This is a genomic window from Shimia gijangensis, from assembly GCF_900142085.1.
Taxonomy (GTDB): domain Bacteria; phylum Pseudomonadota; class Alphaproteobacteria; order Rhodobacterales; family Rhodobacteraceae; genus Shimia; species Shimia gijangensis.
The window spans coordinates 1-57152 of record NZ_FQZQ01000023.1 but is presented as its reverse complement, the minus strand read 5'-3'; the positions used below and the strand labels follow the sequence as shown (position 1 = coordinate 57152).

Below are 57152 nucleotides of genomic sequence, written 5' to 3'. Positions count from 1 at the left end.
GCCATGATCTATTCCGCCTTAAAACGGTCCATCTTCTAATACGCCGTCGGCGCTCATTTGTGCGTATAACAAACCTTCTCGCAGACCGCGATCCGCAACTGACAACCGGTTTGTTGGCCAGCAGCGCAACAAGGCCTGCAAAATGGCCGAACCCGACATGATCAACGCTTGCCTGTCCTGCCCGATGCGCGGATCGCGACGCCGCCCAAGTGGTCCAAGAGCCAGATACCCGTGGATCACCTTATCGATCTGACCCGACGTCATCCGCAACCCGTCCACTTTGGTTCGGTCGTACCGGCGCAATCCCAGATGGCTGGCCGCGACCGTCGTCACAGTGCCGCTTGTCCCGATGATCTGGAACCCTTCACTGGGGGGCGCGTCTTTGTAAGGCGCAAACTCGGTCAGATTTTCCTCAAAAAACCAGCTCATCAAAGCAAATCTCGCGGCGTCGTCCTCAACGTCAGAAAACTGGTCGCGCAGGGTTGCCACGCCCAACGGTACCGAAATCCAATCCACAACCTTGGCTGCCGGAAACGGATTTTCTGCGTTCTTAAATCCAGAATGCAACCGCATGATCGCTTTTGGACGATCTCGTTTTGGCACATTGGCAAGGTCAATCCAGACCAGTTCGGTCGACCCCCCCCCAATATCGACGACCAGCAATTGTTCGGTCTTGGTACTGACCAGTGGCGCGCAGGAAATCACGGCCAACCGTGCTTCTTCTTCGGGTTCAATGATATCCAGCGTCAACCCGGCTTCGCGTTCGACCTGACGGATAAAGTCGCGTGAGTTGTGGGCGCGGCGGCAGGCTTCTGTCGCCACCAGACGCATATGACGCACCCGGTGCCGTTTGAGTTTCTGCTGGCAAATACGCAATGCCTGAATGGTCCGCCGCATAGAGCCATGCGACAAACGACCAGTGCTTTCCAAACCTGCACCAAGCTGCACAGACTTTGAAAAACTGTCCACCACATGAAACTGACTGCCCTTTGGTTGGGCAATCAGCATGCGACAGCTGTTCGTGCCCAAATCCAACGCGGCATAAAGCTCGCTCGGATCAGGCGATTTCGGCGCGGGGGTTTCAACCGCTTTAGGGAACGCGCCCGCACCTTTGGGACGCTTGGGCGCCATTAGTTGCGCCTCCATTTCGAGTTACTCTCAACCTAGTGACTTGCACACAGGCGCGCAATCCCTGCTGTGGCTCATCAAGATCATTAGGAATTTTCGGGTGAAAGGCGCTTTGACCCCGGCTAGACAGGATTTGGTCGCTGAATGCTGCCGTTCTGTCGAAAACGTGCACCATGGCGTACAACGGCTGATCTAGGAATGTGGACACTGAAACCAAGGAATCAGATCATGCCTGACGTCACTATCGTTTACTGGCGCGACATCCCTGCCCAAGTTATCGTGGGCAAAGGTCGCCGCGGCTCAAAAAAACAGCTCGCTGAGCGGTTTGAACAAGCGATCGATCGCGCCGCCATGAAAATTGGCGCCAAAGATGCCGATGCCTATCTGGCAGAATGGCGCAAAGCTGATCCCTATTCGGTTGAAGGTGAAGCGGCTGAGATTGTTGAGGCAGAAGCTGCCCGTCTCGAAGCCGAATTTGATCAGGACCGACTGAAAGCCCTGATTGCTAACGAAGGCCGCGCATGAGTGGCAAATCGCTTTGGGAGAACGCAATGGCGTTGTTGAGTTTCAAGAAAAAGTCGGACGCCGTGAAAACTGTGTCCCCCGAGGTCGAAGCCTTCTTGCAAGGCTATTCGATCGAAGTCATGCCCCGCACTGCGGCCAAGGTCGAAGATTTTCGCGCCTTGTTGCCCCAGGGCACGCGGGTCTACATCGCCCACATTGAAGGCACCCCCATCGAAGAGATGGTCGCCACAGCCAAGCGCCTGAATGAAGACGGCTATCCGGTGATGCCGCACTTCCCCGCCCGCATCATCAGGGATCAGGCGACGCTGGAAAACTGGATCGCCATGTACCAGGGCGAAGCCGACGTGAAAGAGGCGTTGCTTCTTGCTGGTGGCGTCGACAAACCGCACGGTGCCTATCATTGTTCTATGCAGCTTTTGGAATCCGGCGCATTTGACAAGGCGGGCTATACCCACCTGCACGTCGCTGGCCACCCGGAAGGCAATAAAGACATCGATCCCAAGGGCGGCAGTAAAAATGTTGACGACGCTCTGCGTTGGAAGCAAAAATTCTCGGAAACCACCGACGCCAAAATGGCCTTGGCCACACAATTCGCGTTTGAGGCTGGCCCGATCATCGACTGGGCCAATAGCCTGAAAGAAGCCGGCATCGATATTCCGGTTCATATCGGCATCGCGGGCCCTGCCAAGTTGCAGACCCTCATCAAATTCGCGATTGCATGTGGTGTTGGTCCTTCGCTCAAAGTCTTGCAAAAGCGTGCGATGGATGTGTCCAAGCTGTTGTTGCCCTACACCCCGAACGATGTGATTTCTGAGCTTGCCGCGCACAAGGCTGCGAACCCGGATTTCAACATCGAAAAAGTTCACTTCTTCCCGCTTGGTGGCATTAAAACCAATGCCAACTGGGCCATTGAAAACGGCGGCGCATCCACTGTGCCCGCCAACGCCTAAGGATTAACTATGACCCGTACCGTCATTGAATCAAAAACAAAAACCACGATCATGGGCTTTGATCAACCGTTTACCGTGATTGGTGAACGCATCAACCCAACGGGCCGCAAAATCCTGAACGCCGAGTTGGAAGCCGGTGACTTCAGCCGTGTTGAAGCTGACGCGCTGGCCCAGGTTGCCGCAGGCGCAACAGTTCTCGACATCAACTCGGGCGCTGTGTTCTCAAACAAAATGGCCGAAGATCCCCGCTACGCCGACAACAACTTTGTTGAGCCTGACTTGATGCGTCAGTTGGTGAAAACGGTTCAGGCCGTGACTGATTGTCCGATTTGTATCGACTCTTCCGTTCCCGGTGCGTTGATTGCTGGTCTGGAAGCCGCCGAAGGTCGGCCTTTGCTGAACTCAGTCACCGGCGAAGAAGAACGCCTCGAAATGGTTCTGCCTCTGGTCAAAAAATACAACGTGCCTGTTGTGGCGATTTCCAACGACGACACTGGTATTTCCGAAGATCCCGAAGTGCGCTTTGCCGTCGCCAAGAAAATTGTCGAGCGCGCCGCTGACTTTGGCATTCCGGCCCATGACATCGTGGTTGACCCACTGGTGATGCCTGTGGGCGCGATGGGCACAGCCGGTCTTCAGGTTTTTGAACTGAACCACCGTCTGCGTCACGAACTGGGTGTGAACACCACGTGTGGTGCATCGAACATTTCATTTGGTCTGCCCAACCGTCACGGCATCAACAACGCCTTCCTGCCGATGGCGATGGCCACTGGTATGACCTCGGCAATTATGAACCCGGTCGCCCTGCCCGTTGGTCCAAAGAAACTGGCAGAGAAAAAGGCCGAAGTCGAAGCCGCTGGAATCATCATCCCAGAAGGCATGGACGACGAAGCCTTTGCGATCATGTTTGGCATGGGATCGACCAAGCCGCGCCCCGGCAAGGAAATGGAGGCCATTCGTGCCGCCAACTTCCTGACCAACAATGACGAAGGTGGCGCCAACTGGATTCGCTTTAACAAAGTACCTGCCAAACCCGGTGAAGAAGGCCGTGGTCGCGGCGGTCGCACAGGTGGACGTCGTCGCCGCGACTGATCCGGCGTGCCGGTCGCGTTAGCAAATTGTTTAGGGGCGTGCGCTGGTCGTGCGCCCCTTTCCTTTTGGCCAATTTGGCGGTTTTTTGAGTTTTGTACAAAACGGACAAACCTGCTCAAAACTTTGTACAAAACAGACAAAACGCCGAAAATAGCCTCGCTGTCAGCCTGAGCGCTTTTTGCGATCCCGAAAGTCAAAAGCACCGTTTGTCGGGTCTTCGCCCTCGGCAAACATGGCGTGTTTTTGTATCTTCTGCGTGCCCGTAACAGGGATGTCGTCGACAAACCTGATCCACCCCGGCGCCTTGTAATATGTCAGCCTTTCAAAGCACCAGTTGAACAGATTTTCGGCCAGTTCAGCGTCAGGTTTACCCATGATGCAAGCCATGACTTCTTCGTCGCGCAAAGGGTCTTCGACCGCAAGAACAGCCACCCGCTCAACCTCACTATGCTCTTGTAAACACGCCTCAATTTCCGCAGCTGCAATGTTTTCACCAGACCGGCGAATGATGTTCTTTTTGCGATCCAGAAAGAACACCATGTCACTTTCATCCATCATCACCGTATCGCCTGTGTGGAACCACCCTCCTCGCCAGCTGTCTTCCGTGACCTCCGGCAGGTTCAGATACCCCGAAAACGCCCCACGGCGTGGGGTTTCGGCACTATGGCGAATGACCATTTCTCCGGCGGTTCCCCGCGGAACTTCCTGATCGGCTTCATCCCACACCTGAACGTCCAGCCCTTTGCTGGGCCGCCCCATCGCACGGGTATCAATCATGCGGGGTTCAGTATTACAGGCCAGAACGCGGCACATTTCGGTCATCCCCCAAACCTCGATCAAGGGAAAGCCAAAACGCTCTTCAAAGGGCCCATGAAGCGTGGGTTCCACCCCTGCCCCAACCGCGAAACGCACCTTATTTTTATAGTCCCAATCGCCTTTCTCACGATTCATCAAGGCCGGAATGACGATACCAAGATAATGCGCGACGGTGGCTTTGGTTTCCGACAATTCCCGCCACCAGGCACTGGCGCGAAACCGTTCGGGGATGATCTGGCACCCCCCGGTTTCGACCATACAAAACAGCACCAGAACTGCTGCGTTCAGATGGAATAGTGGGAGCGGACAATACAGCCGATCCTGTCCTTCTTTGAAGTCAATCAGCCCGCCCTGGCTGGCATACCAGAGCCCCATGCTGATTTCATAGTCATGACTGAGGATACACCCCTTGGGCCGCCCCGTGGTGCCAGAGGTGTAAATCAGGCTGGCTTCAGTCGCTCCCGAGACTTTTTCAATCAAGGGCGCATCCGTCGGCGCCATTGGCAGGCGCGGTAAGTCCGTATCCATTTCAATTATGGGCGCATCACAGGCCGCCGCATCGTGCCCGGCTTGCATCAGTGTCATCATCGTGGGCGTGGTAACAATCAATTCTGCACGGCTGTCTTCCAGCAGATAGGCAATTTCTGAAGCACGGTAATCGGGATTGATTGGCACCCAACTTATCCCAAGTCCATTCAACGCAATCTTGAGCAGCAACATCTCGGGGCGGTTTGCGAGGAGAACAGCAATGCGGTGCCCATGGCCATAACCCGCCGTACGCAGCTGTTCCTGCCAGCGCTCGATCGTATCGCGAGCCTCACTATAAGTGATCTCATAACCATCTGGATGATAGTCACGGTCCGGATTCTGCGGCACGCACAATAGGGCATTGTCGCTGTAAACCTCTGCTTTCCTGTCGAAAAACGCTGCAATAGTTTCGCTCATGGCCTTCTCCCCGGCAGCCGAATTGATCGAAGAATATCGAACCTTCTCGCTGACGCAACGCCAAACCAGAAAGCAGGGCTTTGACCTTGCGGCCTGTCAGGCTACCATCCGAATGAGGCAACGCCAAAGGCGCAAAGGAGCAGCGGCGTGTTCACAAGTATTTCAGTGATTTTCCTGCTCTTTCTTGAAGGGCTGGCAATCTATTTTGCCTATCGTGCCGTGGTCAATTCCCGCACGCCTCAGGGTTCGGTCGCTTGGGTGGTTTTTCTCTTGGCCGCCCCCTATCTGGCGATCATCAGTTATCTTTTTCTGGGTCACAAACGCATTAGTGGATACGTCATCGCACGGCAAAAATCCATTCGGGTGCTTGACGGAATGGCGGATGCCCGGCGGGATTACCCTCCGGCAGGTGATGCACACAATGTCGGCTATCCGGTTTTTGAAGCGCTGGCGGCGGCGCCTGTGCTTTCCGGTAATTCGGTTGAGATGCTGGTGGATGGCGATGAGACTTTTGATGCGATCTTTGAAGCCATAGCCGGGGCAGAATCCTATGTGCTGGTCCAGTTCTACATCATTCGCGACGATACCCTGGGGCGTGCGTTTCGCGATCTTCTGATCGAGACTGCTGCACGCGGCATAACCGTTCGCGTTCTATATGATTCTGTCGGCAGCTCGCGCCTGCCCAATCGCTACATTCGCGAGTTAACAGATGCTGGGGTCAAAATACTGGATTCCAACGCCCTGCGAGGGCCGACAAACCGTCTCCAGATCAATTTTCGAAACCATCGTAAGACCGTCATCGTGGATGGAGTGCTTGGGTTTTCTGGTGGGCATAATATTGGTGATGAATACCTTGGCCGGGATGCAAAGCTCGGCCATTGGCGGGACACACATTGTCAGATGCACGGGCCGATTGTGTCGCAATTACAATTGGTTTTTTGTGAAGACTGGCATTGGGCGACTGAAGAAAACCTTTTGGATGATCTGAACTGGAAATCCGGGCGCGCGTCGCAAAACATTGATGCGCTGCTGTTGGCCTCGGGGCCCGCTGATGAGATGGAAACCGGCAACCTTTATTTTTGTGCAGCCATCCGGGCGGCACAGGAACGGATCTGGATCGCGTCACCATATTTTGTACCGGATTCGGATATTAATACAGCGCTCAAGGTAGCCGCTCTCAAAGGACTGGATGTACGTATCCTGATGCCCGACTCTGCCGACCACTGGGCCACCTATCTGGCGGCGTTTGATTACTTTGATGAATTGCGCACCGCGGGTGTTCAGTTCTGGCGGTACGATCAGGGTTTCATGCATCAAAAGGTTTTGCTGGTCGATGAAACCGTCGCGTCTGTTGGCACTTTCAACCTTGATGCGCGCTCTTGCCGACTGAACTTTGAAACAACAACGATGATGTTTGACTCCGAGGCGGCACGGGATGTTGCAACCATGCTGCAGGCCGACTTTGCGCAGTCGCATCTGCTGGAAGACAATCTAAGCGATCAACCGCTGTGGATCCGTTTGGGGGCACCCTGTGCACGCTTGTTTCAGCCTCTACTCTGAGCCAGATGTCCCGTTGCGCCGTGTTTTGGCCATAGCGCCAAGGCTGGCATTGTACTCGGCACCGAGAACAAAAATAGCGGCCATCAAATACATGAACACCAAGGCTGACATAACTCCGGCAAGACCTGCATACGTCACGGAATACGTGGAAAAGGTCATGATATAGAATTCAAACCCGTACGCGCAAATACCCCATAGAACGAGGGTAAGAATAATCCCCGGCCACAAAGCCCGAAATGGTCTTTGGACACCTGGTAACCATTTATGGCAGGCGGCTAATGCAAAAATCAAAACGCCGGCCGTCACTGCATTACCCAGAAAATCACCTGCCAGAGATTCAAGATGCAGGATCGGTGCGACGTCTGCAACAAAGCGCACATAGATCGGGATCACCACGGTGAACACCCCGGCCAATGTCACCAGAATGGCACCGCAAACTGCAAAGCTCATTGCCAAAAGACGTTGTTTCCAAATCGGGCGGGGATCATCACGGTCATGATAGGCTGCACTGATGGCGAAACGCACGGCCTCAAATCCGTTTGAGGCAAACAGGATCGTCAACAAAGCGCCAAGGGTCAGCGTTGAGCCGCCACTGGTTTCCATCACTGCGCGCACTTCGTTTTCGATCGGTTCTGCAATGGCGTCCGGCCAAGACCCAAACACCACATCCAGCAAATCCCCCAATTCGGCATCTGAGGCCGAAAGCCCCGCTGAAGACAACATGCCTGCGACCGACAGAACCAGAATACAGAAGGGAAAGATTGCCAGCATCATCGACAAGGCGACGTGACTGGCGCGCACAAAGCCCCCCTTGGTGGAAAAGCGCAATAATGCGTCGCGAAAAGCTAGCCAAAATATCTTCATCCTCAAAGCTATCCCATGTCATGGCCATGCCTGCAAGAAGGCCGCACCGATTGGCACAATTTCGCAAATTTTTGTCCCACTCTGGCATGAGGCGAACCAATCCTCTTCCCATTTGTCTTTTGTAAGGAGCGCAACTGATCGTGCTTCCTGGCTTTGCAGCAAGACTGTCCCTCTCCCTCCTTGCAAAGCCCATAAACCGGTCTGGTTCTGGCCTTGGCCAGATCGGAACCACTCACGGAAAAAGGCTGGCGCCGGTGGAAACACCGGCGCCTCTTATTTCGGGCAGGCCCGTTAAGCGGCGCAAAGCCCGCACCACTCGGCGAGGGCAGCGATGCAGTTCAGCTTGAAATGGCATCTTTTTGAAAGACCGCGTTCCTGATTGACGTGGTTGAGAATGAGCGCGTGAACGGAAATAAATTTTTGCAAACTTCACATTCATAATCCACAGCTCGCCAGAATTAATGCCGGACGTCGTCTACTTTCACAAAAACTTTGTCGAAAAAAGATACATTTTTTGCTAAAACAAACACAGGTGAGTTTGAGATTCACGACAGGATGTTCCGAATACAGTCCAATTTCGGGCGATAAAACGGAGTCGAAAATGATTGGTGCAGACCTGATCGCTGGTATCCTGAAAAAAGAAGGCGTAGAGTACATTCCGGCCTTTCCACATAGTGACATTATCGACAGCGGGGCCAAAATCGGCATTGTGCCGTTGATCGTGCGCCAGGAACGACACTCGTTGCATATTGCTGATGGCTACACACGGATGCATGGTGGTCGAAAGGTGTGTTGCACAACGGTTCAGTATGGTCCGGGTTCGGAAAACGCCGTGGGTGCTGTTGCACAATGTTATGCCGACAACGTGCCAGTCTTGCATATGCCTGGCGGCTATGCCCGCGCCGATCAGGGGATTGCTCCTAATTTTAATGGCGCGCGCAATATGCAGCTCGTCAATAAGTGGTGCGAGATGGTGCTTCAGGCCGACCGCATCCCGCAGATGATGCAAAACGCCTTTGCGATGATGAAGAACGGCCGCCCCGGTCCGGTGACCCTGGAAATTCCGATCGATATCTTCACCGAAGAAGTCGATCCGGCGCTGCTGGACAGCTATAAAGTTCAGCGCCGCTCGGCTCCGCATGCTGACCCCGCTGATATCTCTGAGATGGCCGATATCCTGCTGGCGGCAAAAAATCCGGTGATCATTGCCGGTCAGGGCATTCTCTATGCCGAAGCCTGGGACGAGCTGGTCGCCTTGGCTGAACTGACCGACACTCCGGTGATTTCGACCTTGAACGGCAAAAGCTGCTTCCCCGAAGACCACCCGTTGTCAGTGGGTTGTGCTGGTGGCGCGCGCCCCGATGGGGTGAACCGGGCGCTGGAACGCGCGGATGTTTACATCGGGCTTGGCACCAGCTTTACCACCTCGGATTACATCACACCCTTCCCCAAGGCGAACCGCACCTTTGTGCAGCTGACCAACTGGGAAGGCGATATCTCCAAGGATTACCCGATTGATCTGGGCGTCATTGGTGATGCCAAACCGTCAATCGCCGCACTGGTTGAGGCCGTGAAGGCCAAGACAGACGGCAAAGGCGTTGATCGCCCTGAGGTGATCGAAACCGTTGCCGCCGAGAAACAGGCATTCCTTGATAAATGGATGCCGATGCTGACCTCCGACGAGCAACCGATCAGCCCTTATCGCGTTGTCTGGGACCTGATGAACACCGTGGATCGCAGCAAAACCGTGATGACCCACGAAGCTGGCAGCCCGCGCGACCAGACCACGCCGTTTTGGGAATCCATCGTGCCGCATGGCTATATGGGTTGGGGTAAGACCACTCAGCTGGGTATGAGCCTTGGCCTGATGCAGGGGGCCAAACTGGCCAAACCTGACTGGACCTGCGTTCATGTCATGGGCGATGCAGCCATCGGCATGACGGGCATGGATTTTGAAACCGCCGTGCGCCTGAAGCTGGGGACAATCACCATCATTCTCAAGAACTCGATCATGGGCGGATATACCAAGCATCACCCCAACGCATCTGAAAAATATCAGATCGAAGCATTGGGTGGTGACTATGCCGCGATGGCCGAAGCTTTTGGGGGTTACGCCGAAACCATCACTGATCCCGCCGATCTGATCCCCGCCTACAAACGGGCCATCGAAAAAGCAGATCAGGGTATTCCGGTTCTGCTGCAGATCATCACCAAGGAAGAACTGCGTATGGCCAAGGATCTGCCCGAAGGTGTTGGACCTCACGTTCAGGTCTGACAACATTTTGAACAAAGTGCTGCCGCCATTTTTTCAATGCGGCAGCACGGGTTCTGGGGCAGTGGACAGCATGCGCGTCAAGACGGCAGATTACGTAATTATCGGCGGGGGTACCGCCGGATGCGTGTTGGCTGCAAGATTGACCGAAGATCCTGATGTTTCGGTGATCGTGCTTGAGGCAGGCCCCCATCATCGCGGGTTACTTATCCATATGCCTGCCGCCCTCGGCGCACTTTACGACAAAGGGGCCTTTCACTGGCCTTATGTGGCCGACCCCGAACCCCATGCCGCTGACAAAACTCTGCCATACAAGATGGGCCGGATCGTCGGCGGATCATCGGCTATCAACGGGCAGGTCTGGGCGCGTGGCAATCCATTGGATTTTGATGACTGGAAAGCGTCTGGCTGCCGTGGTTGGGAATATGGCGATCTGGAACCACTATTCCGCCGGATCGAAGCTTTTGAGGATCGCTCGGATTCTGCAATGGGGCATGACGGACCAATTCCGGTCACACGGGGCAAACCCGAGAATCAACCGCTGTCGGATGCTTTTCTAAAAGCGGCAAAAACCGCCGGCTACCGGATCAATCCAAACCCAAATTCTGGCGATCAGGAAGGGTTTTGTGCCCTGCATCGCAACACGCGAAACGGGCGGCGGGGCGATGTCTATCAGGGCTATATCCATCCGATAAGAACCCGAAAGAACCTGACCATCCTGCCGGAGCACACGGTTCAGAAGATCGAATTCGACGGCAAAACGGCGATATCTGTCCGGACAACGCACAAAGGGTGCGACCACCGTTTTATTGCCCGTCGCGAAATCATCTTGGCCGCGGGCAGCATCGCCAGCCCGCAACTGTTGGAACTGTCGGGTATCGGTGCCCCTGAAGTCCTCGAAGATGTCGGTATTCCGTTGGTTCACGCCCTACCGGGTGTTGGCCAGAACTTTCACACGCACCCAACGATTGCGATGACGTTCACCTGTTCCAAACCGGTTTCAATCCTGAACGCCACGCGCGGCATCGGCAAATTGATTGCAGGGGCGCGGTGGCTGCTGAACCGCAGAGGGCCAGCCGCCACGACGCATTTTGAGGCCGGGGCCTTTTTGAAAAGCCACCCTGATGCCGACCGCCCCGACTATCAATTGACCTTTCTGCCCCTTGCACTTGCCGGGACAACAGGCGCGGTCGATCAACATGGGTTTCAGGTCTATGTCGAACTGGTCGGTTGCCAAAGCCGTGGGCAGGTTCACATTGCCTCCACGGATATCAACGCGCAGCCGAGGTTTCGGTTTAACTATCTTCAAGATGCGCAGGACGTTGAAATCTACAAACAGGCGATTGCAACCATCCGCAACGTTGTGGCGCAGCAGGAATTCGACGCGCTTTTGGACCGCGAGCTGGTGCCCGGTGCGACCGTCACCGAAGACGCGGAAATTGAGGCCTGGATTCGCAAATGCGCATCGTTCAGCCATCATTTGGTTGGCTCTTGCAAAATGGGTCCGACACGCGATCCGCTGGCAGTTGTCGACCCGGAGTTGCGCGTGCATGGGTTACGCAATATTCGGGTTGTCGATGCGTCGATCATGCCTAACGTCACTTCGGCAAACACGCATGCCGCCACGATTGTCATTGCAGAAAAAGCCGCTGAGAGGTGGTGTCAGACAAATGCGAACCAGTCTCTGTTCTTTAGCAATCTCAATCTGTTAGGCTGCGAAGAGACCGCGCCACTCGGTAAGAGCAGCGGCGCGGTTCAGCTTGAAAAATGATCGGCTGTAGAGGTGGCGCTCCGCGTTGAAATGGTTGTGGACTGAGGCATGGACGGCGACGAATTTCTGTAAAGTACGCACCCGGCTAAAGCGAAGCATAGCCCGTTCTCGCCTTCGAAATGGCTGGTGTGAATTCTCAGCCCTGTTGTTTTGCCAGCGGCCAGTTTCTTGCCGATCAGCGATGCCGATCTCCTTCATCGCCGCGCCGTAGGACCGTAGTTTGTCGGTGACGAAGATATGCGGGCGACCATGGCGTTTCATGGTTTTCCTGAGGAATTTCAATGCTGCCTTGCGATCCCGGCGCTTTGTGACAAAGCTTTCCAGGACCTCCCCTTCGTGATCTACAGCCCGCCAAAGATAGTGCATCTCGCCGTTGATCTTCACGAACACCTCGTCCAAGTGCCACTGCCAATTTGAATATGCGCGCATCTGGCTGACCCTTTTCTTGCGGATCTCTGCGGCAAACAGCGGGCCAAATCTGTTCCACCAAAACCGAACCGTTTCGTGGCTGATGTCGATGCCGCGTTCGTGCAGAAGGTCCTCAACGTTCCGAAGCGAAAGCGGGAATCGAACATACATCATGACCGCTAGGCAGATGATCTCAGGGCTCGTCTTGAAGTAGCGAAAGGGGCTGCGTTTTGTCATCCAGCGACGCTAATTACTCTCCCTGCCCGCCTCAACAAGTTTTCTTCTGACAGCGCCCTGCAAACGGATGGGCGTCCCTTCCGGCCAATCGCTTGTCTCGGACCTTAACCGATACTAAGCAAGTGTCGCCGGTCGCGGCTGAGTATGCTGTAATGCAACGTGTTTGTCGATTTCGAGCGGCAGCTTTGGGTCGGGGAGCCGACAGGGTCCCTAACCTAGTCTTCTCTGAAACTAGCACGAATAGAATCGCTGAACGGTTTGAAAATAAAGTCGAAAAACGTCCCCTCGCCCGTTAAGATCATTACATCGGCGGGCATCCCGGCCATCAATTCGATACTCTGCCCAAGCGCATCGACATCTTGGTTGTCAACAAAGATCTTCGCCAAGAAATAGGGCTCGCCGGTACGTTCGTCTACGAACCGGTCAGCCGATACGCTTTGCACGCTGCCGAAAATTCGTGGCAAATTCCGTTGCGCATAGGCGGTCAGAATGACCTGCGCAGACATCCCCGCATAGACCTTGTCTATATCTTGCGGACGCACTCGCGCGTCGATGATCAATGCCGCGTCATCAGGCACGATATCCAGAATATCCCCTCCGGGACGTAAAATGCCGCCCGCTTCAGTGGTCACCTGAATACTCAGGACCTGTCCAGCAATCGGTGCCGTGACTGTTGTGCGCAGTAAGGCATCGGACCGTTCCGGTATCTGCGACCGGATCGTCGCCAGCTCTGAGCGGACACGGCTAAGTTCCTCAATGGCTTCTTCGCGCGACTGCAGGCCAATTGCCGACAACTGGAGTTCCGTTTCACCAATTTGCTGCCCGATCCGCGCAATCGCTGCGCGGTTCGATGCGCGCTCGGCCTTGAGGTCGGCCTCTTGCCTTTGCAGTGCCAGATATGGCGACAAGCGTTGTAGACCTTGCTCATAAAGCTGTTTAGTCGCTTCAAGCTCTTGCGCGACCAGGGCAAGTTGCTGATCTTGCGCTTCGATCACTTCGTTTAGACCTGTGATTTCTTCGTTAAGCTGGTCAATCCGTTTGGCTAAAATTCGTACCCGCGCAGAGCGCATTTCGCGCCGACTTTCGAACAACTGTTGTTGTCCGCGTTGTGCAATCTCGACCTGCGCCGCCGCTGCCTGCTGCAGGTCATCAGGAATGGCAAACACGACGGCTTCAAGCTCGTCCAGTTCGGCCAGAAATCTGCTCTCTGTCGCGAGCAAAAAAATCATGCGCTCGCGCAATTCGTCCAGACGCGCAAGTGCACGGACGTCTTCCAGTGTAATGAGTGTCGATCCGGCGGTTACATGCTGGCCTTCGCGAACATGAATACGGCGGATGATCCCACCTTCCAGATGCTGCACCGTTTTGCGCGATCCGTCTGGACTTACAACACCAGGTGCGACTGCGGCACTGGACAGCGGTGCGTACCATGCCCAACTGCCCAAGAACCCGAAGAATATGATGGCCACCACATAGCCCATCCACCGTGGGCCGCGGGTCTGCAGATGCAAAGGCATATTGGGCATCTGTTGCGGTGACCTGCGAAAGAGTACGTGAAGCAGGACCAACACGACGGCTACCGCAATGACGCCTCCAGCCAAAACTGCCGAACTCGAAGCCGAGATCATTCCATCCGCCCCGGATGATTCAACAACGTCTTGTGCCAAGGCACTGAGGCTTTCGGAAACTCGGGCAAGGTCGGCTTTGATCGATTCAATTATGGACATTATACCTACTCCGCCGCTTGCGCAGGCTTGGGCGCTGCACGGCCTTTGGGCATCATTTCACGCATAACCTCGTCCCTGTTGCCGAACGACTTCAGCGTCCCGTCATGAATGACCAAGATCTTATCCACCTGGCGCAAGAGGTTAGGCACATGAGTAACGATCAGCACCGTTTGCCCCACCGCCTTCATGGCACTGAGCGCACGCTGCAAAGCGATTTCGCCATTGCCATCAAGATTGGAGTTCGGCTCGTCCAGCACAACAAAACTCGGGTCGCCATAAAGCGCGCGCGCAAGCCCGATACGTTGTTTCTGACCACCTGAAAGCTGATCGCGAAACTGACCAAGCTGCGTTTCATACCCTTCGGGCAAAGCCAGTATCATTTCATGTGCCCCAGCCTTTTTCGCGGCATTCAGAACCGCGTCATCATTGACCGCCCCCATGCGCGCGATGTTTTCTGCAACCGTTCCGCTGAATAGTTCTGTTTGCTGGGGAAGATATCCAATAAAGCGCCCACGCTCTTCGCTATCCCACTCGGCCAATTCGGCTCCATCCAGACGGATCTCGCCAAAGCTTGGTCGCCATGCGCCGACCAAAAGCCTGCAAAGACTGGACTTTCCACTGCCAGACGGACCAAGCATGCCGCACAATTCACCCGGTCGTAATTGAAACGAAACTGATTTGACCAGCGGCGCGCGGGTCTCTGGCGCGAAATAGCGCACGTCTTTGACGGCCAGATTGCCTGCAGGCTTTGCTAATGAAATACGTTCCTTAGGCGTGGCCGTTTCCTTGAAAAGGCGCGCCAAGCGACTTCTGGCCAAACGGTAAGACCCGAAGCTTTTCCAAGCCGAGATCGCACGTTCCACTGGCGACAGCGCACGCGCAAGAATAATGGAGGCCGCAATCATGCCCCCCGCGCTAAGTTCAGCCTGCAGCACAAGCGCCGCACCTGCGCCCAAGATCGCTATTTGCAGACCAAGCCGGATTGATCGCGAAAGATTAAACAGGATTGCAGAGACTTCTGCAGCACTTGCGCCTTCTTGTTCTGCGTTCTCGTGGTTCGTGCGCCATCGCGTGACGACAGACCCGATCATCCCCATGCCTTCCAAAGCCTCGGCATTGGCAACAAAAGCATCTGCATCATTGTGAACCTGCCGCATTTGCATTGCCGACTGCGCCTGCGAGCGGCGGGTAATGACATCATTCAGGACACCAATAGCGAACAGTGTGACCGCGCCAGCCACCGCGATCATCCCCAACAAAGGATGCATGAACCAGATAATAGCAATGAAGACAGGCGACCATGGCGCATCAAAGAACGCCAGAATTGCATCGCCGCCCACGAAACCACGGACATCGCGGACATCGCCCAGGCCAGCAGGACTGCGCCCAGTCGAAAGGCGGGCCGCGATCGTCCGGCGGATCACCTCTGGCGAAAGTTCTGATGCAATCCAGGCCCCCGTGCGGGTCAGCACCTTGCGGCGTGCAAACTCGAGAAATCCATAGGCGACAATTGCCAGAACCGCCAAGACCGACAGCCAGATCAGCGTATCGTAGGATCCGCTTGCCAGAACACGGTCAAAAACCTGCAACATATAGATAGACGACGCCAAAAGCAGAATGTTCGACAGAAAACTCAGGAAGAACAGACCGCCGAACTGTTTGCGGCCGGATCGCATTACCTGCGTGAACAAAGTCGGTTGCGCCATGCTTGTACCTTTCAGTTAATCATCAAACGATACCGTCACTAAAACGCCCCGACCCTTCAGGCCGCAACGTCCATCATCTGCGAAAGAGTGTAGCACATCCGTGTCAATTCAGCCTCTCTTTATCTTGAACGGATACACGCGCGGCCAGATCACGAAGGTTTCGCAAGCTGAGTAGATGCGCATATATCGCCTCCAGCATCCCATTCGCCTGAAGCTCTTTGATCGTCTTGGCAGGCAGGCCATTTAGGGCCTCTTTGTTGATCACCTGAAGCCCCGAAATCCGCCGTTCCTTGCCAGCTTCGTCCTTCAGGACCGCCTTGATGGGTTTAAGCAGATCAAGCTCTTTCATGCGCGCGCAAAATGCCTCGCTTCGTACTCCGGCGCTGGCGACGCTTGATACAAGTTTCCGCACATTTACAACGAATTCGCTGACCTCGCCGTCCTCCCCGAATAGGGCCGTACCTTTGCCTGAAGTATTCAGGCCCGGGCAATCCTCGGCAATGCACAGCACCCGACGCTCTTCGCCAACCATCGCGGCAAAGGGGTACTGCCGCAGCAGTGCAGGAACATATTTGACAGCCCACGATCCGTCCGGTTTGAGATAAAGGTTTTCATCTTCCTTGAGGCCAAGCAAAGCGACGACGACCACTTTGTCGCTACTCTGCAGAAAGGCCACAATATAGTCCGATACAAGATCCGGAAATTCGGTCACGAGCACGGGAACATGCGACATTGATCTGGCAAAATCAAAGCCCGTTCCTGCCTCTAGAAATGAACCGCTGTGCTGTTCTTTGGAAAGCGGAGCCGCTTTTTGAAACAATTCCTGCATACTCATCAGTTTTGATCCTTTTTCCTATCTGCTTTGAGCAAAAGACGAAGCCCCTGCAATCTGGGGCTTCGCCAAAGGTCTATAGGCGGACGTTGGGCTTATGCCACGGCCTCGTAGAAGGCTTGGAACTGTGCCAATCCGGTATCGTCGCCATCGACCGCAACGGAGAAACCGTCAAGTTCGCCGGAGTTATTCCAGCCGTCCAAGGCGTCATGAATGGCAGCGCCGCTTTCGGTGTGCGCATCATCACCGTCGATCTCCCCGTCACCGTTCGAGTCGAAGCGAACGCCATCCGACCACGCTTTCTTGCCACCCGATCCCGGCGCATTCAGATAGGCGATCGCCTGATCAATCCAATAGCCGGCATCCTCGCCACCTGCTGCGGTCTCACTTGCGTCATTGCCAGCCATGACATTCAACCAAGACGCCACAAGATCACGTTCAATCAGATCGGTCTTGCCCCAGTCCTTGCCACGGCTCCTTTCACCATCCAAACCGCCGCCTCGCAAAGCGTTCAGTGCCTCGATGAGGTTTATGCCCATTTTATCCGGTCCTGGCCCATCTTCATACCATTCCTCGGTATCATCCAGTGAGCCGTCAAAGTCCCAGTCACCAATGAGCAGAAACAACGCGTCTCGACCGGGGTCTTCACTCCCGACACGTTCCCAATAAGCCGAACCGGTGCCCGGGGCTTGCGCATCGTAGTCATTTTCACCGTAGTTCAGGACAATCACATCATCATCGGCAAACTCGTCGCCCTGCTTCTCGGTGTCATTGCCGGTACCATCAATGATCCCGTCATTCTCGCTGTCACCATCCCAGAAGGTTTGACCTAGCTGACCCTGCCAGAAACCGGGTGTCCGAACGCCGGGTCCGTCGATCTTGTCGTTGCCGAACAAGAGATCTTCGCCCGTCTCCGTATCCATGACATAAAGTGCGCCAGACTCGTCCACGACGACTTTGTATACCCCGTCATCCGGAAGTGTCTGGACAAAGCCGCCAATCAGCACCTCTTGAAGATAGTAGGTGCCCGGGCCCAGATCATCAAAGTACCAATAACCGTCTTCCTTGCCCGCTTCGCTGCCTGTGACATAAGAGTCGATCACAGCCATGCTTTCATCAAGCAGCTGGATCTCCCAACCATTCGCGCCCATCTCACCATCAGCGTCTTCCCACAATCCATCGCGGTCGAGGTCCCAGAACTTGAAACCTTCTATTGAAGCGAGCTCGAAGTTCGCAAAGTCCTGCCCGGTCAACGCGAACCCGGATGTCAGGCCGTCTGCCGTGATGGTCAATGGCGTCACATTTGACCAACCATCCCTGTCTTCTTCGGTAATGACGTAGTCGCCCGGCTCAAGATCCGTGAAACTGAAGTTTCCGAACTCATCCGTCGTATCTGTCGCATGGAAATCATCGATGCCATCGCCGTCCGTGTCGCCCGTCAGCGTGATGGTCCACCCTTCAAGTGTAACATCCCGATCATCAGTCGTCGCACTCAGACCGTCATTGTCCTCGTACTTCGTGCCGGAGATCGACCCTGTCTGGTAGTTGAAGAAGTCGTGGTCTTCTTCGCTCTCGCCAGACGTCAGCGTGATCTCATCCGACGCCGTGTCGTCGCCGACCGCGATCCAGGTTGCACCATCAACCGTGATCGTGGTTGCTGCGCCAGTCTCGTCATCCCCCAGATCGGCGGTCTCGGACACCTTATACGTCCCGGGATCAAGATCGTTGAAGCTGTAGTCCCCGTTAATATCGGTCTCAGCCGTCAGGCCCGTGTTGACATAGGACCCGCCAACCAGCTCGAACAGATAGATCATCACACCCGCAAGCGGCGTGTCGGCATCCGCACCACCGGTGTTGCCGTCATTGTCCTCGTACTTCGTGCCGGAGATCGACCCTGTCTGGTAGTTGAAGAAGTCGTGGTCTTCTTCGCTCTCGCCAGACGTCAGCGTGATCTCATCCGACGCCGTGTCGTCGCCGACCGCGATCCAGGTTGCACCATCAACCGTGATCGTGGTTGCTGCGCCAGTCTCGTCATCCCCCAGATCGGCGGTCTCGGACACCTTATACGTCCCGGGATCAAGATCGTTGAAGCTGTAGTCCCCGTTAATATCGGTCTCAGCCGTCAGGCCCGTGTTGACATAGGACCCGCCAACCAGCTCGAACAGATAGATCATCACACCCGCAAGCGGCGTGTCGGCATCCGCACCACCGGTGTTGCCGTCATTGTCCTCGTACTTCGTGCCGGAGATCGACCCTGTCTGGTAGTTCAGGAAACTCGCGTCTTCTTCCGCCCCTTCTCCGAAAGTACTACCTGCGCTTACGCTAATCAGCTCTGCGTGGATAAATGTTACTTCTTCCGCAGTAGACGGATTTGTAACCGTTGTGTAAGTTTCATCGCTGTTAAACCACCCGTCAAAACTCTCTTCGACCAGCCAGTAATTTCCGACAGCCACCCCTTCAAAGGAATACGATCCAACCAGCGTCGCGTCTCCGTTTGCGGCCTCCAGCGTCAATGTCTGGGTCTGTCGCACGGGCGCAATCAATGTACCGTCGGGGTTGAACACGTCAGCAGCCGTGAACAGCCCGTCGTTGTTCGCATCAGCATAGAGATAGATGTGCCATTGGGCGATACCGGTTTCGCCATCATCCAGCACGCCGTCGCCGTCGGTATCTTCGTATTTATAGCCCTGAATTCCACCAAAGGGCACCGCTTTCAGGACTGACCATTCTTCAAAACCATCACTGATGCCCCATTGGGCGTCCTGGCTACCACCTGCTGGGTCATAGTTATCATCCGATGTCAGCAGTGGTGCAGTACCTGCCCCTTGTGCACCGTTTGACGAGACAAGATAAACGTAGGTTGCCTGCGTTGACCCGGAATACCCATCATCGACCAGTGTGGCCATTGCGGCCAGAAAATCGCTTTCCTGGATATAGAACGCGATGTCACCCACACCGCTGCCAGCTTGCAGGTCGTAGTTCAGCGCGACCCAACTATCCAAAAGAGCGTCAAGGTCATAGACCAATTCAATCTTGTCGGACGAAATGGCACCATCCAACACGCTACTTCCCAAGTCTGAATCGTAGAAAAGTGCCTCGATCTCGCCAGCCGTCTTGCCGTAAACTTCCGTGCTTTCGATTGTGAGGTTATCCTCTGTCGAAACAAAAATCATAAGCTCATCAAGAGAGATGTATTGTTCGCCGTTTGAATTCGAGTTCTCGTTGATATCGAGACGGAATTCGTAAAAGCTTCCTTCGTAGTCACCATTCTCCAAAACGACGTTGTTGTCAGAGTTAAAACGGGCGACTTCGCTCAGAAGCAGGTCACGTGTATAACCGTTTGCCTGCGCCTTTTCATCGTTGTTCAGGTCACCGGATGTGTTGACCCCGTCTTGCGTATCCGCATTGCCGGTCGCTTGAGTTCGAAGGAAAGGGGAAATAACGCCTGTACCGGCGCCAAAAATATCATTTGTCCAAACAGTCCCGCTTGCATCCTGAAAGTCGGGACTATCGAGTGCCGTGAGGTCCAGGACTGTGGTCGCGGGAACACCGCTTCCCGTTGGAGGTACATAACCAGCGGGGATACTATCGGTAAAACTCCAGAATGCAGTTTCAGTTCCGGAGTCTGCGCTCAACAGAAATGTCTCATCCAGACTATCATCCGGGTTCACATACCAATTGGTTACGATGGTGCCGTTCGCTTCGCCGTCCAGATCACCCGCGCCGCCGTCAGTGACTGACCAACTGTCGTGGCCCGCGCCGTCCAGATCCGCCACGGCATCATCGGACGTTCCGTAAACGCCGTCCTCACCGGGTCCGCTGACATGGTCGACTTCGAAAGTGATAGTCCCTCCGACGGCGACCCCTGTCGCAGTAATCTTGGCTGTCGATCCAGGCGCATAGTCATCAAGATCCGTAGATACGCTGAGATCATTCTCCAGAATATCTTCGTCATTCAGAATTACTTCAAAATCGTTAGCCATGATACATCCCCATGTTTGATGCAGAAGCCCCGAAGTTCTGGAAAAAGGGACCAGACACAGGGCGTCGAACGTCACACTCGTCTCCGAGTAAAAATGCTTTTGGTTAGTTGTCCGCGAAAGACAAACTACCAGCTACGCTGATCGCTAGAAGTCTTGTCGCCTGCGCTCAATTTATCGGATTGCTTGTCGGCTCATTTGCTGACGAATGGTGCGAAACAGTGCCTTGAACGAACCCCGAACCACACATAATCAGATGCCGATTGCTTAATCTCTTGTCGAAAAATTCATCGTGATAACATCATAATGGGTAAAGCGGATATTGAATTATGTCAAGTTTAAGGCAATTTTACGTCAGAACCAAGGTGTCGATACCTGTAACTGTCACTCAACAGCAGACAGAACGATGCTATCAGATTAATTCGAACCAGTCTCAGTTTGCGACAGAATGCGTGAACCTATGCGGAACAAATCTGCCGCCATCCAGCACGATGCGTACCTTCTCTTCTGATGAATAATGCTTGCGTGTGGCCCGCTTAACCTCACACAAAACCAACGTGATGTTTGCGCCAACCTAGAAACCACAATCACCAACTCCGCGACCACTTCAGCAATGGCAGAAGTAGGTGAACAAGGCTTCAACCGTCTGGCCGAGATTGCTGCAGGTGACGCTGAGTTCGCTGGGATGCTTCGACAGTAGAGCCCGCGGCCATAGGTGCCGACTGGAATACCTTCAAATACATGATCGAAAAGTTTGGCTTTGAAAAAGGACGTTTGATCTCTCGACTTCCAGGAAAATGGGAGAAGAAAGTTCGGTGGTGTCAGACAAATTCGAACCAGTCTCTGCTAGGCCAGTGAAGCTGTCCTTTATGCCGCGCAAAGACCGCGCCACTCAGCAAGAGCGGCGGTGCGGTTCAGCTTGAAATGGCATCTTTGTGAAAGGCTGCGGTCCTGATTGAAGTGGTTGAATACGGAAGCGTGAACAGACACAAATTTCTGCAAACTTCGTATGCGTCGAAAGCGGTGCATCGCGCGCTCCCTTCGTCGAAACGGTAGATGTGAATTCTCAGCGCGATTGTTCTTCCAGCGCCCGGATTTTTGTTTCACTTCATTTCCGATGACCTTCATCGCAGCGCCATAAGACCGCAACTTGTCGGTCACGATGACTTCCGGCGTTCCATACCGTTTCATCGCCTTTCTCAAGAATTTAAGGGCTGCGGTGCGATCCCGGCGTTTTGTGACGTAGCTTTCCAGCACCTCGCCTTCGTGATCAACCGCACGCCAAAGGTAATGCTGAACGCCATTTATTTTCACAAATACTTCGTCCAAATGCCATCTCCAATTGGAGTATGATCGAAGCTGCTGAATCCTCCTTTTCTTGATTTCGGATGCAAACAACGGGCCAAATCTGTTCCACCAAAACCGAATAGTTTCGTGGCTCACGTCGATGCCGCGTTCATGCAGCAGGTCTTCAACGTTTCGTAACGAGAGTGGAAATCGGACGTAAAGCATTACCGCCAAACGGATGACTTCGGGACTGGTTTTGAAATAGCGAAAAGGAGAGCGCTTTGTCATGAACAGAAGCTAGATCGCCGCCCTGCCCTTCACAACCAAGTTTCCTCTGACACTGCCCCTCTGTGTGAGCCTGTGTCAACACCCGCAGATTGGGGCGCTTCATCGCGGGGCGCAGAAACCCGCTGGCCGTGCTCCAGCGAACGCCCTTGTTCTGGTTCACCTCAAAGAAACCGGAGCCAATATTATCACCGTCATTAAAGTCATCACGCGGCAGAATGCCAAACTCCTTAGCGCCGTCCTGAACCGCGCTCAGAATATCCCATTTCAACCGCTGCTTTGATACCTTCCATTCACCGCCGGTACTGTGCATGTCAGTTGAGCCTGCGTGGTGATCTTCAGATTTCAAAAAATACGGCAGGACATCATCCCAGCCCCATCCCACATTCCCCAATTGCCGCCAGCGATCATAGTCCGCCGCCTGCCCACGCATGTAGATCATGCCGTTTACCGAAGTGCAGCCGCCCAAAACTTTGCCACGCGGATAGACCAGGGAGCGGCCGTTCAATCCCGGCTCTTCAGCGGTCTTCATCATCCAATCGGTGCGCGGATTCCCAATGCAGTACAAGTATCCGACGGGAATTTTGACCCAGTGATAATTATCTTTTCGGCCGGCCTCTAACAATAGAACCCGATTTTTTGGCTCTTCCGTGAGACGGTTGGCCAGAACGCACCCTGCTGTGCCAGCCCCGACGATGATGTAGTCGTACGTTCCTTCGATTGCTTTGGTGTAACCCATCTCGTGCTCACTTAATGTTTGTTATTTGGTGAAATCCACGACGAGCTTGCCGATCATGGTTCCGCTTTCGATAATTTCGTGCGCAGTTTTCAAAGTCTCTGCGCTGAGCCCTGTCAAAACACGTGTTTGGGTTGTCTGGATAGTCCCGTCTTCCACAAGCCGCGCGACGCGATCCAAAATATGCCCCTGATTTGCGATATCTGCCGTACCAAACAGCGTACGGGTGAACATCAGTTCCCACATCAACGCGGCGGACTTGCCTTGTAGTGCAGAAATATCAATTTTTTCAGACGTTTCGACAATGGTGCCAATACGCCCTTGTGGAGCCACCAGCTCGCACATCGCATCCCAGTGTTGCGCCAAATCCGCATATTGCACGATGAATTCGGCAAACTCGCGGTCTGTCGCCCGAAAGTTTTGAACCAAATCGCGGTGATCAACGACCTCGTGGGCGCCCATCTTGCGGCACCAGTCCGAACTCTCGGGGCGCGAAGCGGTTGCGACCACTTGAAGTTGGGTAAGCGCACGTGCCAACTGCGTGGTCACAGATCCAACGCCACCGGCGCCTCCTATGATCAACAGCGAGGACGAGGAATCATCGAGGGGCACTTGCAATCGGTCGAACAATATTTCCCACGCGGTCAGAGATACCAGCGGCATTGAAGCTGACGAGGTCGGAGCAACCCCAACCGGGGCCTTGGCAATGATGCGGTGATCAACCGCCTGATATTCAGCGTAAGAACCCGGGCGGTTGACGTCACCGGCGTACCAGACTCTGTCGCCTTCTTTGAACCCCGCAACGTCTGGGCCCAATTTTTCGATTACTCCCACCGCGTCATAACCAAGGATCTTTGGTTCATCGTGTGGCTGTTCGGCAGCCGAGCGGATACGAATTTTAGCATCCGCCGGATTGATGGATATTGCTTCGATCCTGACCAAAACGTCCTGTTGTTTTAGTTCAGGCATCGGCTGATCAACCTCAAAAAGACTGTCTGCTTCCTCGATTTTCAGCGATTTGATGAATCCGATCGTCTTCATGTTTTGTCTCCAGAATTTTTGAGCGTTGTCCAAAAGCGGCGCATCATATTGGTCATTTCAAGAAACGCCTGAAAGCGCATCTCGTAGTGGTTTTTCATCTTTTGATTGGGCAGGAATTCTTTCTTGGCCACCGTCATTGCCGCGATACCCTGTTCGTAATCCGCGAACTGCCCAACGCCGACACCCGCGCCAATCGCAGCCCCCAAAGCACCGGTTTCCTGAGCTTCAGCGACCGTTATCGGAACCCCGAGACAGTCTGCAAACATTTGCGGCCATTGGGGGCTGCGAGCTCCGCCGCCAGACATGACAGCCCGGTCAAATGAGACACCCGCCGTCTGCAACACTTCGATGTGGCGCCTGGGTGCTGTCAGACAAATTCGAACCAGTCTCTACTAGGCCAGTAAAACTGTCCTTTATGCCGCGCAAAGACCGCGCCACTCAGCGAGAGCGGCGGTGCGGTTCAGCTTGAAATGGCATCTTTTCGAAAGGCTGCGCTCCTGATTAAAATGGTTGAAGACGGAAGCGTGAACGGAAACAAATTTCTGCAAACTTCGCATTCGGCGAAAGCCGTTCATGGCTCGCTCTCGCCTTCGAAAAGGTAGGTGTGAGTTTTCAGCGCGATTGTTTTTCCAGCGCCCAGTGTCCTGTTTGCAAGCGTTTCCAATGACTTTCATCGCAGCACCATAAGAACGCAACTTGTCGGTCACGATGACTTCTGGTGACCCATACCGTTTCATCGCCTTCTTCAATAATTTAAGGGCTGCGGCGCGATCTCGTCGCTTGGTGACGTAGCTTTCCAGCACCTCACCTTCGTGATCCACAGCGCGCCAAAGGTAATGTCGTTCACCGTTGATCTTCACGAAAACCTCGTCGAGGTGCCACCGCCAGTTCGAGTAACACCGCATCCGGCTAACCCGTTTTCTGCGTATTTCAGCAGCAAACATGGGGCCAAATCTGTTCCACCAAAACCGTACAGTTTCGTAGCTCACATCAATGCCCCTTTCGTGCAGAAGATCTTCTACGTTTCGTAACGAGAGTGGAAATCGGACGTAAAGCATCACCGCTAGGCGGATGATCTCAGGACTGGTTTTGAAATAGCGAAAAGGAGAGCGTTTTGTCATGAACAGAAGCTAGATCGCCGCCCTGCCCTTCACAACCGAGTTTCCTCTGACATCGCCGCCGAGCGCATTCGCGACAAGATCGCCGCCTCCAAAAAGAAAGGACTTTGGATGGGAGGTGTGCCGCCACTTGGCTATGATCCACATCCCGACAAGTCTCGACGGGAACTTGTGCTGAATGAGACTGAAGCCCGGATCGTGCAGAAAGTATTTGCTCTCTATGATGCGCACAGCTGTCTCAATGTCGTGACCCGGAAAGCCAAAGACGAAGGGCTACGATCCAAACACCACCACTTCTCAACCGGCCGAGAACAAGGCAACCGCCCCTTCGGGCGCGGTCAAATCTATCACATCCTGCGCAACCCAACCTATCTCGGGCGTATTCGCCACAAGGAGAAGTCTTTTCCCGGGTTGCACGAGGCCATCATAGATCAGGCCCTCTGGGACCGGGTGCAGAGCAAGTTGGAATCCGCGGCCGTCCGCAGGAGAGGTGTCAAAACCATTTATCAAAAAGGCGCTCAAACCGGGGTCGCCTCGTTGCTTGGAAAGTTTCGCGATGAGACAGGCGACATCCTCACACCGTCCCATTCCCAGAAAGGCAAAAAGCGGCATCGCTATTATATCTCGAACCGTCTGATTACGGGAAAGCCGGACCGGGCTGCCTGGCGCTTGCCGGCCAGAGCGTTTGAAGACGCAGTCGCCGGTGCCATCGCACGACACCTCAAAGCTGCGGCTCAGCGCCATGAGATCCTATGCGCCATGGATGTTGTGGCCTCCAGTCAGGCCACAGAGACCGCCCTGACACTGACCGCCCGGATGGAACGAAGTGGGGTGGGCATTGCCGCAGGCCTGATTGAACGAGGCACAATCGGCAAAGGCAGTCTCGCAGTCACTCTTATTGCATCGTCTCTGTCCGAAGCACTTGGCCTACCCGCATCCGAGTTACACCCGTCATTGCTGCACATCGAGGCCCCACTGCATTGCCGCCGTCGTGGCGCAGAGATGAAGATCATTGCGGGCGACATTCAATCCCTGCCAGATAAGGCGCTCATTCGCGCGCTCAATAATGCCCACATTTGGGTGCGACAAATGAAGACGGGCGTCAGTGTAAAACAGATCGCCGCAACATCGTCTATCTCTGAAAGCTACGTCACCCGTGTCATCACACTGGCGTTTTTATCGCCTCGGATTCAGCGCGCCATTTTAGCCGGAACCCAGCCAGATGGACTGACAATGGAAACCCTTGTGAGAAGGTGCATTCCCAGGCACTGGCCGGACCAAGAAAAACTCTATGGAATTGGTTCAAAACCCTAATCCCTGATCCGTCAAAAATATTCCCTGATACCCAAAAAGAATTCCCTGTTACGTGGTTTGAAATTCCCTGTTCCATTGAGTAGGGAAATCGCCTTCTAACCGCCTGTAGTTGCTGCATTAAATTAGAGGGAATACCCAGCAAAACAGGCGAAACTACAAAAATTCCCTGTAAATTCCCTGTTAGCAGGGAAAATCAGGCCCAAACCTCACCGCCCAAATCTCCCAACAGAGACCAACGGGAAATCGCGCGCAAAATGACCTGAAAATTGTGTCTGAGGGAATATCTGAGGTTGCCAAGCCTCGGGAATTTGGGGTATAAATCCCGTTAATTACCCAACAATAACAATACGTTAATTGGGTGGCGGAGCGACAGGGATTCGAACCCTGGAGACGGTCTCCCGCCTACACACTTTCCAGGCGTGCGCCTTCGACCACTCGGCCACCGCTCCGTTGATGCGCTCTTTAACGAATATTGGATGGGCAGCGCAAGAGACAAACGGCCTTTGATGTGCGCTTTTATCAGATGTCGAGGTGTAAATAGACGCGGCGGTTTTGTCGCCCCTTCTTTTCCACTTTACCAATGCGCACACGACCGATCTCGCCGGTGCGCGCGACATGAGTGCCACCGCAAGGTTGCAGGTCAACCTGATCCCCGCCTTCTCCGATCCGGATCAGTCGCACCTGCCCCTCTCCCATGGGTGGTTTGACGGACATCGTTTTGACCAAGCTTGGATTGGCCTCAAGCTCGCCAGATGTGATCCAACCCTCAGTGATCACAAGATCGCGCTCAATCAATCGATTTAGCGAGTCGGTCAAGGCCTCTTTGTTTTCAAGAGCCTCAGGCATATCGAAATCCAAACGACCTTTGTCAGGGCTGATCGATCCACCGGTCACAGGTAGCGGGATGATCACTGACAACAGATGCAAAGCCGTGTGCACGCGCATCAGGCGGTGTCGACGTTCCCAGTCAAGCGTTTGGGTCACTTTGGTGCCAACAGGGGGCAAAGCGGCTGGCTCGGCCTGGACAAGAGCGATATCGTTACCTTCGGCCTTTACAGTCGTTGCGATTGGCATTTTGTACGAGTTCCAGGAAATGTCACCGCTGTCGCCGGGCTGACCTCCTCCGGTTGGATAGAAAAGACAGCGGTCCAGTATAATGCCTCCTTCGGGGGTGTGGCCGACCACCGTGCCCGTTGCCTGACGCAAATAGGCGTCGTCCCGAAACAACAATTCACTCATTATCGGTCTCCATCTCCGCCTGCGTCGCCGCCGCCATCATTGTCTTGTTGGCGGATTGTGTTCAATTCCGCCGGGCTCACCGGTTCGACCTGAACCGGGTGTTTGGCAGGCTCTGGTGTGCGCAGCCAGACATCCTGTTGTGGGAAAGGAATCTCGATGCCCTCTTCAACAAAGCGTCGGGCAATTTCATAATTCAAATCTGACCGCACACTCAGAACCCAGTTTACGTCCCGCAGGATGGCGCGGATTTCGAAATCGAGAGAACTGGCGCCGAAACCCTGAAACACGACATAGGGCGCAGGCGTTGCGAGGATCATCGGGTGGCCATTGGCAACTTCGAGCAGGATTTTTTCGACCGTTCGAGGATCGGTGCCATAAGCCACGCCAATTGGCGCAATCACCCGCCCCACAGTGCTGCCGCGGGTGTAGTTGGTGACAGTGCCCGCCACCAAATCGCTATTGGGAACAATCACGTCCGTGCGATCAAACGTTTCAATCCGGGTTGAGCGTACCGATATGTCACGCACATATCCCATCTGGCCATTAACCTCGATCCAGTCACCTTCTGCGATCGGGCGTTCGATCAAAAGAATAATGCCACTGACAAAATTCGACACAATGGTTTGCAGACCAAACCCGATCCCAACGGACAAAGCCGAAGCCACCAGAGCGATCGATCCAAGGTCGATGCCGGTATTGTTGAGAGCGATCATCGCGGCCAGGGTCAGGCCGACATACCCAACTCCGACAACCACGGCGTTTTGGCCACCAATGTCGAGCCTTGTGCGCGGAAGAAAAGTGTTTTTCAAAAACGCTTGTGTACCGCGCGTTATTGCATAGCCAATAGTGAAAATTGCCAGAAAAATGATGACCTGCGATGGCGAGATTGTAATATCGCCAACCCGGATACCAATCAGAATTTGGCGATAAAATGAGGTGATTTCCTGAGGCCGCATGCCCCAGATCAACAATAACAGGGGAGTCGAGAGCAAAACCATAGTGCAGGACAGGATCAACGGCCAAAGTTTGCGTTCTGTCTCTACTTTTGGCGCGGTGTCATCTGCAAACATTCGGTTGAACATGCCGTGCATCAAAATCAGCAAGGTCACGAGCTGCACCGTGTAGATCGCCGGAAACATCAGTGCTTCTGCCGCTCGTGTATAGCCGGCAATTGCCAACCCAACACCTACGACTGCGGCAATTTGATAAAAGCGCGCTAAGATCGATAGAAAATGATCATAATATTTTGCTTCACCGTCCGTCGCCCGAATATTGGCCCGTACGTTGGCTCGAAACAGCTGGGCGAACCGTAACATCAAGGCGCCCGCCGCCAAGAACAATGGAAAAAGGATGACCGAGCGCGAGTCTGACTCCCAGCCGTCAAAACTGGCGACAACCTCGAATACCTGATAAGTCGCCATGACAGCGCCTACCAAATAGGATGCGTTCAGAGCCTGACGCACTTGTTTTGGGTTCAGAGGAACTCGTTGGATTTCCGTGTCTGTTTTCGTAAAGACCCGCCGTCCGATCCAAACTGGCATAAGGTAGTGAAAGCCTGCCAAAGGCAGCACCCCGAGGATTTGCTCTCCGCGTAAGCCAACCAGGTCTGTGGCATAAAAAGCCTCAACAACCAGAAAAATTCCGATCAGCGGGGGGATGACATATCCTAAGGAAATTAAGAAAGCAACGAGTTCGTGCGTCGCTGTCCGTTTGGATTGCCGTAGCTTTTTCAATGCCCGCGCTGTCCAGAATGAACTGCGGAACATCAAAACCAACCCAATCGCCAACAAGCCCAGAAAGCTTAGCATATTTTGGAAAAAGTCCTGCGTCCGCTGCTCATATGTCCAGGCTGACTGAATCTCCGTGAAAACATGAGAAGCGCTACCGCTGATTGATCTTAACGCGGCATTCCAATTTCTAAGAAAGACTGGCGATGGATTGCGTTGGCGCAGCTCGCTGGCGTGGCGGTCCCGCATCAACTTGTCGACACCTTCAATCAGCTTCACGGCTTCGATGCTGGCCAGCTCTGCTTTGACAATCGGAACCCGCGCCGTGGAGAGAGCTGAGTTGAGTTTATCGCGCTGCTCAACAATTTCGGCCGACTCGTTCTCCGGGTTCTCAGGTGCATCCCCAAGCCGATCTAACTGAGCTTCCAGCGTTTCAACCGAAATTCGTGTTTGTGACTTATAGGTATCAAAGTCATTACGCCATTCAACCAGTTGGGCGCGCAGCGAATCCATTGCCGTTTCAGAAGCTCGCGCGGTTTGAATGGCTTCTTCCGCGCGTTGCGCGACCGAGCGCCATTTTTCAAAGTCCGGTGTTTCCGCTTGGGCGTGCACGCCATACCAGCCTGGTGTTAGCACCAGAACCAGTAAAACCAAAAAGTAGCGAAAAAACCTTATCAAGACTTAAACATCCTCAAAAACACCTGGAATGCTGGCGGGACCTTCTTTTAGCCATTTCGGGGCTGGCAGTCCCTTATCTTTCAGGAACTGTGGATTGAACAATTTGGATTGATATCGCGTACCATAGTCGCAAAGCACGGTCACAATTGTATGTCCCGGGCCCATTTCGCGGGCCATCTGCATTGCGCCGGCCACGTTGACACCAGAAGACCCACCAAGACACAAGCCTTCTTCGGACAGCAGATCAAACACGACAGGCAAAGCTTCTTTGTCTGGAATTTTATAGCATAAATCCGGAGTGAACCCTTCGAGGTTTGCAGTAATGCGCCCCTGCCCAATCCCTTCGGTGATCGACGTGCCGCCATGATCGATACCTGTGTACAGTTTGAACATGCCAGAGCCACCCGGATCGGTCAGTGCAACTTTGACACCTTTGGACTGGAGCGCGACACCTACCCCGGCGAGCGTTCCACCCGACCCGACTGCACAGCAAAACCCATCAACTTTGTGATCGGTTTGCTCCCAGATTTCAGGGCCGGTCGTTTCGATGTGGGCCTGTCGATTGGCGACATTGTCAAACTGGTTTGCCCAGATCACGCCGTTCGGCTCTGACTTGGCCAGCTTTTCCGCAAGGCGGCCAGAATACCGCACATAGTTGTTTGGATTGCTATAGGGAGCTGCCGGAACCTGAACCAACTCGGCCCCCGCCAAACGCAACATGTCCTTCTTTTCCTGACTTTGTGTTTCAGGGATGACAATGACAGTTTTGAACCCCATGGAGGCGCCCACCAAAGCAAGGCCAATGCCGGTATTGCCTGCGGTGCCTTCTACGATGGTACCACCGGGTTTCAGGTCGCCGCGCGCAATGGCATCTTTGATAATGAAAAGTGCCGCGCGATCTTTGACCGACTGCCCCGGGTTCATAAACTCGGCTTTGCCCAGAATTTCACACCCCGTAGCCTCGCTGGCTTTGTTGAGGCGTATCAGTGGCGTGTTGCCAACAGCGGTGGCCAAATCGGAGGCAATTTGCATGGGCGCGTTCCTTTTATAGTGCTTAAATCTGTGTAGGCCGTGGTCAGCGGGAACTCAAGCGTTGCCACGCAGCCTTTCACGATGACGTGCAAGCCAAAGACCCGCCAAGACCAAAGGCGCATTCACCGCCTGCATGTTGTCGACAAGCCCCATCAACTCATCAAAGCTGAACAGGTAAGATTTGATATCTTCGGCCTCGCTGTCCAATCCGGCTACTCCGGCGACGGTGTCGGGCAAATCCGCTAAGCCTATATAAATATTGTAATATTCTGTCGAACACCCCGGGGAAGCATAGCAGTGAGCGACTTCATGCAACGATTGTAGGGTCAGACCTGCTTCTTCTTCAGATTCACGGTGCGCTGTGTCTTCAGGATGCTCGCCTGCATCGACGCGGCCTGCGATGGGTTCCAACTGCCAAGGCAGCTTGTCGCCGCGGGCAAACGGACCAGGCCGGAATTGTTCGATCAGAAGAACCCGGTCACGAACCGGATCATAAGGCAGCACGATTACAGCGTCAGTTGCAATAAACACAGCGCGACGCACCATGTCGCTTTGACCGCCGTCGTAACGCCGAAAAGACAAGTCAAATTCGTTCATCGTAAAGAAATCAACATACGGGCGAACCATGGCGTGAACCTGAACATCTCTGTCACTGAAGCCGCTTGGCGAAGAACCGAGATTATGCATTCGCGCGTTGACCTTGGCGGTGGCGCGGGCACGGATCATGGGAAACATCGTTGCGATTTTTTCTGCACTGTACTGGCCAAAATAACTCATGACTTCGCGGGCAGCAAAAAGGGTCATCTCACCCCAATCCGCAATCCATTTTTCCAGACTCCAGTCTTCCCCAATTTGCCAAAGGTCTGGGTTCGGAAAATAGACTTCGGTCTCAACATCCAGCCCGTTGGCCGACACTAGGACGGGTTTCAGATCGTAGTCAAAGCCACCCTCGTAATAGTTCAGGCGCGCGATATCTGAATCCGACAGGCCAGAAACCAAAATTCCCTTGGCCCCGTCTCCTCCAGCTGAAATCATGGGAAAAACCTGGTTCTTTGCCCAGGAAACAGTGTGATTTTCGAGCTGCGCCTCACAAATATTCAGTTTTTTCGCCGCACGCCCCAACACAATTGCCAGCAATGGCACATATCGCAATGTGCCGTAAAAAAACAATGTTTTCAAAGAATTATCTCCAGCGACGGTAGGCGAATTCAGTGATCAGCCCGGAAACAACGGCCCCAACGACCAAAGTTACGATGATCTCGACATCTAGCAAATACTGGCCATAGTCTACACCTATCGCAAGAATGCCACGGAGGGCCTGCAGTAGGTTGCTATAACGATGTCGAAGTGCCTGATCGACCATCTCATAGCTACCAAAAACCAGCAGCGCGAATACGACCAAGAGGGCTACGGCCGTGATACCGTTATTTACTCCATCTACCACAGATCCACCGGCGCGGGCTCCAAGATGGGTCCACCCCACAATTAGCCCCAGAAAAGCTGTGACATAAGTAAATTTGCCGAAAACTGTTGCCTCGGGCATCAATGGTTTGACCATTTCGGCAATAATCGCGCTCAGAATGGCGAGGCATATGGCAGCAACAAGTCTTGAACCGGTGGGCATTAGGAAGGCCTGCGAATAGTGATTTGCGTTACGTCGCAGTTTCCGCTGTGAAACGCCGCCGCGCAAGAGGTCAGATAGAAATTCCACATACGCTGAAAACGTTCATCAAATCCCATCGCCTGAGCCTCCTGCCATTTGGCGTTAAAAGTTGCATGCCAACGGCGCAAAGTCTGACTATAGCTTTCGCCAAATTCAATGGATCGGACGAAATCGAGACCAGCATTCTTAACCTCAGTTTTCAGGGCTGTCGGGCTTGGCAGCATCCCTCCGGGAAAGATGTATTTTTGAATGAAATCAACACCTTTTCGATAGGTTTGAAACCGTTCTTCGGTCAGAGTAATAACCTGTAAAGTTGCGTTTCTTCCGGGTCTTAAACGGTCGCGGACAGTTTTGAAGTAGACGGGCCAGTATTTTTCTCCAACGGCTTCAAACATTTCAATACTGGCAATTCCATCATATTGCCCTGTTTCGTCTCGATAGTCCTGAAGCTTAAAGGTCACCATCTCGTTAAGTCCTGCATTTTCAATGCGCTGCTGCGCAAAGTTCAATTGCTCCTGGCTGATTGTCAAACATGTGACCTTTAATCCACGGTGCCTGGCGGCATATTCCGCAAAGCCCCCCCATCCACATCCAATTTCAAGCACATGGTCACCGGGTTGGGCCCCCATCTGGTCCACCATTGATGCGTATTTCTGTTCCTGTGCCTTACCAAGGTCCTCTTGGCCGCTTTGAAAAAGTGCGGAAGAATAGGTCATGCTTTCGTCAAGCCAAAGTCGATAAAAATCATTCCCCAGGTCATAGTGATAGGAAATATTCTTTTTGGCCTGTTCCTTGGTGTTTCGATTGGCCCAATGACGCATACGTTCATAGAGACGCACGAAAAACATTCCCGGAAATCCGTCATACAGAACATCATTGTCTGCCTGCAAAAAGTCCAGAAACGCCTGAAGATCCGGTGTGCTCCAGCCACCTTCAATATAGGCGTCACAAAACCCAAGATCGCCTTCTCGCACCAATCTGGCAAAGGTATCCTGGTCATGGAGACGAAGTTCAGCGACAGGACCCGCATCTGGGCCTTTGGCGCGAAACCGCCTGCCATCCGGCATTACAAAGTCTATGCGACCTCGCTGAATTCTTGTTGCGATGTCGTACACGTTGGCAAAATACCGAGGCAGATTGTCCTGCCCCTTTGTCGTCGTTAAGATCATCCCGCTTCCTCCCATCGCGGTTTGCCCCGAGATGCTAATGCGGAAAAACCCTTTTGGGCAAGACTTCTGTGAAAAGAGGCCAAATCAAGCGGGAACACGTGTGTGTTTTGGTGCGAAAACGCTGTTTTCGCACCTCAGAAAGCCAGATTGGATTGGTATTGACCGCTAGAGAACGGCCTCAAGTGCCCCAAGTAATGTGTCGATTTCGTCTTTGGACGTGTAGTGCACAAAACTGAGACGCAAAACACCGGTTGCAGGGTCTACCCCCAATGCCTCAAGCGCGCGAACGGCATAAAAATCACCGCCACCAGCCATGATCCCATAAGGCGCAAGGTCAGCCGCCAGCTGTTCACCGGGTTTTTTACAGGCCAATGCGACCGTCGGAGCGCGGTTTTCTGCCTGTGTAGGTCCGATCAGGCGAACTGAATTTCGGCTCGCAGCAAAATCCAGCAGTGGTTGAAGAAGGGTAACCTCATGAGCGCGCATCAAGTCGTGTACAGCCTCGCCGCGTCCAGCAGCCGTTTGTCCGCCGACACCATGGTGTTCAGCCAAAAGATCAATGTAATCCGCCATCCCTGCAGATGCAGCGACCTGAGCGTGATCCGGTCCGGCAGGCGTAAAACGCATGTAAAGAGTGTCTGCGTTGAAATAGTGTCCCTGATTGGGAAGCATCATCCCCAGATTCCGGCGGATCACCATACAACCCTGATGCGGTCCGTAGGTTTTATAGCTTGAAAACAAATAAATATCAGCCCCAAGCGCATCCACGTCCGGCAAACCATGCGGCGCATAGCTCACGCCATCAACGCAGACAAAAGCCCCCGCTGCATGGGCACGGGCCGAGATCTCTGCTACGGGATTGATCTCTCCCACCACGTTCGAACAATGTGGAAAACACACTAGGCGCACATCATCATCCAACAAACTGTCCAGCTTGGCCGGGTCTAAACGCCCGGTTTCGGGGTCAATACGCCATTCGCGCACCTCAATCCCCTCGTCCGCAAGGCGTCGCCACGGGCCGGTATTGGCCTCGTGATCCTGATTGGTCACAATGATTGCATCACCCGGCTTCAACCATTGGCGAAACGCCTGCGCCAGCACATAGGTGTTTTGTGTGGTCGATGGGCCAAATGACAACTCATCGGTCTCGACGCCTAGAATCGCGGCAAGCCGAACGCGAGCTTCGTCCATTTCTGCACCGCCAAGGCGGGCCGCCTCATAAGGCGCATAGGGCTGAACTTTGCGTTCGCTGTAAAACCGCGTCAGACGGTCAATCACAGGTCGACAGGTATAAGACCCACCCGCATTCTCAAAGAACGCTTGCCCGGCAAGAGAAGGTTTCTGAAAAGCCGGAAACTGGCTACGAACAAAATCAATATCTAACTGCATGGGCGGCCTCATTCATGGGTTTGAGGCAAGGTGCGTCAGAGCCGCACTCAGCGCAAGCCTAAAGCGTGTATCAGGTTTGATCCAGAGTGTGATCTGACGTCTGATCTGACGGCGTCAGCAGCACCTCGACCAGACAGGCGCCAAGGATCAGCACGGCGCCCGCCCACTCAATCCCGCTCATGCGTTCTTCGGGCAGGAACAGGCTGGCGGTGATCCCGGCGACCAGCACCTCGGACATCATCAACAGGCCGACGCGCCCCGGAAACAGGAATTTTTGCGCCCAGAACAGGATCATCACGGCGGGTATGATAAAGGCAATCGAGATCAGCGTCGCATAGGGTATCGCCGTACGCAACGCCTCAAGCGACGGGACCTCAAGCACCCCGGCCACGGCCCCCAACAGCAGACCAAAGAACGCGGTCGAGGCAAACTGGAACATGGTCATGCCGGGCAACGGCACGCCCTCGTATTTCTTGATCATCGCGGCCCCCATCGCCCAGGCGATGCCTGAGAAAAACGCGAACACATCACCAACGCCCAGGGGCACCGTATTGCTGCCACCCGAGACCAGCAACAACAGGCCGATCAGCCCAACACCAATGGCAACCCAGCGCATCACCGTGGCCTTTTCCTCAAGCCAGACAATGCCAATGAGCGTCGCCCAGACAGGTGTGAGGTAGAACAGCAACGTCGCGCGCATCACCGTGGTGTGCACGATGCCAACACCATAAAGCGCCATCCCCAGACCGGTAACCAGCCCGATAGCTGCCGCCTCGCGCATGTGGCCACGATGGGCCGCCAGCTGGAACAGGACCACAATGGCCAGTACCACCGCGCCCGGCGCATTCAACAGCGCCACACCCCAGCTGCCGCCAATGCCCTGACTGTCCAGCGCACGCAAAGGAATCCAGTAAAGCCCCCAAGCCGAGGCTGAAATGAACACGGCCGCTGACGCAAAGCCGGGAGTCGGAGAGCTCAATCGCATTGGGTTATGCGTCCAACGCAGCGCGAATTTTATCGGCCTGCTGTTTCAGCAAACCGAAATCCGCCATGGTTCCAGGAGGGCGTATTTTGACACCTTCGTGACGCGGAAGAATGTGGAAGTGCAGATGAAAAACCTCTTGTCCACCAGCGTCTTCGTTGAATTGTTGCAAGGTAATGCCATCGGCGCAAAAGGCCTGCATGCAGGCTTTGCTCAGTCTCTGAACTGTTGCGAGGCAAGCATTCAACTGCTCTTGGCTGGCATCCAACATATTGCGACAAGGGGATTTGGGGATCACCAGACAATGACCTTCAGCACGCGGCATGATATCCATGATCGCCAGCGTGTCAGCATCTTCGTACAGTTTTTCACTGGGAATTTCTCCCCGTAGGATTTTCGCGAAAATATTGTCGCTGTCATAAGCCATTTTTGCTCGTCCTCGCGCTGGTGTTTCGCGCAGATTAGCTGAACAATTCTCCAGCCAACAGAGGGCAATTGCGATTTCCCGGATTTCTGAAACGGATGGATTTCTCCGAACTGGTTTCCGTCTTGAGGTCTGTCTGCTATGCTGTGCTTTCGCTTGAATTTCGCCCCTGGGGGAGCAGCAAATGACTTTCGAAAAATTCTACGACCTACCAATTGAGAATTCGCTCGTCTATGCGGCTTGGACCTCCTCTGAAACCATCATTCCTCCGGCAGAAAGGATGCGTGTGGTTCCCAAAGTTGGCGGCGCCTATCATTTGTTTATGCCGGGTTCGGGTGATGTCCCAAGCTGCCAGGGTGTATTCTATGAAGTCTTTGCAAACAGCCGCTTGCGCTATAGCTGGAAATGGGCAGGTGACGAGGAAGAGACTGATATTACAGTGTCATTCTCTCCAACGGCTCTGGGCTCTCAGGTCACAATTCTTCATCAGGGATTTCAATCCGAGAAAAGCCTGAAAACCCATGCTGAAGGGTGGGACAATTTCATCGCCGGCCTGACAGAGTTTCTACAGGCCCGCGCCTAACGAAAAAAAGCGGACCACATTGGGCCCGCTTTTAGAAAATTGCACGTTTCGTAAGGAATTACGCGTTTACATCGACAACAACACGGCCTTTGACCTGACCTTTCAGGATATCCGCGCCTAACGAGGGCAAATCAGACAAAGTTGCTGGCTGCACCATCGCCTCCAGCTTGTCCATCGGCAGATCGTTGGCAATGCGCTTCCACGCTCGGACGCGGTTGTCATAGGGCTGCATTACGGAATCAATGCCCAACAGGTTCACGCCCCGCAACAGGAACGGAATGACGGTAGCCGGAAGGCCAGCGCCACCGGCCAGTCCAACGGCACCAACACTTGCGCCATATTTCATCTGACCCAGCACACGCGCCAGCATGTCACCGCCTACGGCATCCACACAACCAGCCCAGGTTTCGGCCTCGAGCGGGCGCTTCACGGTTTCGTTCAGCTCTTCACGCGCAACAACCTGCGTGGCACCCAAGGACTTCAGGTAATCGCCAGTATCCGGACGACCTGTCACACCGGCCACTTCATAGCCAAGATTGGCCAAGATTGCCGTTGCAACCGATCCCACGCCCCCAGCAGCGCCGGTGACCAGAACGGGGCCTTGGTCAGGCTTTAAACCATGATCTTCCAACGCCATTACCGCCAACATGGCCGTGAACCCAGCCGTGCCCACAGCCATTGCCTGTTTGGTGCTCAGACCTTCTGGCAGCGGCACCAGCCAGTCGCCCTTGACCCGCGCTTTCTGGCCGTATCCACCCCAATGCATCTCGCCAACGCGCCAGCCGGTCAGCACAACCTTGTCTCCGGGCTTGTAACGATCATCATCGGACGTCTCGACAGTCCCTGCAAAATCAATTCCCGGAACATGCGGATAGTTGCGCACCAACCCGCCGCCCTTTTTAGAAAGACACAGCCCGTCTTTGTAGTTCACGGTAGAATACTCAACGGCCACGGTCACATTGCCTTCGGGCAATTGATCTTCGCTAATTTCTTTGATCTCCGCGCTCGCCAGACCGTCTTCGTTTTGTTCCATCACCAATGCTTTGAACATTGTTTGTCTCCTAAGTCTTGCCCGGGCGATTTCCCAGACTTCATTATTTCAAAAATGCCCTCACCAGAGACTCCTGCCCCGGTGGTACGCGCTATTGCCAGAAAGCTTCGAATACCGATGCCGGGCGAATGCCTTCGGGTGTAATCACGTCAACTTCGGTGCCAACATTCCAGTGGGTCATCCGGATCATCCCGATTGCCACATTTGTATTGAAATCGGGCGACCATGCGGCGCTGCTGATGTTTCCGACATGCAGATTGCCATCCATTACCGGCCACAGATCGCCACAAGGCGGTACTGGGCTACCATGAATTTCGACCGGGCGTATCTGCTTAACCGGGCCCTCTTTGGCAACACGCAGCAAAGCATCACGTCCTACACAGCCAATTGCGGTGTTTGTATTACAAAACCTGCCAAGGCCGCATTCATGTGGTGTGTTGTCTTCGGTCATGTCATTGCCGTAGCTTAGCAACCCGCCTTCGATCCGCTCGATCAGGTTCGGGCAACCCGCGTGCACGTCCAAGTCCTTGCCCGCCTCCATCAGCGCATTCCACAGGGGCATGCCGATGTCACTGCCTTCAACGTAAATCTCGAACCCGCCCTGCTTGGAATAGCCAGACCTCGCAATCACGAGATTGCGGCCCATGAACTCGAACCAGCCAAAGCGGAAAAACCTGACATCACGAACTTTGTCACCAAAGACACGTGCCATCAGATCGTCGGATTTTGGTCCTTGGATTGCCAGTGGCGAAACATCCGGTTCGGTCACCAGAACGTCCAGACGATACCCAAAAGCAATCCCCTTGACCCAAAGCAACAGATCACTATCTGCAATCGAAATCCACCAGCGGTCTTCTGCCAGCTTAACCGCCACGGGATCGTTCAACATACCGCCGGTTTCGTCGACGATCGGGACATAGAAACACTGGCCGGGCACCATGTTGCGCAGATCACGTGGCGTGAGCATTTGCATCAACCGCGCGGCATCGGGTCCGCGCAACTCGACCTGGCGTTCACAGGATACATCCCAGACCTGCACCGCATTTTTCAGATGGCGGTAGTCTTCTTCGATTGAACGAAACACCGTGGGCAGTCGCATACGGTTGTAAACTGTGTAGCCTTTCACTCCGGCGGCCTCGACACCGTCAGAAAACGGTGTCCGCCGCAAGCGACGAGACAAAGAAATCAAAGCCATTTCTGATCCTCTGGCATGAACACCAAATCGGTGTCCCCTGTGGTCTGCCCCGCCGCTGTCAGCAAGGCATGAACCTGCCCGCGGTGATGGGTCTGATGATTGAAGAAATGCACAACAGCCTGCGCCACTGGTACGGTCACATCCCGGTTCTGCGCCCCGGAAAACCAGGTGATATCCCCGGTCAGGTCAACGTTGAGCACCTTGTCAGCCCATTGCCGGATACGCCCATCGGTACGAAAGCGTTCTGCACTCCACACTGCCAGTGTCGGCGTCATTTCAAGGCCTTCGTCGGGACCGACATCTGGCCCCGCACCTCCATCGAACCGGGCGATCCATAACAGATCGCCCCATAGCAGATGGTTCAGCGTTTTCATGATCGAGCCGAAAAACGCGCCTTTGTCAGCGCGCAATTCGGCCTCTGTCAGCTTTTCGGCTGCCGCCCTGGTCTGTTCGTTTTGCCACGCGTTATAGCGCGCCATCATCTGACAGAATTCGGGCGTGATCATCAGCGAGGGCCCTTCCAGTCGATCTGACAAATCTCGGCGGAACGACCATCGAAATCCCAAACACGGCCAAAGGCACGTACTTTGCCTTTGGTGGCTGTGGCCACAGTGATGTCGGGTCCCATCCAGTATTCGGTGTTGGTGACAACGATGTCTTCGCCACCCTTGCCTTCAACGGGCACAACGGCGCCTTGAATTTTCTTGCCGACCATCAAACGACGTTCATTGCCTTCGGTTTCAAACACGACTTGTTCGCGCTCTGCCCCAAGGAATTCACCCACCAGCATGCCGAACAAGCCAGTCGTGCCACGTGCAGCACCGCTAAAGATGTTAACCAGACCGTCATAGGCGGCCTCGGAAGCGCGGTCATCGATGTAAACGGCAGCCTTCCAGTTGCCTCGGCCCATGTTGCCCGGAATTTCCAGAAACAGACCGATGTTCAGACCCGACAGATCTTCGTCGCCGTACTGGCCTTCATCGATGCGCACACCGGCCCAGGCCTGACAGTGACCTTCTGTGGGTGGGTGTTTGCCGAGGCTGACCACGCAAGGACAGAACACGATGCAGTTACAGTTGAGGATCAGCTCCCCTTTGATGGTCCAGGGCACTGTGCCCACTTGATCTAATGCCATCTTACTTCCTCCGTATTTATGTTTCTCAAATTGCGGTGATGCCCGTCCAGGCTGCGGCGGCCAAAAGCGCAAAACCCAAGGGTCGAGTGACCCAGCGCCCAATTTCGGGCAATTTTTCCAGAACCATGATGATTGTCGCAAGCCCCATAAAGGCAATGTTCATCACGCCACCGACAAAGGCCAGCAGCATCAAAGCCCAACAACAGCCCAAGCAAACCAGGCCCAACCGGACGCCATTGCGCCAAGGACCCTCATCCCAATGTTGCATGAAAAACGTCAGCGGCATGCGACATTTGCTGAGACAGGCTTCTTTAACAGGTGAGAACTGGTAGGCGCCGGCGACTGCCAGCAAACCAGCAGACAACAACCCCGAACGGCTATCGCCAAACGCACTGATCAGATCCATCTGAAACAGGCCCATTTGCACCAACGCCGCAAACACTGAAAAGCCGAGCCACACCACCAGATATCCTAAAACCAGATGGCCGAAATTGGTGCCGTCCGTCGAGTGCCCTAGGTCATCGTAGGTGGCAAAGGCAGGTAAGGCTGTCGGTGCCATCATCGCGGCTGACATCAGCACCCACATGGCCAGAACGCGAAGGTATCCTGCTGCATCCGGCGTCACAGTGCATAAAGACACCCAAAAGTCCGAGCCATAAACCTTCCCGGCAGCCCGCAGATCCGTAGGCAATGACATCAGGTACAATACAACCCATGCGCCCAGAATTGCCCCAAACAAGGCAATCCAGTGAATTCCGGTCATTGATCTGATGCGGGCAGCAAACATCTTGCGCAGCCTCTTCCAATGGCGACTCATTTCTTGCAAGTAAATTGTCAGACATTTAAACTGCGATCAAACATTAAATGTAAGACAAATGAAAATAGACCCAAAAAGCAAAGCCGATTTGTCGGCCCAGATCGCCAAATCGATCCGCGATTCCATCATCAGCGGCGACATGGATGTGGATGAGCGCCTGCCGTCCGAAGCCGAGTTGGCGGACCAGTTTGATGTCTCGCGCCCAACCGTTCGGGAAGCCCTAAAAAGACTTGCGGCGCAAAACCTTATACGGACGCAGCGTGGAGCCACCGGTGGCGCATTTGTGCGGCGTCTGAGCTATGAAGACGCCTATGCCAACCACATCACCACCTCGACGCTTTTACTGTCGATGAATGCAGTGGATTTTGAAACCGCTTGCGAAGCCCGCTATGCGCTGGAACGCGCCTGTGCGCCATTGTCAGCTCTGCGTCGCACACCGGATCAACTGGCCACAATGCGCGCCGAGATTCACCGTCAGGCCCAGCCAGGTCTGTCAGATGAGAGTTTCTGCGACAGTGACGTCGCTTTTCATCGCGCGTTGGTGGATGGCGCAGGAAATCCAGTTTTATCCTATCAACTGGCCGGAGCGGTCGAGGCCATGCAACCTTTGATGAACATGATCACCTTCACGGAGCGTAACCGTGAAATGATCGTGGGATTGCACGCCCGGATCGCAGACGCTGTCGATGCACAGGACGCTTTGGCCGCGGACGCAGCATTGGCAGAGCTTACGGAATACACTTTGTCTCTGGGTGAAGCAGCGATGAATGCGCGAACGCAAAAAACGCCTAGTTCTTAGTCTTTAGTGGCTGAATCTCTAGTTGCGATTAAACGTGATGCTAGCGCCATATTGGCCCCACGCGGACGTCGTTTGTCCGTGCGCGGAAGACCCTGAATAGCTGGACAATCCCCCCAAGGATAAGACCTCAACAATTCCGCCTTCGTGAGCAATTAATCCGGCGTGCCGGGCGGCAGAACAAATATTGCTGTCAGACGTGTACGGGCCCACACCCCAAACCTGACCTTGTTGCAAAAGCCCAGGATCGCATCTGCATTGCAAAAAGGTGGCCCCGGATGGCATGACGCTGCACGCGGCAATTTGGTCGGTGCCGTTGACCAAAGAAAAACTTGTCGCATAGGCGCCCCATCCAGAAGTTGTTATCCCATTCGCAACTGACCCTTCATAGCTGTTTTGGCCGGGTCTTCGGATTGTCTGGACAAGGCCTCCTTGCGTATCAATGACGCCAGCGTGCCGAGCAGCGGCACATATGCTGCTATCGGCGGTATATGGGCCCGAGCCCCACACGGACCCCTGGGCAGAATTTGGCAGGCACTCACACAAATATTCTGCTTCGGCGGCAGGGTAAGCACCGCAATAAGGCGCCTTCTCTGAGGATGAATATGCAGCGCTTGGGGGTAACGAAAACCCAACGGTTGCAGCCACATAAACTATGAAAAGAAGCCAATGGACTGAGGACTTGCGTTGGCTGGTTTTATTCAAGTTTTTCATACTTTTCTCCCTCTAAAACAACACATTTCAAATTTCTTCTGACGACACTATAACCGCGTTCCGAAATTGTAGGAATCTGGCACCTTTCAAAAAGCGTCAATTGTGATCCCTTAAGTCTATCACATCTTACCCTTTGTTGTTTCGATCTGGCGCAATCCCGGATTTTGACTGCTGTATTGCCCTTTCAATCCTTTGACCAAGCCTCTATATTAGGTGTGTCTCTTCGGGGACTATGGACATAAACGCGCTCGCAATAAGCGGATCGGACCCGGGGGCGGTACCCGGCGTCTCCACCAAAAATCCTTCATTTGAGGATCATGGGGACGAAATAGGATCGACGAACGTCTAAAGGGGTTAGCTTTGTTTCGGCTGTCTGCCACCGTTATCGGCGAAACTTGTACAATTGCAAATGACAATCGTGCTCCGGCAATGGCAGTTGCAGCGTAAGCTGTAAATGTCGCCGAAACTAACTCCTTGGGTTTAGCGACCTAAGGCGGGGTTCGCAGGTACCTGGCAACAGAAACCTGCACTTTCCAACATTAACCGAATCCTCATGCCTGTGACTCATTGTTGTGCTGACGCAACTAGGATCAGGATGGATACCCTTATGGAAAAGCGACAAATTCTGGAAGATTGGTATCAACGTGTCTGGGTCGAGGGCGATCTTGATGCGATTGATGAAATGTTTAGCCCTGATACACAGGCAGCTGGCCTTTTGCCGGAAATGCAGATGGGGCCGGATGAGTTTCGCGAGCTTGTGCCAATGTTTCTCGCCATGGTCGAAAACCCAACCGTGTCGCTCGATAAGGTCATGGAAGACGGTGACTGGGCGTCAGCCCTATATTCGATGCGGGTAACAGATGCGAGTTCCGGAAAGCCTGTGATAGGCACGGGCCAACTTTTTGCGCGCTTCAACGGTGACAAAATTGCCGAAACCTACAACAGCTTTGATTTCATGAGCTTTTTTGAGCAAGTGGGTCTGCTGCCAGAGCAAAGCCTTGCATTGTGTCTGACTGGCCAGCGTATCGGTTAGATTTTCAGAATTGGCTTGCGGGAATCGGTCACGCATGATGCCCTAGGAGCTGTGCAAAATGCTCCCCCGATATCAGAACTGATCCGTGTTTTCGGACGTATTGGCCTGTTATCTTTTGGTGGGCCTGCAGCACAAATCAGCCTCATGCACCGCGAACTGGTTGAACAGCGGCCCTGGCTATCGGACAAGCAGTTTCTGGGCGCGTTGTCTTTTTGCATGATGTTGCCGGGACCCGAAGCGATGCAACTGGCCACCTTCACCGGCTGGAAACTGCGCGGCACAATCGGGGGCTTGATCGGCGGATTGCTGTTTGTCTTGCCTGGCGCTTTGGTGATTGCTCTTTTGGGGGGGCTTTACATTGGCTTTGGCGACCTGCCTTTGGTCAAGGCCGCGTTTCTGGGGGTTCAGGCTGCTGTTGTGGCAATTATCCTGCAGGCGCTGATCCGCCTATCTGGACGAGTGCTGATTGATTGGCCGGCGCGAATTGCAGCTTTGCTTGCTTTCCTTGTGTTGTTTACCTCGGCATTGCCTTTTCCAGCAGTGGTCATGATCGCAAGTTTTGTTGGGATGCTTCGGCCACGTGCCGATGATAGCTTTCCGGCGCCACCACGCGCCGCACCGTGGAAAGACACCGTTAGGACCATTTTGGTTTGGGGCACCTTGTGGTTGGTTCCGATAGCGGTCTTGATGGTCAGCGGAGCGACATTTCTGACCGACGTGGCCCTGTTCTTTTCAAAACTGGCCGTGGTTACTTTTGGAGGAGCTTATGCAGTTCTGGCCTATATGGTCCAAGCTGTAGTCAGTGAACATCACTGGCTGACAACGGCTCAGATGATGGACGCTTTGGGGCTGGCCGAAACCACGCCGGGCCCATTAATTCTGGTTACTCAATTTGTCGGCCAGCTGGCAGGGTACCAGCAAGGCGGCGTTTTGCTTGCAGTGGCGACCGGATTAATCACGCTTTGGTGCACCTTTATCCCTTGTTTTTTATGGATTTTCGCTGGCGCACCCTATGTTGAACGCTTATTGCAATTGCCCCGACTAAACAGCGCATTGGCGATGATTTCGGCAGCCATTGTCGGGGTTATAGCAAACCTTGGCTTGTGGTTTTCGCTGCATGTTTTGTTTGAGGACCATGTTGTTGTGGACCTCGGCACCCTGCCCGTCCTGTCCAGCTTTCAACCGATGGAACTGGCGCTGGTCGCCTTTGGTTGTGTTCTGATATTTGCGCTGCGTCTGTCCGTAGTTGCAACCTTGTCGGCATGTGCTTTGGCTGCAATGAACTTTGTTTGGATCTGAGTACATCTAAATTTGCGTGAGCATCTTTTGTTTCCCGACGAATCCACTATTGTTGAATCGGACGGACCAGAGGTGAGACCATGTCTCGGACGATTGATTATGGAAATCTGATGCACCGCGCCATGCGCAACCTCATTCAAGAGGTTTTGACGGATGTGCAAAGCAACGGGTTACCCGGCGAACACCACTTCTTTATCACGTTTGATACGCATCATCCGGACGTGAACATCGCGGATTGGCTGATTGATCGTTACCCGGGCGAGATGACCGTGGTGATGCAGCATTGGTACGATGATCTGCAAGTTTCGGACACGGGCTTTGAAGTCACACTGAATTTTGGCGATTCTCCAGAACGGCTTTGTGTTCCTTATGATGCGATTAAGACCTTTGTAGACCCTTCGGTAGAATTCGGGTTGCGGTTTGAAACTCAGGAAGATGAAGACGAGTCCGAAGAAGACATCCCAGAAATTTCATTGGCCGAGGTTGAGCCAGAAGATGAACCTAAGAAGGATGCCGAGATTGTGAGTCTCGACAGTTTCCGCCGCTGACATTTCGACCCTTCTAAAATCTGAACAGTTTTTGGTTCCCTCCACCGCGTCGTAGTTTCGCAGTAACTTGTATTCCATTGTATACTTATTGAACTTTCCCGCAGTTTGGCTATGAAGTTCCTGACCTATTCAATGGAGCCTCGACATGACTCAGACCCGCACCGAAACCGACAGCTTTGGCCCTCTCGAAGTTCCTACCGACAAATATTGGGGCGCGCAGACCCAACGTTCGATAATGAACTTTCCAATTGGTTGGGAAAAACAGCCCGTTGCCATCGTGCGCGCACTTGGCGTGATCAAACAGGCATGTGCCATGGCTAACAAAGCCAGCGGCAGCTTGGACGGTACAATTGCGGACGCCGTCATTCAGGCTGCAAGCGAAGTAGTTGCAGGCAAATTTGACGACAACTTTCCTTTGGTTGTTTGGCAAACCGGTTCAGGCACGCAATCAAATATGAATTCGAACGAAGTTATTGCCAACCGGGCGATCGAAATTCTGGGTGGTGTAATCGGCTCAAAAGACCCTGTTCATCCGAACGATCACTGCAACATGGGCCAATCATCCAACGATACGTTCCCCACGGCGATGCATGTCGCCACCGCGATGAGCATCCGGGACGTTCTGATGCCCGGCCTGAGCAAGCTAGCCGAGGGGCTTGAACAAAAATCAGAAGAGTTCAAAGACATCATAAAGATCGGCCGCACCCACACTCAGGATGCCACACCGCTGACTTTGGGGCAGGAATTCTCGGGCTATGCACATCAGATCCGTCAGGGAATTGCGCGCGTCGAGGTTGCCTTGCCCGGAATTTACGAGCTGGCTCAGGGCGGCACCGCTGTGGGTACAGGATTGAACACCAAAAAGGGTTGGGGTGAAACCGTGGCCGCCAATATGGCAGAGATCACAAGCCTGCCGTTTGTCACCGCCCCCAACAAATTCGAAGCCTTGGCCGCACACGATGCGATGGTCTTCATGTCCGGCGCCTTGGCGACGGTCGCAGGTAGCTGCTATAAAATTGCCAATGATATCAGATTCTTGGGGTCAGGACCTCGATCCGGTTTGGGTGAATTGATCTTGCCAGAAAACGAACCCGGTTCATCGATCATGCCGGGCAAGGTGAACCCAACCCAGGCCGAAGCTCTTACACAAGTGGCAGCTCATGTTATGGGCAATGATGCAGCTATTAAATTTGCAGGCTCGCAAGGTCATTTTGAACTGAACGTCTATAACCCGATGATGTCCTACAATCTCTTGCAGTCTATCCAACTGTTGGGAGATGCGTCTGACAGCTTTACTGAGCGTATGCTGCTGGGCATTCAGGCCAATGAACCTCGGATCGACAAGCTGATGAAAGAATCGCTGATGCTTGTCACTGCCCTTGCCCCGACAATTGGCTATGACAACGCCACCAAGGTTGCCAAAACGGCGCATAAGAACGGCACCACTCTCAAAGAAGAGGCGGTGGCACTGGGATTTGTGGATGAAGCAACCTTTGACGCAGTTGTCCGCCCTGAACAGATGATCGGCCCCAAGGACTGATGGCACAGCCGGTCAATCTCAACCGGTTCAAAAAACAAAAAGCACGGGCCAAGAAAAAGGCCCGTGCCGACGAAAACTCGATGAAATTCGGCCGCACTGGGTTGGAAAAACAACGCGAGAAATCAGAACTAGACAAGACCGTGCGCCATATTGACGGTCACAAACGAGACGACACATGACCGCTCGACCCATCAAACGATCTCTGACTTTGAAAGGTCACCGGACCAGCGTTTCGTTGGAAACCGAATTTTGGCTGGCATTTCGGAAGATTGCCGACGAAAAACAAATTCCAATCAATGAGTTAGCAGCCAAAATTGATGCAGATCGAGGGCTGGACTCAGGGCTAGCCTCAGCGATCCGAGTCTTTGTCCTGACCCATTACCAAGCCAAAGTCAGGCCCTCTGAGTAAGGGATTGGTTCAGTCTGTCTGGATGCGTCAGGCAGACTCGGCGGCCACCAGACGAATCCGTTCAATCATGGCCCTCAGACCGTTCGATCGCTGCGCTGATAAATGATCGTTCATTCCCAGACGCTCCATTTCGGCGCGGGCATCGATTGCAAGCACGTCTTTGCAGGATAAGCCATTGTAAAGATTTCTCAAAACGGCAATCAATCCGCGGACAATCATCGCGTCGCTATCGCCATCAAAGCTGAATGTGCCATCCACGATCCGCGGATGCAGCCACACCTGACTGGCACAACCATCCACTTTGGTCGCAGGCACTTTAAGCGCGTCCTCAAGCGGTGTCATGTCCTTGCCAAGATCAATGACATGGCGATACCGATCTTCCCAATCTTCGATGAATTCAAAGTCTTCGACAATTTCTTCGAAAGCGGCACTTGCCATGATCGCATTCCTTTTTTTCGTTCATTTCACCTAAGACGACCGGGTTCAAAGGTCCAGACCCTGCCTTGACGCTTTTCAACTGCGACGCAATCGGGTAACCCAGAACAAAAGGATGTCGAGGTCGATCTGATGCGGGTTTTTGTTCTATGTCTTGCCATTGCTGTAATGGGCGTAAGCGCGTGCAACTCGCGGTACAACCCGGTCAACTGGTTTGATGGCTCTGAGGAGGTGGACGTCGAAGGTGGGGCTACGGCCAACCCACTTATTCCGGCGAAATCAGGTTTTGTCTCAAAACCTGACGAGGTCTATCCCGGAATTACCGTGGCCAAAATCACAGAGTTAAAAGTTGAGCGGGTGGCTGATGGGGCTTTAATCCGTGCGGCGGGCGTCGCCTATGTTCAAGGAGCCTTTAGTGTTAAACTGATGCCCCAGAATGACGGCAAACCTGTCAAAGGCGTTCTGACATACGATCTGATGGCCATTCATCCAGCCAGCGGATTCAGAGGTGGCGCAGATAACACCCGTCTGGTGACCGTGGCCCACAGCCTTACAGATCAGCAATTGGCTGGTGTGCGTACAATCAAAGTTGTGGCTATTGAGAATGCCCGCCAGGCACGTCGCTGATCGTCAGATCTTGATCACACGTACAGATTTACCTTTGGTTGTAAGGGCGATTTCACCAGAACACAGGCGCAATGCGTCTTCTCCAAACACTTCATGGCGCCACCCACTCAGGGCGGCAACATCACGCTGACCCGCCGCAATGGCGTCAAGGTCCGCAGAGGGCGCGATCAATTTGGACGCCACGCCTGAACTTTCGGTTTTCGCTTTGAGAAGCACGCGCAAAAGGTCGGACAAAGCCGGGTTGACCTGAAGCTTGTCACGGCTGTTTTCGACGCGGGGCATATCTTCGGGTGGCACAGCCAGGCCCAGTTTCACGCCATTTAGAATGCCTTCGGCAATTTCGCCCTTGCGGGCTTCGCGCAGCAACAGTCGTGAACGGCCAAGATCCTGCATGGACTGCGGCTTGGTCGAGGCCAGTTCGATCAACGCATCATCCTTGAACACCCGGTTGCGTGGGATGTTTCTGCTTTGGGCGTAGCCCTCGCGAAAACGGGCCAACTCGCGGACCACGGCCAGAAACTTGGGCGATGTGGTGCGTGTTTTAAGACGGCGCCAAGCCTCCGACGGCTTGACCGTGTATGTGTCGGGGTTTGTTAGAATCTGCAGTTCTTCGCGCACCCAATGGGCGCGCTGAGTTTGTTCCAGCTTGGCGGCCAGAAACTCATAGATTTGACGCAAATGGGTGACATCAGCGAGCGCATATTTTTGCTGGGCTTCCGTCAAAGGGCGACGCGACCAATCGGTGAATCGGCTGGATTTATCAACCCCTTCTTTGGCAATTTTGCGCACCAGAGTTTCATAGCCTGCCTGTTCGCCAAACCCGCAAACCATTGCAGCCACTTGGGTGTCGAACAACGGGTCTGGAAACACCCCTGCTTCGACAAAGAAAATTTCTAAATCCTGACGGGCAGCGTGGAAAACCTTGACCACGTTTTGATCGCGAAACAGCTCGTACAGCGGTTCAAGTGACATCTCGCCAACCAAAGGATCGACCAAAACTGCGTCTTCTCCAACCTCGTGATCGGGCACAGCCATCTGGATCAGGCAAAGCTTAGAGTAATAAGTTCGCTCGCGCAGAAATTCCGTGTCGATCGTGACATAGGGTTTTGTATGGGCCAGTGCACAGAATGCGGCCAGTTCTTCGGTTGTTGTCAAAGTTTTCATGTACGAGGTTTCTTTACTCAATCAGTTCCTGCCCTGACACGGGCTTACGTTTAAAACGCCGGAATTGCAAATTACGGAGCAGGCAGGCTTCGCTGGCGAAGACGCGACCGTCAGAGATAAACAGGGGTCGTGTCCCCGGCCGCAAAACGGCGCAGTACTGCAGGGTATAATTGGTGTTCTTTCTCCAATACGCGCGCCGCCAATTGGTCTGCCGTGTCACCTTTGATTACAGGCACTCGCGCCTGTCCCAAAACCGGGCCGTCATCCAGCGCAGGTGTTACCAGATGTACCGTGCAGCCGTGTTCGACGTCGCCAGCTTCCAGCGCACGGGCATGGGTGTGCAGGCCTTTGTATTTCGGCAATAGCGACGGGTGAATGTTGAGCATGCGCCCTTCCCATGGGGCCACAAACCCTTCGGTCAAAACCCGCATAAACCCGGCAAGACAGATAATATCGGGTTGCACGATATTCAGAGTGGCCTGCAGTGCCGTTTCAAAGGCGGCACGATCACCCAGAAATGGGCGGTGATCGACCACGGCAGTTGAGACATCCATATCATCGGCTTTGATCAGCCCACCGGCATTTTCGTCATTGGCCAGAACCAGAACGGGCTCGGCTGGATGGTCGCCAGACAACATATCCTCGACCAGACGGACCATGTTGGACCCGCCCCCGGAAATGAAGATGGCGACGCGTTTTTTCACAGCAATTTGCCAGAATAGCGCACACCTTCTCCGGCAGTGACATGGCCCACACGGTATACGGTTTCACCTTCGCTTTGCAGCAAGGCTTCCACTGCATCCGCCTGATCTGCCGACACGGACAGAATCATGCCCAGACCACTGTTAAAGGTTTTTAGGATTTCAGCTTCATCCATATCGCCGGTTTTTGCCAGCCATTGGAACACGGGCTGAAGTTCCCAGGCATCAAGATTAATATCTGCGCCCAGACCTTCGGGCAGAACCCGTGGCAGGTTTTCGGTCAGACCTCCGCCGGTGATATGAGCCAGCGCATGCACGCCCCCTGCCCGCACGGCTGCCAAAGCCTGTTTTACATACAAACGTGTTGGCGCCAGCAACGCGGCACCAAGTGTGCCTTCGCCCCACGGGCAATTATCATCCCAGCCAAGGCCAGACACCTCAACCAGTTTGCGCACAAGGCTGTAGCCGTTGGAATGTACCCCGTTTGAGGCAAGGCCTAACAAAACGTCACCTTCGATAACGCCCGCAGGAAGGTCTGCGCCGCGCTCCATTGCGCCAACTGCAAATCCGGCCAGATCAAAATCACCCGCTTCGTACATGCCGGGCATTTCAGCTGTTTCACCACCGATCAACGTACAACCCGATTGATAACAGCCCTCTGCGATGCCTTCGATGATGCGCGCTGCCTGATCCATTTCCAGTTTGCCGGTGGCAAAGTAATCCAGAAAGAACAGTGGCTCGGCGCCCTGACACACAAGATCGTTGACACACATGGCCACCAGATCAATACCCACTCCGTCGACATTGCCGGTATCAATCGCAATGCGCAGCTTGGTGCCAACACCATCGGTTGCCGCCACAAGTATCGGATCAACGTATCCGGCATCCTTGAGATCGAACAACGCTCCAAATCCGCCAAGACCTGCCATCACGCCTGACCGTTTGGTGCGCTTTGCCGCTGGTTTGATCCGATCCACAAGGGCGTTGCCCGCGTCGATGTCTACACCCGCATCTGCATAGGTGATGCCGTTTTTGCCGTCGCTCATGATCCACTCCATTTCAGGACTTGCAGAGGCACTAGACCATCATTTGACAACAGGCAACGGTAACTCTTGACGCGGGCGTGTCTTATGCTAGCAAAAGGGCCTCAAGGGTGGGCCTGTAGCTCAACTGGTTAGAGCAGAGCGCTCATAACGCTTTGGTTGCGGGTTCAAGTCCTGCCGGGCCTACCACCAAACCTCACTACTGTTGTCATCTGATCGCCGTTCAACGAACTCCACCGAAAATATGTGCTTGGAATTCAAGGACAATTGCGCTGTGGTTGTACAAAGTTGAGGTCGTCGGATGAACACGGAGACAATGGATCGCGAAATTCGCGTAGGGATGACTTGGTGCGATATTGATATCTGGTGCGGCCATTGCTCAGGAAACCAAATCCAATCCCAATTTATTTCGCCATTGCTCGGATATCTATAATGATTACTCGGTCTACCTAAATCGCCAACGCGATGACTTTATTGATGAAATCAATACGCATGCTGATGAAGTTGGCTGTCTGGATGAAATTCGGAAATTCATGCGCAACGGTGATGAGGTTTGGAGCAAACGAGATCGCGCTTATCGAAAATACTCCCGCGCCTACGATGAATACGAATCTTTCAATGTTGGAGACAAACAAGAGCGCGAGGCCTTTGAGCGAATTGCGGGTTGTTCCAATTCTGAGGGTGAAAAACCGAATGCCAGGTGTTTTGGAAGCCGGAGCAGAAATACGCTGGATCAATTCTGCGATACCGGAGAGTCTCGGTATCAAGCATTTTGTTCAACCTTCAAGTGAGTGACATACTTCTTTACGGTTTCGAAAAACGAAACAGGCATTTGATACGGGATTACTTATGGCTTTATTGATTGACGTCGGAATTTCAGACTGGATGAGCGGGCAAGAGATTGCCGCTGCTGTGGCCGAGTTTGATCCGGGTTTGGACATTCGCACACGTGAAACTTTGGGGAATGCAAAGGATATTCGCGTGGTGGCCGTATCAAATTTTCTACCAGATATTCCTGCATTGTTACCAAACCTTGAATTGGTTCAAAAGCTTGGCGCAGGTGTTGAAACCATTGTGGATCATCCTCAATTGCTAGATCACGTCCGCGTGGCCAGGTTGAAACCTGAGGCTCCGGCACGTGAAATAGCTGAGTTCTGTCTGGCTTATGTCTTGCGAGAGCAACGCAATATGCGCCTGCATGAGGCTGGGCAACGAAAGGCTGAATGGACATCTGTCGCGCCCAAGGAAACCTTAAAAACCACAGTTGGGGTTTTGGGGCTGGGCCATATCGGCGGGTACACGGCCACTTTGTTTCGTGATCTGGGATATCGTGTATTGGGCTGGAGCCGGAGTCAAAAGTCACTGGACGGAATAGAGTGCCTATGTGGCCAAGACGGCCTTTTGAAGCTTTTGGAAGATTGCGATCACGTTGTATCAATCCTGCCGTCTACAAAAGACACACGGGGCCTGTTTGACGACGCCATGTTCTCCGCCATGAAGCCGGGTGCTACCTTTGTGAACGCAGGGCGCGGCGATCTTGTGGATGAAAACGCCTTGGTCAGGTCTTTGGCATTGAATAAGCCCGGTCATGCCGTGCTGGACGTTCTGTGCGAAGAACCGCTGCCCGCAGGCAGCCCTTTGTGGCGAAATTCATCGATCACCATCACCCCACATGTTTCTGGATGGCATCTGGGGGATGCCTTCAAAGATGTGGCCGAGAATTATCGCAGGTTGGTTGCCGGTCAGGGCTTGCTGCATGAAGTGAATCGAAAGTTGGGATACTAAGCTCTCTAACGCCCGATCACGATATCAGCTTGCAATCCACCCAAGGTATCACTGTCGCCAAGCCGCAAAACGCCACCGTGGGCTCGTGCCACATCAGCCGCAATAGAAAGACCAAGCCCAACACCGGTACCTTTGTTCTGATTTCGTGCAGGCTCGAGTCGGGCAAAAGGTTTAAGCGCTTCTTCGCGATCCTCAACCGGTATGCCCGGGCCATCATCCTCAACCCGGATTCGCAGAAATTTGTCCGTCAACTCAAGTGAAACCACGGCACGGGATCCATATCGCACTGCATTGCCAATCAGATTTTCCACCGCCCGCTTGATACCAACCAGCCGCAAAGAAACAACGCCCTCGCCGTTCACTTTACCCAAAGAAACATCCCGTCCCCCCCGGGCACCGTCTTCGACGAGCCCCTGCACCAATGCGATCGGATCCACTTCTTCTGGTTCCCCTTCTGAGGCCCCCCGCGCGAAACTCAGAAATTCATCAAGCAACCGCTGCATGTCTTCGACGTCTCGTTCAAGGAGTTCTGCCTCTTCATCATCCAAAAGGCTCAGCCCCAATCTGAGCCGCGTCAAAGGTGTTCTGAGATCGTGGCTAACACCTGACAACATCATTGTGCGTTGTTCGATCTGACGCTCAATACGCGAGCGCATGTCGAGAAACGCGTTGCCGGCTGATCTCACTTCGATGGCTCCGCCGGGGTTGTAAGGGATGTGACGCCCCCGTCCAAAGGCCTCAGAGGCTTGTGCCAATTTGGTAATCGGACGCAGCTGGTTTCGCAGATAAAGGTAAGAAATCAGCGTCATAAGGCCACCAAATCCAACCATCACCACCAATAGCTGATGTGGGTTTGATGCCGAAACCCGGACGCGGTCAAACTGTACCTGCGCGGTTCCCTGCTCGGTTCTGACATAAATTCGCATGATCCGGTTATCGGGCAATTCGACCTTGCTGACCTCGGGCACAAACCTTTGCAGCGTATTTATCACCACCAATCCGGAAAAATCGAACCAACGGCGCTGGTGTGCTTGTGGCTCTTTCACATCAAGAACAACGGACAAATCAAGACCATCGACCAGCTCTGCCAGTTCATCGCGACTTTCGGGGCGGCCATTCAAACTGTTTACATGGCCGATCAGCAGATTAATTTCACGCGACACGGCGTGCGTCATCTGCTCGGTCACCCCTTCAAAGTGTCTTTGAATAAAGGCCGTGGTGACCACCAACTGCAAGGTTACAACCGGCAAGATCAGAATCATTGCAGCGCGGCCATACAAGCTGCGAGGCATATAGCGTTTGAGCCAATTGAACATCATCGCTAAACCATGCCGTGACAGGCAACGGAAGGAAAGCCCATGGATCCCAAAATCCTTGAATTTGATCCCAAAGCGGGGGACCCCGAGATTCTGGCGCCGGGCCTGCGTCGTGTTCTTGCCCCCAATCCTTCACCGATGACTTTTCGCGGCACCAACACTTATCTGGTTGGAGACCGTGAGATTGCCGTGATTGATCCCGGTCCTGACAGCGATGTCCACCTTGAGGCCATTCTGGCGGCCCTCCAACCCGGTCAAAGCATCAGCCACATCGTTGTCACCCATGCCCATATCGACCATTCTCCTTTGTCCTCAAAGCTGGCGCAGCGGACCGGCGCCGGGATTTGGGCTTTTGGCGACGCTTCAGCCGGGCGAAGTCTGGTCATGCAGGATCTCGCGGCACGTGGTCTCGCAGGTGGCGGCGAAGGTGTGGATGCATCGTTTCAGCCAGATCATTTGGTTGGCCATGGCGATCAGATCGAAGGCGATGGCTGGGTGCTGGATGCCATTCACACCCCGGGCCATTTTGGCAATCATCTGGCCTTTGGCTGGAACGACATCTGCTTTACAGGAGATCATGTGATGGGATGGGCCAGTTCTCTGGTATCGCCCCCTGACGGAGACCTGACGGATTTTATGGCGTCTTGTGATCGGTTGCAGCTGAAAGACTGGCGGGAATTTCACGCGGGCCATGGCGCTCCTATCCTGTCCCCACGGACGCGGCTTCAATGGCTGATTGAACATCGTCTGGGCCGCGAAGCAGAGATTCTTTCTGCTCTCGAGACAGGCCCTTCTCGCGCATATGATCTCGCCTGCAAGATTTACACCGAGACGCCTACGGCCTTAATGGGCGCCGCCACAAGAAACGTCTTTGCCCACCTTGTTGATTTAACTGGAAAAACCCTCGTTAAACCTCAGTCAACGCTGGAAACCGAGGCGGTTTTCGAACGGCTCTGAGAAAAAATGCACGAAACCGGCAAATAGTGACAAAATCCTCTGGACGTCCGAAAAATCCACGGCTATATCACCCCACATATTCCGGCGTAGCTCAGCGGTAGAGCAGTTGACTGTTAATCAATTGGTCGTAGGTTCGATCCCTACCGCCGGAGCCATAAAAAGCCACTAACCTCAACGGGTTAGTGGCTTTTTTGATTTTTGGAGATTTCGGAAATTGGCACAGGGGTAACGTTTAGGGTAACAGACAAACTGACTGTTAAGCGTTTTCCCCTGTTTCGTTCTTCACTTCCCTCTCCATTTCTTCGCAGAGGTCGATCAGGTCGCATGCCATCTTCTCGGCCAATTCAAGCGCTTGGTCGATGCCACGGTTTTCCATTTCAATGGAGCCGCAATCATTATCGAAGGCACTATAGGCGACCGCGATGAGGCTCCGAAGGCGATATGCCATTGTGCTGGCCTTGCTTTTCTGGATCTGCTCCTGATCATAGTTGATGAAGGTCATGCTGCCACCTCCGGCAGGTTCAATGCGTCCAAGGCATTGTCGATTTCCTTAATCATATCTTCAGCAATGTAGATCAGCGCGGCTTGGCCTGCCTGGCAGGCATTTTCGCCCTCCAAATAGGCAATAGCCTGAATGACACCCGAAAGGTGGCAGGTCTTGTCTTGAACATCCGAAACGTGAGAACGTAACGCCCGTAAAGGCATGGCTTCGCCGGTCGCACAAATGCGTTCTTTGGTCATTGTTTTGGTCCTTAGATTAGAGTATCAACGTTTTTAGTTGATAACCTCACGGCAGTTTGCCGTCAATGAAAAACGTTGAAAATGACACCAGCACAATCACGGGCAGCTCGCGGCCTAGTTTCTATGACACAAACTGAATTGGCCAAAGCAGCCAGCCTTGGACAATCAACTGTGATTGATTTTGAGAAAGAGCGCAGAGAAGTTTCTGAGAACGCAAAGGAAGCCATCCGCACCGCCCTAGAAACCGCAGGTGTAGAGTTCATTGCTGAGAATGGTGGTGGTGCCGGAGTGAGGTTGAGGAAATGAATTTAACCGTTACAGCCATTCGAGACGAAGTAGCTCGCTTGAAGGCAGCAGCGGAGCATC

At 53.8% G+C, this 57152-nt stretch carries 55 protein-coding genes, 3 tRNA genes, 1 other RNA gene and 2 pseudogenes (1 of these 61 running past the window's edge); 23 read left to right on the top strand and 38 right to left on the bottom strand.

Annotated features, from left to right (window positions below):
• Positions 1 to 5: the start of an RlmE family RNA methyltransferase gene (locus BUC32_RS16770; protein WP_073255583.1), read on the bottom strand. The gene continues 712 nt to the left of window position 1, outside the view; 5 of the gene's 717 nt are visible here — the first part of the coding sequence; its start codon is at positions 3 to 5; its stop codon lies off the left edge, out of view.
• Between the two features lie 13 nt (positions 6 to 18).
• Entirely contained in the window at positions 19 to 1131 is a 1113-nt protein-coding gene (locus tag BUC32_RS16765) for a Ppx/GppA phosphatase family protein (RefSeq protein ID WP_073255622.1), read from the bottom strand.
• A 225-nt stretch (positions 1132 to 1356) separates the two neighbouring features.
• On the opposite strand from BUC32_RS16765, the gene BUC32_RS16760 reads away from it, so the two are divergent.
• The 3 genes from BUC32_RS16760 to BUC32_RS16750 are packed head-to-tail and all read left to right on the top strand — an operon-like array spanning position 1357 to position 3695.
• The gene (locus BUC32_RS16760) at positions 1357 to 1653 is read left to right on the top strand and encodes a virulence factor (RefSeq protein WP_073255580.1); all 297 of its coding nucleotides are present in this window, start codon (positions 1357 to 1359) and stop codon (positions 1651 to 1653) included.
• Positions 1654 to 1679: 26 nt separating this feature from the next.
• Positions 1680 to 2603, top strand: a complete 924-nt coding sequence (locus BUC32_RS16755) for a methylenetetrahydrofolate reductase (protein ID WP_073255619.1) — start codon at positions 1680 to 1682, stop codon at positions 2601 to 2603.
• 9 nt (positions 2604 to 2612) lie between these two features.
• On the top strand, positions 2613 to 3695 hold the full coding sequence (locus BUC32_RS16750; RefSeq protein WP_073255577.1) for a methyltetrahydrofolate cobalamin methyltransferase: 1083 nt from the start codon (positions 2613 to 2615) through the stop codon (positions 3693 to 3695).
• Between the two features lie 162 nt (positions 3696 to 3857).
• Here the strand turns inward: BUC32_RS16750 and BUC32_RS16745 are convergent, their stop codons facing one another.
• Entirely contained in the window at positions 3858 to 5456 is a 1599-nt protein-coding gene (locus tag BUC32_RS16745) for an AMP-binding protein (protein ID WP_073255574.1), read from the bottom strand.
• A gap of 147 nt (positions 5457 to 5603) precedes the next feature.
• On the opposite strand from BUC32_RS16745, the gene cls reads away from it, so the two are divergent.
• Positions 5604 to 7016 carry a cardiolipin synthase gene (gene cls, locus BUC32_RS16740; RefSeq protein WP_073255571.1) on the top strand — a complete coding sequence of 471 codons (1413 nt, stop codon included), beginning with the start codon at positions 5604 to 5606 and terminating at the stop codon, positions 7014 to 7016.
• Here the strand turns inward: cls and BUC32_RS16735 are convergent.
• Positions 7008 to 7880 carry a YihY/virulence factor BrkB family protein gene (locus BUC32_RS16735; RefSeq protein ID WP_083599379.1) on the bottom strand — a complete coding sequence of 291 codons (873 nt, stop codon included), beginning with the start codon at positions 7878 to 7880 and terminating at the stop codon, positions 7008 to 7010. The two genes, cls and BUC32_RS16735, sit on opposite strands and share 9 nt — an antisense overlap.
• A gap of 291 nt (positions 7881 to 8171) precedes the next feature.
• Positions 8172 to 8309 (bottom strand): annotated as a pseudogene (locus tag BUC32_RS21300) (IS6 family transposase); the annotation flags it as partial.
• Positions 8310 to 8412: 103 nt separating this feature from the next.
• On the opposite strand from BUC32_RS21300, the gene BUC32_RS16725 reads away from it, so the two are divergent.
• Both BUC32_RS16725 and BUC32_RS16720 read left to right on the top strand, forming a co-directional pair.
• The gene (locus BUC32_RS16725; protein ID WP_281248999.1) at positions 8413 to 10155 is read left to right on the top strand and encodes a thiamine pyrophosphate-requiring protein; all 1743 of its coding nucleotides are present in this window, start codon (positions 8413 to 8415) and stop codon (positions 10153 to 10155) included.
• 70 nt (positions 10156 to 10225) lie between these two features.
• Positions 10226 to 11923: a GMC family oxidoreductase gene (locus BUC32_RS16720; RefSeq protein WP_139280761.1), complete on the top strand. Its 1698-nt coding sequence runs from the start codon at positions 10226 to 10228 to the stop codon at positions 11921 to 11923.
• On the opposite strand, the gene BUC32_RS16715 is transcribed toward BUC32_RS16720, so the two are convergent.
• From BUC32_RS16715 to BUC32_RS16665, 10 genes and pseudogenes are all read right to left on the bottom strand, one after another.
• Positions 11861 to 12568 carry an IS6 family transposase gene (locus BUC32_RS16715; protein ID WP_073255556.1) on the bottom strand — a complete coding sequence of 236 codons (708 nt, stop codon included), beginning with the start codon at positions 12566 to 12568 and terminating at the stop codon, positions 11861 to 11863. The two genes, BUC32_RS16720 and BUC32_RS16715, sit on opposite strands and share 63 nt — an antisense overlap.
• Positions 12569 to 12783: 215 nt before the next feature.
• Complete coding sequence (locus BUC32_RS16710) at positions 12784 to 14295, bottom strand: HlyD family type I secretion periplasmic adaptor subunit (RefSeq protein WP_083599378.1); 1512 nt, start codon at positions 14293 to 14295, stop codon at positions 12784 to 12786.
• A gap of 5 nt (positions 14296 to 14300) precedes the next feature.
• A complete protein-coding gene (locus BUC32_RS16705; protein WP_073255554.1) occupies positions 14301 to 16001 on the bottom strand; it encodes a type I secretion system permease/ATPase in 1701 nt (566 codons plus the stop codon).
• A 103-nt stretch (positions 16002 to 16104) separates the two neighbouring features.
• Positions 16105 to 16836, bottom strand: a complete 732-nt coding sequence (locus tag BUC32_RS16700; protein ID WP_073255552.1) for a SapC family protein — start codon at positions 16834 to 16836, stop codon at positions 16105 to 16107.
• A 92-nt stretch (positions 16837 to 16928) separates the two neighbouring features.
• Complete coding sequence (locus BUC32_RS16695; protein WP_073255549.1) at positions 16929 to 20816, bottom strand: MSCRAMM family protein; 3888 nt, start codon at positions 20814 to 20816, stop codon at positions 16929 to 16931.
• 864 nt (positions 20817 to 21680) lie between these two features.
• Entirely contained in the window at positions 21681 to 22388 is a 708-nt protein-coding gene (locus BUC32_RS16685; protein WP_073255542.1) for an IS6 family transposase, read from the bottom strand.
• A 58-nt stretch (positions 22389 to 22446) separates the two neighbouring features.
• Positions 22447 to 23124 (bottom strand): annotated as a pseudogene (locus tag BUC32_RS16680) (GMC family oxidoreductase); the annotation flags it as partial.
• A 21-nt stretch (positions 23125 to 23145) separates the two neighbouring features.
• Positions 23146 to 24162, bottom strand: coding sequence for a zinc-binding alcohol dehydrogenase family protein (locus BUC32_RS16675; protein WP_073255539.1), 1017 nt, complete (start codon positions 24160 to 24162; stop codon positions 23146 to 23148).
• On the bottom strand, positions 24159 to 24512 hold the full coding sequence (locus BUC32_RS16670; protein WP_281249000.1) for an FGGY-family carbohydrate kinase: 354 nt from the start codon (positions 24510 to 24512) through the stop codon (positions 24159 to 24161). The genes BUC32_RS16675 and BUC32_RS16670 overlap by 4 nt, the downstream gene beginning before the upstream one ends.
• 63 nt (positions 24513 to 24575) lie before the next feature.
• Entirely contained in the window at positions 24576 to 25283 is a 708-nt protein-coding gene (locus BUC32_RS16665) for an IS6 family transposase (RefSeq protein WP_073255533.1), read from the bottom strand.
• Positions 25284 to 25391: 108 nt separating this feature from the next.
• Between BUC32_RS16665 and BUC32_RS16660 the strand changes: the two genes are divergently transcribed.
• Complete coding sequence (locus BUC32_RS16660) at positions 25392 to 26594, top strand: recombinase family protein (protein WP_073255530.1); 1203 nt, start codon at positions 25392 to 25394, stop codon at positions 26592 to 26594.
• Between the two features lie 359 nt (positions 26595 to 26953).
• Here BUC32_RS16660 and BUC32_RS16655 read toward each other — a convergent pair.
• The 10 genes from BUC32_RS16655 to BUC32_RS16610 all read right to left on the bottom strand — a co-directional run bounded on the left by BUC32_RS16655 (position 26954) and on the right by BUC32_RS16610 (position 36900).
• A tRNA-Ser gene (locus BUC32_RS16655) sits at positions 26954 to 27043 on the bottom strand.
• Positions 27044 to 27113: 70 nt separating this feature from the next.
• Entirely contained in the window at positions 27114 to 27833 is a 720-nt protein-coding gene (locus BUC32_RS16650) for an alanyl-tRNA editing protein (protein ID WP_073255527.1), read from the bottom strand.
• Complete coding sequence (locus tag BUC32_RS16645; RefSeq protein WP_073255524.1) at positions 27833 to 30238, bottom strand: mechanosensitive ion channel family protein; 2406 nt, start codon at positions 30236 to 30238, stop codon at positions 27833 to 27835. Before BUC32_RS16645 ends, BUC32_RS16650 begins: the two co-directional genes overlap by 1 nt.
• Positions 30239 to 30241: 3 nt before the next feature.
• Positions 30242 to 31270: a cysteine synthase A gene (locus BUC32_RS16640; RefSeq protein ID WP_073255521.1), complete on the bottom strand. Its 1029-nt coding sequence runs from the start codon at positions 31268 to 31270 to the stop codon at positions 30242 to 30244.
• Positions 31271 to 31324: 54 nt separating this feature from the next.
• The gene (locus BUC32_RS16635) at positions 31325 to 32440 is read right to left on the bottom strand and encodes an NUDIX domain-containing protein (protein WP_322788026.1); all 1116 of its coding nucleotides are present in this window, start codon (positions 32438 to 32440) and stop codon (positions 31325 to 31327) included.
• 13 nt (positions 32441 to 32453) lie between these two features.
• Positions 32454 to 32894 (bottom strand): TrgA family protein, encoded by a 441-nt coding sequence (locus tag BUC32_RS16630; RefSeq protein ID WP_073255515.1) that lies wholly within the window; start codon positions 32892 to 32894, stop codon positions 32454 to 32456.
• Positions 32894 to 34102, bottom strand: coding sequence for an SAM-dependent methyltransferase (locus BUC32_RS16625; protein ID WP_073255613.1), 1209 nt, complete (start codon positions 34100 to 34102; stop codon positions 32894 to 32896). The genes BUC32_RS16630 and BUC32_RS16625 overlap by 1 nt, the downstream gene beginning before the upstream one ends.
• 165 nt (positions 34103 to 34267) lie before the next feature.
• Positions 34268 to 35491 (bottom strand): aminotransferase class V-fold PLP-dependent enzyme, encoded by a 1224-nt coding sequence (locus BUC32_RS16620; RefSeq protein ID WP_073255512.1) that lies wholly within the window; start codon positions 35489 to 35491, stop codon positions 34268 to 34270.
• A gap of 70 nt (positions 35492 to 35561) precedes the next feature.
• The gene (locus BUC32_RS16615) at positions 35562 to 36476 is read right to left on the bottom strand and encodes a DMT family transporter (protein WP_073255509.1); all 915 of its coding nucleotides are present in this window, start codon (positions 36474 to 36476) and stop codon (positions 35562 to 35564) included.
• A gap of 4 nt (positions 36477 to 36480) precedes the next feature.
• Positions 36481 to 36900: an HIT family protein gene (locus BUC32_RS16610; RefSeq protein ID WP_073255506.1), complete on the bottom strand. Its 420-nt coding sequence runs from the start codon at positions 36898 to 36900 to the stop codon at positions 36481 to 36483.
• Positions 36901 to 37081: 181 nt separating this feature from the next.
• Between BUC32_RS16610 and BUC32_RS16605 the strand changes: the two genes are divergently transcribed.
• On the top strand, positions 37082 to 37480 hold the full coding sequence (locus BUC32_RS16605) for an SRPBCC family protein (protein WP_073255503.1): 399 nt from the start codon (positions 37082 to 37084) through the stop codon (positions 37478 to 37480).
• A 58-nt stretch (positions 37481 to 37538) separates the two neighbouring features.
• On the opposite strand, the gene acuI is transcribed toward BUC32_RS16605, so the two are convergent.
• The 5 genes from acuI to BUC32_RS16580 all read right to left on the bottom strand — a co-directional run bounded on the left by acuI (position 37539) and on the right by BUC32_RS16580 (position 41648).
• A complete protein-coding gene (gene acuI, locus BUC32_RS16600; RefSeq protein ID WP_073255501.1) occupies positions 37539 to 38531 on the bottom strand; it encodes an acryloyl-CoA reductase in 993 nt (330 codons plus the stop codon).
• 91 nt (positions 38532 to 38622) lie between these two features.
• A complete protein-coding gene (locus BUC32_RS16595; protein ID WP_073255499.1) occupies positions 38623 to 39726 on the bottom strand; it encodes a dimethylsulfoniopropionate demethylase in 1104 nt (367 codons plus the stop codon).
• A complete protein-coding gene (locus tag BUC32_RS16590) occupies positions 39717 to 40232 on the bottom strand; it encodes a DinB family protein (RefSeq protein ID WP_073255496.1) in 516 nt (171 codons plus the stop codon). The genes BUC32_RS16595 and BUC32_RS16590 overlap by 10 nt, the downstream gene beginning before the upstream one ends.
• A complete protein-coding gene (locus BUC32_RS16585) occupies positions 40232 to 40861 on the bottom strand; it encodes a DUF1326 domain-containing protein (protein WP_073255493.1) in 630 nt (209 codons plus the stop codon). The genes BUC32_RS16590 and BUC32_RS16585 overlap by 1 nt, the downstream gene beginning before the upstream one ends.
• Positions 40862 to 40886: 25 nt before the next feature.
• Complete coding sequence (locus BUC32_RS16580) at positions 40887 to 41648, bottom strand: DUF2182 domain-containing protein (RefSeq protein ID WP_245815202.1); 762 nt, start codon at positions 41646 to 41648, stop codon at positions 40887 to 40889.
• A gap of 88 nt (positions 41649 to 41736) precedes the next feature.
• On the opposite strand from BUC32_RS16580, the gene BUC32_RS16575 reads away from it, so the two are divergent.
• Positions 41737 to 42477 (top strand): FadR/GntR family transcriptional regulator, encoded by a 741-nt coding sequence (locus BUC32_RS16575; protein ID WP_073255490.1) that lies wholly within the window; start codon positions 41737 to 41739, stop codon positions 42475 to 42477.
• Positions 42478 to 42495: 18 nt separating this feature from the next.
• Here BUC32_RS16575 and BUC32_RS21255 read toward each other — a convergent pair whose 3' ends face one another.
• A complete protein-coding gene (locus BUC32_RS21255; RefSeq protein WP_073255487.1) occupies positions 42496 to 43188 on the bottom strand; it encodes an LCCL domain-containing protein in 693 nt (230 codons plus the stop codon).
• A gap of 178 nt (positions 43189 to 43366) precedes the next feature.
• Here BUC32_RS21255 and ssrA point away from each other — a divergent pair.
• From ssrA to BUC32_RS16535, 7 genes are all read left to right on the top strand, one after another.
• Positions 43367 to 43719, top strand: a transfer-messenger RNA (tmRNA) gene (gene ssrA, locus BUC32_RS16565).
• A 76-nt stretch (positions 43720 to 43795) separates the two neighbouring features.
• A complete protein-coding gene (locus tag BUC32_RS16560) occupies positions 43796 to 44221 on the top strand; it encodes an ester cyclase (protein ID WP_073255607.1) in 426 nt (141 codons plus the stop codon).
• A 51-nt stretch (positions 44222 to 44272) separates the two neighbouring features.
• Positions 44273 to 45520 carry a chromate efflux transporter gene (gene chrA / locus BUC32_RS16555; RefSeq protein ID WP_073255604.1) on the top strand — a complete coding sequence of 416 codons (1248 nt, stop codon included), beginning with the start codon at positions 44273 to 44275 and terminating at the stop codon, positions 45518 to 45520.
• Positions 45521 to 45600: 80 nt separating this feature from the next.
• Positions 45601 to 46068 carry an SspB family protein gene (locus tag BUC32_RS16550; protein WP_073255484.1) on the top strand — a complete coding sequence of 156 codons (468 nt, stop codon included), beginning with the start codon at positions 45601 to 45603 and terminating at the stop codon, positions 46066 to 46068.
• 145 nt (positions 46069 to 46213) lie between these two features.
• On the top strand, positions 46214 to 47608 hold the full coding sequence (gene fumC / locus BUC32_RS16545; RefSeq protein ID WP_073255481.1) for a class II fumarate hydratase: 1395 nt from the start codon (positions 46214 to 46216) through the stop codon (positions 47606 to 47608).
• Positions 47608 to 47787 carry a DUF4169 family protein gene (locus tag BUC32_RS16540; RefSeq protein ID WP_073255478.1) on the top strand — a complete coding sequence of 60 codons (180 nt, stop codon included), beginning with the start codon at positions 47608 to 47610 and terminating at the stop codon, positions 47785 to 47787. The genes fumC and BUC32_RS16540 overlap by 1 nt, the downstream gene beginning before the upstream one ends.
• Complete coding sequence (locus tag BUC32_RS16535) at positions 47784 to 48017, top strand: ribbon-helix-helix domain-containing protein (protein ID WP_073255465.1); 234 nt, start codon at positions 47784 to 47786, stop codon at positions 48015 to 48017. The genes BUC32_RS16540 and BUC32_RS16535 overlap by 4 nt, the downstream gene beginning before the upstream one ends.
• Before the next feature lie 27 nt (positions 48018 to 48044).
• Here the strand turns inward: BUC32_RS16535 and BUC32_RS16530 are convergent, their stop codons facing one another.
• A complete protein-coding gene (locus tag BUC32_RS16530) occupies positions 48045 to 48455 on the bottom strand; it encodes a SufE family protein (protein WP_073255462.1) in 411 nt (136 codons plus the stop codon).
• Positions 48456 to 48584: 129 nt separating this feature from the next.
• On the opposite strand from BUC32_RS16530, the gene BUC32_RS16525 reads away from it, so the two are divergent.
• On the top strand, positions 48585 to 49079 hold the full coding sequence (locus tag BUC32_RS16525) for a hypothetical protein (protein ID WP_073255459.1): 495 nt from the start codon (positions 48585 to 48587) through the stop codon (positions 49077 to 49079).
• 3 nt (positions 49080 to 49082) lie between these two features.
• On the opposite strand, the gene rnd is transcribed toward BUC32_RS16525, so the two are convergent.
• From rnd to purM, 3 genes are all read right to left on the bottom strand, one after another.
• A complete protein-coding gene (rnd, locus tag BUC32_RS16520; RefSeq protein WP_073255456.1) occupies positions 49083 to 50243 on the bottom strand; it encodes a ribonuclease D in 1161 nt (386 codons plus the stop codon).
• 110 nt (positions 50244 to 50353) lie between these two features.
• Positions 50354 to 50953 carry a phosphoribosylglycinamide formyltransferase gene (purN, locus tag BUC32_RS16515; RefSeq protein ID WP_073255453.1) on the bottom strand — a complete coding sequence of 200 codons (600 nt, stop codon included), beginning with the start codon at positions 50951 to 50953 and terminating at the stop codon, positions 50354 to 50356.
• Positions 50944 to 51990 carry a phosphoribosylformylglycinamidine cyclo-ligase gene (purM, locus tag BUC32_RS16510; protein ID WP_073255601.1) on the bottom strand — a complete coding sequence of 349 codons (1047 nt, stop codon included), beginning with the start codon at positions 51988 to 51990 and terminating at the stop codon, positions 50944 to 50946. Before purM ends, purN begins: the two co-directional genes overlap by 10 nt.
• Positions 51991 to 52099: 109 nt before the next feature.
• Between purM and BUC32_RS16505 the strand changes: the two genes are divergently transcribed.
• The 3 genes from BUC32_RS16505 (at position 52100) to BUC32_RS16495 (ending at position 53772) form a co-directional block, all read left to right on the top strand.
• Positions 52100 to 52176, top strand: a tRNA-Ile gene (locus BUC32_RS16505).
• A 167-nt stretch (positions 52177 to 52343) separates the two neighbouring features.
• Positions 52344 to 52778: a hypothetical protein gene (locus BUC32_RS16500; protein WP_073255451.1), complete on the top strand. Its 435-nt coding sequence runs from the start codon at positions 52344 to 52346 to the stop codon at positions 52776 to 52778.
• 58 nt (positions 52779 to 52836) lie between these two features.
• Positions 52837 to 53772 (top strand): NAD(P)-dependent oxidoreductase, encoded by a 936-nt coding sequence (locus tag BUC32_RS16495; protein WP_073255448.1) that lies wholly within the window; start codon positions 52837 to 52839, stop codon positions 53770 to 53772.
• A 5-nt stretch (positions 53773 to 53777) separates the two neighbouring features.
• Here BUC32_RS16495 and BUC32_RS16490 read toward each other — a convergent pair whose 3' ends face one another.
• Entirely contained in the window at positions 53778 to 55091 is a 1314-nt protein-coding gene (locus BUC32_RS16490; RefSeq protein ID WP_073255445.1) for an ATP-binding protein, read from the bottom strand.
• Between the two features lie 39 nt (positions 55092 to 55130).
• Here BUC32_RS16490 and BUC32_RS16485 point away from each other — a divergent pair, with 39 nt between their 5' ends.
• Together BUC32_RS16485 and BUC32_RS16480 are read left to right on the top strand one after the other, a co-directional pair.
• Positions 55131 to 56045 (top strand): MBL fold metallo-hydrolase, encoded by a 915-nt coding sequence (locus BUC32_RS16485; protein WP_073255442.1) that lies wholly within the window; start codon positions 55131 to 55133, stop codon positions 56043 to 56045.
• 80 nt (positions 56046 to 56125) lie between these two features.
• A tRNA-Asn gene (locus BUC32_RS16480) sits at positions 56126 to 56200 on the top strand.
• Between the two features lie 101 nt (positions 56201 to 56301).
• Here BUC32_RS16480 and BUC32_RS16475 read toward each other — a convergent pair.
• On the bottom strand, positions 56302 to 56547 hold the full coding sequence (locus tag BUC32_RS16475; RefSeq protein ID WP_073255439.1) for a hypothetical protein: 246 nt from the start codon (positions 56545 to 56547) through the stop codon (positions 56302 to 56304).
• Positions 56544 to 56786 carry a hypothetical protein gene (locus tag BUC32_RS16470; protein ID WP_073255436.1) on the bottom strand — a complete coding sequence of 81 codons (243 nt, stop codon included), beginning with the start codon at positions 56784 to 56786 and terminating at the stop codon, positions 56544 to 56546. Before BUC32_RS16470 ends, BUC32_RS16475 begins: the two co-directional genes overlap by 4 nt.
• Before the next feature lie 81 nt (positions 56787 to 56867).
• On the opposite strand from BUC32_RS16470, the gene BUC32_RS16465 reads away from it, so the two are divergent.
• A complete protein-coding gene (locus tag BUC32_RS16465; RefSeq protein WP_073255434.1) occupies positions 56868 to 57092 on the top strand; it encodes a helix-turn-helix domain-containing protein in 225 nt (74 codons plus the stop codon).
• Positions 57093 to 57152 lie beyond the last annotated feature (60 nt).

Excerpts from the sequence above, each read along its gene's own strand:
- BUC32_RS16765 (WP_073255622.1), bottom strand. The coding sequence starts at position 1,131 with ATGGCGCCCAAGCGTCCCAAAGGTGCGGGCGCGTTCCCTAAAGCGGTT.
- BUC32_RS16760 (WP_073255580.1), top strand. The coding sequence starts at position 1,357 with ATGCCTGACGTCACTATCGTTTACTGGCGCGACATCCCTGCCCAAGTT.
- BUC32_RS16755 (WP_073255619.1), top strand. The coding sequence starts at position 1,680 with ATGGCGTTGTTGAGTTTCAAGAAAAAGTCGGACGCCGTGAAAACTGTG.
- BUC32_RS16750 (WP_073255577.1), top strand. The coding sequence starts at position 2,613 with ATGACCCGTACCGTCATTGAATCAAAAACAAAAACCACGATCATGGGC.
- BUC32_RS16745 (WP_073255574.1), bottom strand. The coding sequence starts at position 5,456 with ATGAGCGAAACTATTGCAGCGTTTTTCGACAGGAAAGCAGAGGTTTAC.
- BUC32_RS16735 (WP_083599379.1), bottom strand. The coding sequence starts at position 7,880 with ATGAAGATATTTTGGCTAGCTTTTCGCGACGCATTATTGCGCTTTTCC.
- BUC32_RS16720 (WP_139280761.1), top strand. The coding sequence starts at position 10,226 with ATGCGCGTCAAGACGGCAGATTACGTAATTATCGGCGGGGGTACCGCC.
- BUC32_RS16715 (WP_073255556.1), bottom strand. The coding sequence starts at position 12,568 with ATGACAAAACGCAGCCCCTTTCGCTACTTCAAGACGAGCCCTGAGATC.
- BUC32_RS16710 (WP_083599378.1), bottom strand. The coding sequence starts at position 14,295 with ATGTCCATAATTGAATCGATCAAAGCCGACCTTGCCCGAGTTTCCGAA.
- BUC32_RS16705 (WP_073255554.1), bottom strand. The coding sequence starts at position 16,001 with ATGGCGCAACCGACTTTGTTCACGCAGGTAATGCGATCCGGCCGCAAA.
- BUC32_RS16700 (WP_073255552.1), bottom strand. The coding sequence starts at position 16,836 with ATGAGTATGCAGGAATTGTTTCAAAAAGCGGCTCCGCTTTCCAAAGAA.
- BUC32_RS16695 (WP_073255549.1), bottom strand. The coding sequence starts at position 20,816 with ATGGCTAACGATTTTGAAGTAATTCTGAATGACGAAGATATTCTGGAG.
- BUC32_RS16685 (WP_073255542.1), bottom strand. The coding sequence starts at position 22,388 with ATGACAAAGCGCTCTCCTTTTCGCTATTTCAAAACCAGTCCCGAAGTC.
- BUC32_RS16675 (WP_073255539.1), bottom strand. The coding sequence starts at position 24,162 with ATGAAGACGATCGGATTCATCAAATCGCTGAAAATCGAGGAAGCAGAC.
- BUC32_RS16665 (WP_073255533.1), bottom strand. The coding sequence starts at position 25,283 with ATGACAAAACGCTCTCCTTTTCGCTATTTCAAAACCAGTCCTGAGATC.
- BUC32_RS16660 (WP_073255530.1), top strand. The coding sequence starts at position 25,392 with ATGGGAGGTGTGCCGCCACTTGGCTATGATCCACATCCCGACAAGTCT.
- BUC32_RS16650 (WP_073255527.1), bottom strand. The coding sequence starts at position 27,833 with ATGAGTGAATTGTTGTTTCGGGACGACGCCTATTTGCGTCAGGCAACG.
- BUC32_RS16640 (WP_073255521.1), bottom strand. The coding sequence starts at position 31,270 with ATGCAAATTGCCTCCGATTTGGCCACCGCTGTTGGCAACACGCCACTG.
- BUC32_RS16630 (WP_073255515.1), bottom strand. The coding sequence starts at position 32,894 with ATGCCCACCGGTTCAAGACTTGTTGCTGCCATATGCCTCGCCATTCTG.
- BUC32_RS16625 (WP_073255613.1), bottom strand. The coding sequence starts at position 34,102 with ATGATCTTAACGACGACAAAGGGGCAGGACAATCTGCCTCGGTATTTT.
- BUC32_RS16620 (WP_073255512.1), bottom strand. The coding sequence starts at position 35,491 with ATGCAGTTAGATATTGATTTTGTTCGTAGCCAGTTTCCGGCTTTTCAG.
- BUC32_RS16615 (WP_073255509.1), bottom strand. The coding sequence starts at position 36,476 with ATGCGATTGAGCTCTCCGACTCCCGGCTTTGCGTCAGCGGCCGTGTTC.
- BUC32_RS16610 (WP_073255506.1), bottom strand. The coding sequence starts at position 36,900 with ATGGCTTATGACAGCGACAATATTTTCGCGAAAATCCTACGGGGAGAA.
- BUC32_RS16605 (WP_073255503.1), top strand. The coding sequence starts at position 37,082 with ATGACTTTCGAAAAATTCTACGACCTACCAATTGAGAATTCGCTCGTC.
- acuI (WP_073255501.1), bottom strand. The coding sequence starts at position 38,531 with ATGTTCAAAGCATTGGTGATGGAACAAAACGAAGACGGTCTGGCGAGC.
- BUC32_RS16595 (WP_073255499.1), bottom strand. The coding sequence starts at position 39,726 with ATGGCTTTGATTTCTTTGTCTCGTCGCTTGCGGCGGACACCGTTTTCT.
- BUC32_RS16590 (WP_073255496.1), bottom strand. The coding sequence starts at position 40,232 with ATGATCACGCCCGAATTCTGTCAGATGATGGCGCGCTATAACGCGTGG.
- BUC32_RS16585 (WP_073255493.1), bottom strand. The coding sequence starts at position 40,861 with ATGGCATTAGATCAAGTGGGCACAGTGCCCTGGACCATCAAAGGGGAG.
- BUC32_RS16580 (WP_245815202.1), bottom strand. The coding sequence starts at position 41,648 with ATGTTTGCTGCCCGCATCAGATCAATGACCGGAATTCACTGGATTGCC.
- BUC32_RS16575 (WP_073255490.1), top strand. The coding sequence starts at position 41,737 with ATGAAAATAGACCCAAAAAGCAAAGCCGATTTGTCGGCCCAGATCGCC.
- BUC32_RS21255 (WP_073255487.1), bottom strand. The coding sequence starts at position 43,188 with ATGAAAAACTTGAATAAAACCAGCCAACGCAAGTCCTCAGTCCATTGG.
- BUC32_RS16560 (WP_073255607.1), top strand. The coding sequence starts at position 43,796 with ATGGAAAAGCGACAAATTCTGGAAGATTGGTATCAACGTGTCTGGGTC.
- BUC32_RS16550 (WP_073255484.1), top strand. The coding sequence starts at position 45,601 with ATGTCTCGGACGATTGATTATGGAAATCTGATGCACCGCGCCATGCGC.
- fumC (WP_073255481.1), top strand. The coding sequence starts at position 46,214 with ATGACTCAGACCCGCACCGAAACCGACAGCTTTGGCCCTCTCGAAGTT.
- BUC32_RS16540 (WP_073255478.1), top strand. The coding sequence starts at position 47,608 with ATGGCACAGCCGGTCAATCTCAACCGGTTCAAAAAACAAAAAGCACGG.
- BUC32_RS16535 (WP_073255465.1), top strand. The coding sequence starts at position 47,784 with ATGACCGCTCGACCCATCAAACGATCTCTGACTTTGAAAGGTCACCGG.
- BUC32_RS16530 (WP_073255462.1), bottom strand. The coding sequence starts at position 48,455 with ATGGCAAGTGCCGCTTTCGAAGAAATTGTCGAAGACTTTGAATTCATC.
- BUC32_RS16525 (WP_073255459.1), top strand. The coding sequence starts at position 48,585 with ATGCGGGTTTTTGTTCTATGTCTTGCCATTGCTGTAATGGGCGTAAGC.
- rnd (WP_073255456.1), bottom strand. The coding sequence starts at position 50,243 with ATGAAAACTTTGACAACAACCGAAGAACTGGCCGCATTCTGTGCACTG.
- purM (WP_073255601.1), bottom strand. The coding sequence starts at position 51,990 with ATGAGCGACGGCAAAAACGGCATCACCTATGCAGATGCGGGTGTAGAC.
- BUC32_RS16495 (WP_073255448.1), top strand. The coding sequence starts at position 52,837 with ATGGCTTTATTGATTGACGTCGGAATTTCAGACTGGATGAGCGGGCAA.
- BUC32_RS16490 (WP_073255445.1), bottom strand. The coding sequence starts at position 55,091 with ATGATGTTCAATTGGCTCAAACGCTATATGCCTCGCAGCTTGTATGGC.
- BUC32_RS16485 (WP_073255442.1), top strand. The coding sequence starts at position 55,131 with ATGGATCCCAAAATCCTTGAATTTGATCCCAAAGCGGGGGACCCCGAG.
- BUC32_RS16475 (WP_073255439.1), bottom strand. The coding sequence starts at position 56,547 with ATGACCTTCATCAACTATGATCAGGAGCAGATCCAGAAAAGCAAGGCC.
- BUC32_RS16470 (WP_073255436.1), bottom strand. The coding sequence starts at position 56,786 with ATGACCAAAGAACGCATTTGTGCGACCGGCGAAGCCATGCCTTTACGG.
- BUC32_RS16465 (WP_073255434.1), top strand. The coding sequence starts at position 56,868 with ATGACACCAGCACAATCACGGGCAGCTCGCGGCCTAGTTTCTATGACA.